Origin of the sequence: Corynebacterium sp. HMSC05D08, assembly GCF_001807215.1 — a bacterium.
Lineage (GTDB): Bacteria > Actinomycetota > Actinomycetes > Mycobacteriales > Mycobacteriaceae > Corynebacterium > Corynebacterium striatum.
The window spans coordinates 1-57671 of the sequence record NZ_KV788310.1 but is presented as its reverse complement, the minus strand read 5'-3'; the positions used below and the strand labels follow the sequence as shown (position 1 = coordinate 57671).

48 protein-coding genes (1 of these 48 running past the window's edge) are annotated in these 57671 nt (G+C 60.8%); 17 read left to right on the top strand and 31 right to left on the bottom strand.

Features of this window, described 5'->3' with window-relative positions; translation table 11 throughout:
- A protein-coding gene (locus tag HMPREF3148_RS03245) for a metal ABC transporter permease (protein WP_070508690.1) crosses the window boundary here: on the top strand, positions 1-643 show its 3' portion. It extends 185 nt beyond the left edge of the window; the window shows 643 of its 828 coding nt (coding positions 186-828); its start codon lies beyond the left edge, outside the window; its stop codon occupies positions 641-643.
- Between the two features lie 56 nt (positions 644-699).
- Positions 700-1833: an o-succinylbenzoate--CoA ligase gene (gene menE / locus HMPREF3148_RS03240; protein WP_049062514.1), complete on the top strand. Its 1134-nt coding sequence runs from the start codon at positions 700-702 to the stop codon at positions 1831-1833.
- Here menE and HMPREF3148_RS03235 read toward each other — a convergent pair whose 3' ends face one another.
- The gene (locus HMPREF3148_RS03235) at positions 1834-2505 is read right to left on the bottom strand and encodes a metal-dependent transcriptional regulator (RefSeq protein ID WP_049062518.1); all 672 of its coding nucleotides are present in this window, start codon (positions 2503-2505) and stop codon (positions 1834-1836) included.
- Between the two features lie 216 nt (positions 2506-2721).
- Between HMPREF3148_RS03235 and HMPREF3148_RS03230 the strand changes: the two genes are divergently transcribed.
- On the top strand, positions 2722-3612 hold the full coding sequence (locus tag HMPREF3148_RS03230; RefSeq protein ID WP_070508688.1) for a 1,4-dihydroxy-2-naphthoate polyprenyltransferase: 891 nt from the start codon (positions 2722-2724) through the stop codon (positions 3610-3612).
- 575 nt (positions 3613-4187) lie between these two features.
- The gene (locus HMPREF3148_RS03220) at positions 4188-5417 is read left to right on the top strand and encodes an MFS transporter (protein ID WP_049146071.1); all 1230 of its coding nucleotides are present in this window, start codon (positions 4188-4190) and stop codon (positions 5415-5417) included.
- A 17-nt stretch (positions 5418-5434) separates the two neighbouring features.
- Here the strand turns inward: HMPREF3148_RS03220 and HMPREF3148_RS03215 are convergent, their stop codons facing one another.
- Entirely contained in the window at positions 5435-5764 is a 330-nt protein-coding gene (locus HMPREF3148_RS03215; RefSeq protein ID WP_005527641.1) for a DUF4229 domain-containing protein, read from the bottom strand.
- A 41-nt stretch (positions 5765-5805) separates the two neighbouring features.
- Between HMPREF3148_RS03215 and HMPREF3148_RS03210 the strand changes: the two genes are divergently transcribed.
- Positions 5806-6090 carry a hypothetical protein gene (locus HMPREF3148_RS03210; RefSeq protein ID WP_049146035.1) on the top strand — a complete coding sequence of 95 codons (285 nt, stop codon included), beginning with the start codon at positions 5806-5808 and terminating at the stop codon, positions 6088-6090.
- A 162-nt stretch (positions 6091-6252) separates the two neighbouring features.
- Here HMPREF3148_RS03210 and HMPREF3148_RS03205 read toward each other — a convergent pair whose 3' ends face one another.
- From HMPREF3148_RS03205 to HMPREF3148_RS14175, 8 genes are all read right to left on the bottom strand, one after another.
- Positions 6253-6510, bottom strand: a complete 258-nt coding sequence (locus HMPREF3148_RS03205) for a helix-turn-helix domain-containing protein (protein WP_005527639.1) — start codon at positions 6508-6510, stop codon at positions 6253-6255.
- On the bottom strand, positions 6510-7550 hold the full coding sequence (gene ccsB / locus HMPREF3148_RS03200; RefSeq protein ID WP_049146037.1) for a c-type cytochrome biogenesis protein CcsB: 1041 nt from the start codon (positions 7548-7550) through the stop codon (positions 6510-6512). Before ccsB ends, HMPREF3148_RS03205 begins: the two co-directional genes overlap by 1 nt.
- Positions 7551-7634: 84 nt before the next feature.
- Entirely contained in the window at positions 7635-9278 is a 1644-nt protein-coding gene (locus HMPREF3148_RS03195; RefSeq protein ID WP_210382995.1) for a cytochrome c biogenesis protein ResB, read from the bottom strand.
- Positions 9279-9311: 33 nt separating this feature from the next.
- Positions 9312-10121 (bottom strand): cytochrome c biogenesis CcdA family protein, encoded by an 810-nt coding sequence (locus tag HMPREF3148_RS03190; protein ID WP_070508685.1) that lies wholly within the window; start codon positions 10119-10121, stop codon positions 9312-9314.
- Positions 10122-10724, bottom strand: coding sequence for a TlpA disulfide reductase family protein (locus HMPREF3148_RS03185; RefSeq protein ID WP_046646490.1), 603 nt, complete (start codon positions 10722-10724; stop codon positions 10122-10124).
- Between the two features lie 9 nt (positions 10725-10733).
- Positions 10734-11342: a histidine phosphatase family protein gene (locus tag HMPREF3148_RS03180; RefSeq protein ID WP_049146043.1), complete on the bottom strand. Its 609-nt coding sequence runs from the start codon at positions 11340-11342 to the stop codon at positions 10734-10736.
- Between the two features lie 59 nt (positions 11343-11401).
- On the bottom strand, positions 11402-12727 hold the full coding sequence (hemL, locus tag HMPREF3148_RS03175; RefSeq protein WP_049151537.1) for a glutamate-1-semialdehyde 2,1-aminomutase: 1326 nt from the start codon (positions 12725-12727) through the stop codon (positions 11402-11404).
- Between the two features lie 578 nt (positions 12728-13305).
- Complete coding sequence (locus tag HMPREF3148_RS14175) at positions 13306-13494, bottom strand: hypothetical protein (RefSeq protein WP_129721089.1); 189 nt, start codon at positions 13492-13494, stop codon at positions 13306-13308.
- 191 nt (positions 13495-13685) lie between these two features.
- Here HMPREF3148_RS14175 and HMPREF3148_RS03170 point away from each other — a divergent pair, with 191 nt between their 5' ends.
- Positions 13686-14525, top strand: coding sequence for an NAD(P)-dependent oxidoreductase (locus HMPREF3148_RS03170; protein WP_049192228.1), 840 nt, complete (start codon positions 13686-13688; stop codon positions 14523-14525).
- A gap of 6 nt (positions 14526-14531) precedes the next feature.
- On the opposite strand, the gene HMPREF3148_RS03165 is transcribed toward HMPREF3148_RS03170, so the two are convergent.
- Positions 14532-15149: a Fic/DOC family protein gene (locus HMPREF3148_RS03165; RefSeq protein WP_049063784.1), complete on the bottom strand. Its 618-nt coding sequence runs from the start codon at positions 15147-15149 to the stop codon at positions 14532-14534.
- Positions 15150-15476: 327 nt separating this feature from the next.
- Here HMPREF3148_RS03165 and HMPREF3148_RS03155 point away from each other — a divergent pair, with 327 nt between their 5' ends.
- From HMPREF3148_RS03155 to HMPREF3148_RS03135, 5 genes are all read left to right on the top strand, one after another.
- Complete coding sequence (locus tag HMPREF3148_RS03155) at positions 15477-16052, top strand: ABC transporter ATP-binding protein (protein WP_049063780.1); 576 nt, start codon at positions 15477-15479, stop codon at positions 16050-16052.
- Between the two features lie 26 nt (positions 16053-16078).
- On the top strand, positions 16079-17098 hold the full coding sequence (locus tag HMPREF3148_RS03150) for a hypothetical protein (protein WP_034656588.1): 1020 nt from the start codon (positions 16079-16081) through the stop codon (positions 17096-17098).
- A gap of 120 nt (positions 17099-17218) precedes the next feature.
- Complete coding sequence (locus tag HMPREF3148_RS03145) at positions 17219-18724, top strand: ABC-F family ATP-binding cassette domain-containing protein (protein WP_049063778.1); 1506 nt, start codon at positions 17219-17221, stop codon at positions 18722-18724.
- A 106-nt stretch (positions 18725-18830) separates the two neighbouring features.
- The gene (locus tag HMPREF3148_RS03140) at positions 18831-19199 is read left to right on the top strand and encodes a GntR family transcriptional regulator (RefSeq protein ID WP_070508683.1); all 369 of its coding nucleotides are present in this window, start codon (positions 18831-18833) and stop codon (positions 19197-19199) included.
- Positions 19196-20314 carry a DUF5808 domain-containing protein gene (locus HMPREF3148_RS03135; protein ID WP_070508682.1) on the top strand — a complete coding sequence of 373 codons (1119 nt, stop codon included), beginning with the start codon at positions 19196-19198 and terminating at the stop codon, positions 20312-20314. Before HMPREF3148_RS03140 ends, HMPREF3148_RS03135 begins: the two co-directional genes overlap by 4 nt.
- Before the next feature lie 69 nt (positions 20315-20383).
- On the opposite strand, the gene HMPREF3148_RS03130 is transcribed toward HMPREF3148_RS03135, so the two are convergent.
- The 9 genes from HMPREF3148_RS03130 to HMPREF3148_RS03090 form a co-directional block, all read right to left on the bottom strand.
- Positions 20384-21775: a protoporphyrinogen oxidase gene (locus HMPREF3148_RS03130; protein WP_070508679.1), complete on the bottom strand. Its 1392-nt coding sequence runs from the start codon at positions 21773-21775 to the stop codon at positions 20384-20386.
- The gene (gene hemE / locus HMPREF3148_RS03125; RefSeq protein WP_070508676.1) at positions 21775-22815 is read right to left on the bottom strand and encodes a uroporphyrinogen decarboxylase; all 1041 of its coding nucleotides are present in this window, start codon (positions 22813-22815) and stop codon (positions 21775-21777) included. The genes HMPREF3148_RS03130 and hemE overlap by 1 nt, the downstream gene beginning before the upstream one ends.
- Before the next feature lie 87 nt (positions 22816-22902).
- Entirely contained in the window at positions 22903-23454 is a 552-nt protein-coding gene (locus HMPREF3148_RS03120) for a tellurium resistance protein TerC (protein WP_046645658.1), read from the bottom strand.
- A complete protein-coding gene (locus tag HMPREF3148_RS03115; RefSeq protein ID WP_070508674.1) occupies positions 23451-24212 on the bottom strand; it encodes an MFS transporter in 762 nt (253 codons plus the stop codon). The genes HMPREF3148_RS03120 and HMPREF3148_RS03115 overlap by 4 nt, the downstream gene beginning before the upstream one ends.
- Before the next feature lie 73 nt (positions 24213-24285).
- Positions 24286-25263: a porphobilinogen synthase gene (hemB, locus tag HMPREF3148_RS03110; protein ID WP_046645660.1), complete on the bottom strand. Its 978-nt coding sequence runs from the start codon at positions 25261-25263 to the stop codon at positions 24286-24288.
- 89 nt (positions 25264-25352) lie between these two features.
- A complete protein-coding gene (locus HMPREF3148_RS03105) occupies positions 25353-27032 on the bottom strand; it encodes a bifunctional uroporphyrinogen-III C-methyltransferase/uroporphyrinogen-III synthase (protein ID WP_070508672.1) in 1680 nt (559 codons plus the stop codon).
- A 215-nt stretch (positions 27033-27247) separates the two neighbouring features.
- Positions 27248-28135 carry a hydroxymethylbilane synthase gene (gene hemC, locus HMPREF3148_RS03100; protein ID WP_070508669.1) on the bottom strand — a complete coding sequence of 296 codons (888 nt, stop codon included), beginning with the start codon at positions 28133-28135 and terminating at the stop codon, positions 27248-27250.
- Between the two features lie 15 nt (positions 28136-28150).
- A complete protein-coding gene (locus HMPREF3148_RS03095; protein ID WP_070508667.1) occupies positions 28151-29518 on the bottom strand; it encodes a glutamyl-tRNA reductase in 1368 nt (455 codons plus the stop codon).
- 111 nt (positions 29519-29629) lie between these two features.
- Positions 29630-29872 (bottom strand): glutaredoxin family protein, encoded by a 243-nt coding sequence (locus HMPREF3148_RS03090; protein WP_005527603.1) that lies wholly within the window; start codon positions 29870-29872, stop codon positions 29630-29632.
- 153 nt (positions 29873-30025) lie between these two features.
- Between HMPREF3148_RS03090 and HMPREF3148_RS03085 the strand changes: the two genes are divergently transcribed.
- A complete protein-coding gene (locus HMPREF3148_RS03085; protein WP_005527602.1) occupies positions 30026-31042 on the top strand; it encodes an HAD-IB family hydrolase in 1017 nt (338 codons plus the stop codon).
- A 69-nt stretch (positions 31043-31111) separates the two neighbouring features.
- Here the strand turns inward: HMPREF3148_RS03085 and HMPREF3148_RS13090 are convergent, their stop codons facing one another.
- The 5 genes from HMPREF3148_RS13090 to HMPREF3148_RS03065 all read right to left on the bottom strand — a co-directional run bounded on the left by HMPREF3148_RS13090 (position 31112) and on the right by HMPREF3148_RS03065 (position 34675).
- Positions 31112-31213, bottom strand: a complete 102-nt coding sequence (locus HMPREF3148_RS13090; RefSeq protein WP_003855542.1) for a 30S ribosomal protein bS22 — start codon at positions 31211-31213, stop codon at positions 31112-31114.
- A gap of 256 nt (positions 31214-31469) precedes the next feature.
- Positions 31470-31658, bottom strand: coding sequence for a helix-turn-helix domain-containing protein (locus HMPREF3148_RS03080; RefSeq protein ID WP_005527601.1), 189 nt, complete (start codon positions 31656-31658; stop codon positions 31470-31472).
- 260 nt (positions 31659-31918) lie between these two features.
- Complete coding sequence (gene proC, locus HMPREF3148_RS03075; protein ID WP_005527600.1) at positions 31919-32710, bottom strand: pyrroline-5-carboxylate reductase; 792 nt, start codon at positions 32708-32710, stop codon at positions 31919-31921.
- 141 nt (positions 32711-32851) lie between these two features.
- Positions 32852-33736, bottom strand: coding sequence for a hypothetical protein (locus tag HMPREF3148_RS03070; RefSeq protein ID WP_070508664.1), 885 nt, complete (start codon positions 33734-33736; stop codon positions 32852-32854).
- Positions 33737-33745: 9 nt separating this feature from the next.
- The gene (locus HMPREF3148_RS03065; RefSeq protein ID WP_083287695.1) at positions 33746-34675 is read right to left on the bottom strand and encodes a Ppx/GppA family phosphatase; all 930 of its coding nucleotides are present in this window, start codon (positions 34673-34675) and stop codon (positions 33746-33748) included.
- Between the two features lie 33 nt (positions 34676-34708).
- Here HMPREF3148_RS03065 and HMPREF3148_RS03060 point away from each other — a divergent pair, with 33 nt between their 5' ends.
- Positions 34709-35608 carry a DUF3109 family protein gene (locus HMPREF3148_RS03060; protein ID WP_070508659.1) on the top strand — a complete coding sequence of 300 codons (900 nt, stop codon included), beginning with the start codon at positions 34709-34711 and terminating at the stop codon, positions 35606-35608.
- On the opposite strand, the gene HMPREF3148_RS03055 is transcribed toward HMPREF3148_RS03060, so the two are convergent.
- The 4 genes from HMPREF3148_RS03055 to mshA all read right to left on the bottom strand — a co-directional run bounded on the left by HMPREF3148_RS03055 (position 35605) and on the right by mshA (position 39807).
- The gene (locus HMPREF3148_RS03055) at positions 35605-36303 is read right to left on the bottom strand and encodes a response regulator transcription factor (RefSeq protein ID WP_049063219.1); all 699 of its coding nucleotides are present in this window, start codon (positions 36301-36303) and stop codon (positions 35605-35607) included. The genes HMPREF3148_RS03060 and HMPREF3148_RS03055 overlap by 4 nt on opposite strands.
- Positions 36300-37562 (bottom strand): sensor histidine kinase, encoded by a 1263-nt coding sequence (locus tag HMPREF3148_RS03050; protein WP_070508657.1) that lies wholly within the window; start codon positions 37560-37562, stop codon positions 36300-36302. Before HMPREF3148_RS03050 ends, HMPREF3148_RS03055 begins: the two co-directional genes overlap by 4 nt.
- 87 nt (positions 37563-37649) lie before the next feature.
- Positions 37650-38396, bottom strand: a complete 747-nt coding sequence (locus HMPREF3148_RS03045; protein ID WP_070508697.1) for a phosphoglyceromutase — start codon at positions 38394-38396, stop codon at positions 37650-37652.
- Positions 38397-38541: 145 nt separating this feature from the next.
- Complete coding sequence (gene mshA, locus HMPREF3148_RS03040) at positions 38542-39807, bottom strand: D-inositol-3-phosphate glycosyltransferase (RefSeq protein WP_070508655.1); 1266 nt, start codon at positions 39805-39807, stop codon at positions 38542-38544.
- 80 nt (positions 39808-39887) lie between these two features.
- Between mshA and HMPREF3148_RS03035 the strand changes: the two genes are divergently transcribed.
- The 3 genes from HMPREF3148_RS03035 (at position 39888) to HMPREF3148_RS03025 (ending at position 46219) form a co-directional block, all read left to right on the top strand.
- Positions 39888-41606 carry a long-chain-fatty-acid--CoA ligase gene (locus HMPREF3148_RS03035; RefSeq protein WP_070508650.1) on the top strand — a complete coding sequence of 573 codons (1719 nt, stop codon included), beginning with the start codon at positions 39888-39890 and terminating at the stop codon, positions 41604-41606.
- 825 nt (positions 41607-42431) lie between these two features.
- Positions 42432-44165 (top strand): long-chain-fatty-acid--CoA ligase, encoded by a 1734-nt coding sequence (locus HMPREF3148_RS03030; RefSeq protein WP_070508647.1) that lies wholly within the window; start codon positions 42432-42434, stop codon positions 44163-44165.
- A 245-nt stretch (positions 44166-44410) separates the two neighbouring features.
- Complete coding sequence (locus tag HMPREF3148_RS03025) at positions 44411-46219, top strand: long-chain-fatty-acid--CoA ligase (RefSeq protein ID WP_246818799.1); 1809 nt, start codon at positions 44411-44413, stop codon at positions 46217-46219.
- A gap of 18 nt (positions 46220-46237) precedes the next feature.
- Here HMPREF3148_RS03025 and HMPREF3148_RS03020 read toward each other — a convergent pair whose 3' ends face one another.
- Complete coding sequence (locus tag HMPREF3148_RS03020; protein WP_005527578.1) at positions 46238-47212, bottom strand: hypothetical protein; 975 nt, start codon at positions 47210-47212, stop codon at positions 46238-46240.
- A 310-nt stretch (positions 47213-47522) separates the two neighbouring features.
- On the opposite strand from HMPREF3148_RS03020, the gene HMPREF3148_RS03015 reads away from it, so the two are divergent.
- Positions 47523-56609 carry a type I polyketide synthase gene (locus HMPREF3148_RS03015; protein ID WP_070508642.1) on the top strand — a complete coding sequence of 3029 codons (9087 nt, stop codon included), beginning with the start codon at positions 47523-47525 and terminating at the stop codon, positions 56607-56609.
- Positions 56610-56726: 117 nt separating this feature from the next.
- Here the strand turns inward: HMPREF3148_RS03015 and HMPREF3148_RS13475 are convergent, their stop codons facing one another.
- Positions 56727-57101 (bottom strand): hypothetical protein, encoded by a 375-nt coding sequence (locus tag HMPREF3148_RS13475; RefSeq protein ID WP_129721073.1) that lies wholly within the window; start codon positions 57099-57101, stop codon positions 56727-56729.
- Positions 57102-57671: the final 570 nt, after the last annotated feature.

Below are 57671 nucleotides of genomic sequence, written 5' to 3'. Positions count from 1 at the left end.
GAGCTTGGATCTCTCCACGGGTTTGATGGTGGGCGCGGCACTGTTCTGCCTGCCTTTGGCCTGGCTTATGCGGTGGCTGAGTACCGTCGAGGGCATTTCTTCGACTGCTGCCGCCGGCGTGACGCTCACCCTGGGGTTTTCCCTGGGCATCTTGTTGCTGCGCTGGTTCCAACCGCTACCTATCCACGTGGATAGCTTTCTCGTGGGCTCGCTGACCACTGTCAATGCGCAGGATGTCTGGTTTGTCGGCGCCCTGGTGGTGGTCAGCCTTGGCGTGCTGGTGGCATTTCGCCGGACGTTGGTCTCCTTCTACTTCGACCAAACGTTCTTCCGCGCACAAGGCGGAAAGCCCGGCCGCTACGACTTGCTTACCCTCACGCTTATCAGCGTGACCATGGTGGTTGTGATTCCCGCGGTGGGAACTATCTTGTCCCTGGCGCTGCTGGTAGCCCCGGCGGCGGCGTTGCAGCCGTGGATCAAGCGCCCCACCCAGCTCATGCTCGGTGCCGGTATCGCGGGCATTGCGCTGGCATGCGGCGGGCTCTGGCTGGCGGCCGCACTCAGTTTGTCGGCGGGCGGCTGGATCGCGGTGCTGGCGGGTGTGTTCTATTTGCTCAGCATGGGGCTACGCGCCTTGCTCTAAACGCCCGGCGCGCCGCCTCCCGGGACGAGCGATATGCCCGGGTAACCTGATTATTCGTGACTCATATCCTCGCCCCACTCCCAGTCGATCCCCGCAATCCCGCAGCTATTTTGGATGAGCTCGAGAGGGCCATCGCTGGGCAGACCACGCTCTTGCCCCTTCCCGCAGCGGACCGCACGCGGGCGGAATTGCTGCGCAACCACATGCGCGCGGGCGAATCGATTGCTGAGGACATTGTTTTGGTGGTGGCCACCTCGGGTTCCACGGGCACACCGAAAGGTGCGCAGCTAAGCCCGCTTAACCTGGTGGCGAGTGCGGATGCCACCCATTCTTTCCTGGGTGGGCCCGGCCAATGGCTACTGGCCATGCCCGCCCACCACATAGCGGGCATCCAAGTGCTCGTGCGTTCGTTGGTGGCGGGTGTGGAGCCACTGTGCCTCGACCTGTCCCAAGGCTTTAACATCGCCGAGTTCGCCCGCGCAGCAGAAGAACTCGCCCACACCGAGGACCGCATGTACACCGCGCTCACGCCGATGCAGCTGCACAAGGCACTCGATTCGCTGGACGGCATCCAAGCGCTACGCCATTTCAACTCCATCCTGGTGGGTGGAGCAGCGCCGCATCCCCAGCTATTAGAATCTGCGCGCAAGCTCGACATCACCGTGGTAACCACCTATGGCTCCTCGGAGACTGCGGGCGGATGCGTCTACAACGGCACTCCCCTGCCCGGCACTGAGGTGCGCATCGGGGAGGATAACCGCATTTTCTTGGGCGGGCCGACCATTGCGCAGGGCTACCGCAATGTGGAATCGCGCGACTTCGTCGATGGCTGGTTCGCCACTTCCGACGCCGGGGAGCTCGACGCCCACGGTCAACTCACCGTCACTGGGCGTCTGGACAACATCATCAACTCGGGGGGCCTGAAGTTGCACCCAGAACAGCTGGAACAGCTCTTGTTGCAGGTACCGGGCGTCGAGAGTGCATGCGTGGTGGGCATCCCCGATCCACGCCTTGGCCAGATGATCGCCGCAGCTTACACCGGCTGGGCCTCGCGTACCGACATCCTCGAAGCGCTCGATGACCTGCCTCGGTGGCAGATTCCGCGCGAGATTATCCGCATTGCTGAGATGCCGCTGACCGGTCCCGGCAAGGTGGACCGTCGTGGTGTCGCAGGGCTCTTTAAGAACTGATTAGGCTTCGTTAGCGCGCACCGTCACGTCGGCGGCCGCGACTTCCGCAAGGGAGAACTCCTTGCCCCCTGCGTGCAGGTTAAGCAGGCCCGCAACGCGGGAATCGACTACGACCTCGACGCCTAGGCCGACGCCGTGGCTGTCGAGGTAGCGCAACAGCTCGGTGTCCCCGTCACATACCCGCTCGATGGTGACAGGGGTGTGAAGGGGGACGTCGTCAAGCGTGAGCGTGCCAAGGTCCTCGATGCTGCCCTGCGCGTCGGGGATGGGATCGCCGTGGGGATCGCGCTGAGGATGGCCCAGGTGCTGATCGAGGCGATCGATGAAGCGATCGGAGCATGCATGCTCGAGGAGATCGGCGTCCTCGTGAACCTCGTCCCAAGTGTAGCCCAGCTCTTTGACCAGGAAGGTCTCGAGGAGACGATGGCGGCGGACCATGCCCATGGACAGTGCCTGGCCCTCGGGGGTCAGTGAAACTCCAGCGTAGCGCTCGTGTTCCACCAGCCCTTGGGCAACGAGACGCTTTACGGCTTCCGACGCCGTGGGCACCTTTTGGTTCAATCGCCCCGCCAGCTCCTTGAGCGCGATGGGCGCGCCGCCGGAGTGCTCGGAGAGGTCCCACAGGGCTTTGAGGTAGTCCTGGGTACGTTCAGGGAGATCGCTTAAGTGCATGACATTCATCGTAGTAAAGTCCTTGCCCTGCGAGCGATTCACATAATAACTTTTAAGAAAGTTCAACGCATTGAACTTTTGCCACGGGTGTGGCCCACAGCCGTCCTTTCTTGGGTACGTACGACGCGCTTTTGGCATACCCGTGGCTTTTATATGTCCGCCGTGTACGTCCCCTTGTGCACAACATGCCCGCGGTGGCGTGGCACAATAACTGACATGTCACTTTCTGCCTATCCCGCAACTGCCAAAGACTGGTTCCAAGGCGCTCGCCCACATACATGGGCAAATGCTTTCGCCCCAGTCATCGCTGGCACTGGCGCCGCGGCCGCGCTCAATGGCGCGCACTGGGGCCGCGCTTTTCTCGCACTCATTGTGGCGTGGGCGCTCATCATCGGTGTCAACTACGCCAATGATTACTCGGATGGCATCCGCGGCACCGACGACGACCGTACTGGCCCGCAGCGCCTGACCGGCGGCGGGCTGGCGAAGCCGCAGCACGTGAAGTGGGCGGCCTTTGCTTCGTTCGCAGTTGCCGCCGTGGCTGGCATTGCGTTGTCTTTGGTAGCGAACGCCGCGTGGCTCATCTTGGTAGGCGCGCTTTGTATTGCCGGCGCATGGTTTTATACCGGAGGCAAGAATCCCTACGGCTACCGTGGGCTCGGCGAGGTCGCCATCTTCATCTTCTTCGGTTTGGTGGCCGTACTGGGCACGCAGTTCACGCAGGCTGGCCGCATCAGCCTGACGGGTCTTGCGCTGGCGATAGGCATTGGTGGCATGAGCTCCGCAGTCAACTTGGCCAACAACATTCGCGACATCCCCTCCGACACTGAGGCCGGCAAGATCACCTTGGCCGTGCGCTTGGGCGATAAAAAGTCGCGCAACCTATTCATGTGGCTGCTGCTCATCCCGGTTATGCTGACCATTGTCATCGCATTCGATTCCTGGCTGACATTGGCTGCCTTGGTGTACTTCCCGTTTGCACTCCAAGCCGTCCGCACGGTCAACCGCGGCGCCCGCGGCCCCCAGCTCATCCCGGTGCTCGGGATCACTGGCCGCGCAATGCTGGTGTGGGCGCTGGTCAGCGCGATTGCGCTTTTTCTCGTCTAAAAATACTTACTGTCAGCCTTCCCCGTAGGGAAAACGTACGCCGAAGGGCAAGACCTCCAAGCGAAGTTAAAAGTTGCCGATTTAAAATTTTCTGAAATTTAAATCACAAACATTACTCAGAGTGATACACTGCACTCACTTCGTTTTATCTGTCCGCACAGAAAGGTCGAAAGTTGTTTATTTTCGATGAGATTCCAAAAATCGAATCTGTTGGGGGTCTACCCCATCACGGGTAAGAGGGCGAGAGGCTGTGGCCGAGAGTAAGGTCACAATCCAACTGCCCAATGCCGTAAGTCTGGAAAAGTGTCTCCGACAGCTTGAAATTTCTGACCAAAGACTTGCAAAAATGGGCCCGAATAGACCAGGCGCCCCCTACGATTGGCAATTCGTTTTAAGCGAGTCATTCAACGACGGCAGCGCATGTGTTCACTTTGGCGTTGTTTGGTATGACTTGGAATTTTTCTTAGAAAAGAAAGACAGTTTCCGCGACAACCGGCATACCTCAATACTGCAAAATATAGGAATCGCTCCTTCGAGAATATCCGTAGACCACTGGGTGAGGACCAAATAGAGTGTTGAAAACTCCACTAGGTAATGATGGGTCAAAAGGCAAAGTCTTTAGTCTCGTCATTGCCTACTTTTTTATGTCTCTGTGCGGAGCGATGACTTCAATCGCAATCTCACTAAACTTCGCCACTCGGCCAAACGGTGAAGCACTTGTGGCCACTGTTCTAGTAACAGGGGCCTGCGCGCAGGTATTTGTGTCCCCTCTTTTGACACCATTCTTTGATCGAGCAAATCCTTTTACGGTGGCAAAGCTTGGAACAATATTTGAGTGCCTTACTCTCATTTTCTTGTGCGGCTTTCCATCAACGCTCACTCTCATCGCAGGAAATATCGTAATAGCTACGTTGAGTGGGATTACCATTCCAGCCTATTACGCAATTGCAGATTCAAGCCTAGATGCCTCGGACCAAGCCCGGGCTTTTTCCTACTTGGACACGGCTCGGCTATGTGGCAGCTTCGTAGGCCCTGTACTCGGCGGCGGATTCCTAGACATCGCCTCACTACGCACAGTATTTGCATTGGAGGCCCTAGCCGTCGGGAGCTCAATTATTGTGGTGCAGCGTTTGCAAAGACAAGATTGGCCCCTAGTTCCATCAACTTCCCCCCACACTCTCAAGGCCGAGGCCCCAAGTCCTCTGCACAGCATTGTTGAAGCTCCAAAAATACTTCTTAACAATCCACGTTCGCGTCAGGCGCTGACAAGCATCTGGGCCGCGATTATCTTCACATCGATTTTTAACGTGGCTCTCGTGTTCTTCGCCACTCAGTCCCTGAATACCAGCGGGTTTTTATATGCAATAGTCGCCCAGTGTTTTGTCGTGGGACGGATTTTAGGCGCAAGATTTTCAGCAAGACTTACGAAGGCAAACGCCCTAGCGACCTTGATCAAAAGTGGAATAGGAATGGGGATCTGCATCTCGATCCCAGGCTTTGTGCCCGCGTTATTTCTCTGTATTCCGCTTTTCGCATTGGCTGGAATGTTTAATGGACTCCAAGTGTCTGCTCTAAGAATAGTGGTCGTCAGCGCCGTCGATCCAAAGATTAAGCCCAAAGCGTTAGTAACGATGGGGACGATTAACAATTCGGCAATGCTGGTTGGATACATTGTGGGTGCACCGACGGTATCTGCCGCTGGACCGAACGCTGCATTAATCATCGCCGGCCTCGGCACAGCACTGTTTACTGCGCTTCCTTCGTTATGGAACAAGCTCACAAAGCCGTTCCTCCGAAGTAATTGAATGCCACGATGTGAAAGCTAGCGGCCTGCCAACTCCGCTTGGACCCAGGCCTTATGAGCCTTGCGCTGAGCGGAATACTCAGCCAAGGTCTCGGTGGCTTCTACGCGCCATTTCTTAAACACGAGCATCGACAGCGGCAGCGCCACGAATAGGGCAAGCAGCGCTGCAAGCAGTACGGGAATGGGGAAACCTGCCAGGATGGCGATGAGCTCGATGACCACCGTGAGAAGGATAAAAAGCACCACGCGGGCCAAGCCGTACCTCCAAAGCGCGGCGCGGGAGCGACGGCGCAGCTCAGGGTCCGGCGTCGGCGGCTCTGGGTGGGATGCGGAAGAAGTATCAGTCATGTGGCTAAAGTCTACGCTTTCGATTCCGTAGGATATAACGCATGGGTCGTTTGATTTTACTTGTCTTGGTTGTCCTTGCCGTCTACTTGGTGTGGAAGGCGTTTGGCCCTTCCAGCTGGAAGAAGCCGGAACAGGTCGAGCAGCGCCCAGCCATCAAGGGCCCAGACGACGATGAAGAGTTCCTGTGGAACCTCGAGAAAGAGCGCTTCAAGGAACGCCGCGCCCGCGAAATGCAGGCCGAGCGGGAAGCCGAGGAGCGCCGCCGTCAACAGCGCCGCGAGAGCCACCGCCACGAGCCTCCGCGCGACGAAACGGACGAGAAGTAGGGTGCATTCTCCGCCGGCGCGGAATGGTCTCCTTCTAAAGGTCCCTCTCTACGGGTAGCTTTACGAGTAACGGCAACCCTGAAAACGCGCTTCATGGTCCCATTGCCCCACAAAGGGACCTAAGCAATGGGACCATGAAGAAAGTGATGGAAAGCTACGCCGCTAAGTGCGCGGCTGGAAGCTCATCTCTAAGCCGAGAGCCTCGGCCACCGCGGTGACCTTCTCCCAGCGCACGCCGGTGCCGCCGTGCTCGATGGTGTGCAGAGTGGAGCGAGATACGCCTGCGGCATCGGCCAGTTGCTGCTGCAGGATGCCCAACTCGCGGCGGCGAGCCGCGAACTCCGCTCCGATGGCGAGCAGCTGCGGGTTATCACCCGCCGGTTTGCCCTGTTTATTACGTGGCTTGTGAGTATCCGGCATTAGTTCAGCCCTGCGTAGGAGTGCAGGCCGGAGACAACCATGTTGATGAAGAACAGGTTGAAGACCATCAAAGACATAGCGGCGATGTTGATCCACGGCGAGAACTTACGCCAAGACGGCGTCGCGCGAGCGTGCAGGTAAGCGGCGTAAAGAATCCAGGTGGCGAAGGAGACGGTCTCCTTCGGGTCCCAGCCCCAGAAGCGGCCCCATGCGGACTCCGCCCAGATAGCACCAAGCACGATGCCTAGGCCCAAGGTCGGCAGCGTCACGATGCCCAGACGGTATGCCAGCTGGTCCAGCTTCTTAGCCGAAGGCAGTGGCTTTGCCACCGTTCCAAAGAAGCCATGCTCCTTGCCCTTCGGCTGCCACACGCGCAGCATGCTCAGCAGCGAAGCGATACCGGAGATAATGCCGATAGAAGCACCCAGGGAAACCACGGTCACGTGAATGGGCAGCCAGTGCGACTGCAGCGCCGGAACCACCGGTGCCGACTCCGCATACAACTTGGTGGAGCCGTAGAACATCAGCGCCAAGATCGGGGTCAGCATCCATGGCCACATCGTGCGCCACTCTTTACGCTGCATCGCGATGTTAGCCACGATCAGGACACCGGCCGTGACCATCAAGACGTACTCGTAGAGGTTGCCGAACGGGAAGCGGTGCGTTGCCAGACCGCGCAGCACAATCGCGGTTACGTGCAAGACAATGCCGAGCCAGATGAGCATCTGGGTCATGCCGCCGAGCTTGTCAGCCTTTTCCTCACGCACGCGGACGTCATCAGCGTGGAAAACGGAATCGGAGGTGTCGACAGGGGTGGCGTCGGCAAGCGCGGCGTCGTCCTCAGGCGCATAAGCGCTGCCGCCCGCAAGCACTGCCTGCTTGGACTCCGCCTTCTTGGCGGCTGCGGCGCGGCGGGCATCGATGACGCCCTGCATGCGACCGTAGTACACCAGCGAAATGAATAGCGCGATGGCGTAAATGACGAAGGCCGTTTGCACGGCAATGTCGGAGAAATTCGACAGATTCTGATCAATCAGCATGTAAAACCTTGCGCTTTAGCTCTCAATAGTTCCTGCATACAATACTCTCGTACGCTATCCACCTCAAACTTTTGGCGGATAGCTTTAATCCTCTACCCAGATCTCGTCTTCTTCGACCTCGTCTGGATCCGGCAGCTCCAGCAGTGCTCGGTGGACTGCGTAGAACTCCTCGGACCAACCAGCACGATCGGTGCGTGCCAATCCACCCATCTGGATATCGGTGCCGCCGTCAGCGGCAGGGCTGATGCGCACCCAGATGCGGCGGCGCTTGATCACCAGCGAGCCCACCAAGGAGACAAGCATCAAAAGGGCCGAGACCAAGACCCACTTCTGGAATGGGTCATAAGAAATCTGGTAATTCGCAAACTGGGAGGCACCGTTGAAGGTGACCTTGGTGCCGTCGTCCAACGTCACGGACTCGTTCTGGCTCAGGTTCACGCGGTCAATCTTCTGCAGCTGGCCCGAGTGCACCAGGGAGGAGTCCAGATCGAAGATGGACTGCGCGGTACCGGTATCCAGGCCGGCGTCGCCGCGGTAGATGTCAATGGCCAGTGCCGGATCGGTCAAGCCCGGGTAAGCAGAGGTGAGCAACTGGCCGTTCTCACCGGACCACTGTGCGGTCGGCGCGAAGAGACCCTGGATGGCGATCTGGTTCTGGCGGCGCTCAAACAAGTCCGGGTACATGCCGGCCGGCGGGTCGAAACGCATGACGCCAGAAGAAAGGAAGCGAACCATGTCATCGGGGCGGAACTGGATGGTCTGGGTGCGCTTCTCACCGTTGGGCCACTCCACCGTTACGGTCGGCGCGTAGCCGTGGCCCTGCAGGTAGACGCGGTTGTGGGACAGGCGCAGCGGGTGATTCACGCTGAGCTCATAGTCCTTCCAGGAGGAATGATCCGTGTAGATGTCATCGCCCTCCGCGTAGGACACGTTGGAGGTAAACATCTCCGCCTGGCCGTTATCCAGGTAATCCGCCGTGAAGTCATGCGCCACGAAGCAGAACGGGTGGAGCCCGGTGCCGTCGAAAAGCGAGCCCGCGCGGAAGGAGTCATAGTTCGAGGTCGAGGTATTGCAGAACTCAGTGGACTGCTCGAGGCTGGCTTCCTTGTCCTGGGAGCCCGACTCGGTCACCACGATGACCTGGCCTTCATAGTTGACCAAACGGCCCGCGGCCACGGTCAGCAGGATTGCCACGAGAGCGACGTGGAAGATGAGGTTGCACAGCTCGCGGGCGTATCCGCGCTCCGCGGAGAAGGACTTGAGGCCGGCGCGGTCATCTTCGGCGCTCGTCTCCGAAACGCGCCACTTTTTCAGCAGCTTGCGGGTGGCCTCTTCGATCTCTTCCGGGGAATGCTCAGAGTGGCCTTCTGCATGCAGCGGCATCTTGTCCAGGTACTTCGGCGCACGGGTAGGCGGAGTCTTCCATGCCTTGTAGTGCTCCCAGGAACGCGGGATGATGCAGCCCACCAGGGAAATCATCAGGAGGATGAAAATGGCCTGGAACCAGATGGAAGAGAAGACGTCGAAAAGCTGCAGCTTGTCGTAGATCTCCGCTACCTTGCCGTGGGACTCGATAAAGTCCGTGACGTTGGATTCGTTAAGGTCACGCTGCGGCAGCAGCGAACCGGGGATTGCGGCTAGGGCCAACAGGAACAACAGCGCCAGCGCGGTTCGCATGCTGGTCAGCCAATGCCATGCTTTACGCAGATAGCTCACTATAAGTTTCATGTCTCTCTGTGCCTTCTAAGCCTTATATGCCTTCTAGATCAGCGTCGCGCCGTACTCGACAGTCCACTGACGAATGAAGTTGATGAAATTACCCCACATGCCGGTAACCAGCGCGAGGCCCACGAGAATCATGGCGATGCCGCCGATGATCTGAATGGTACGAGAGTGCTTGCGCATCCACGAAATGGTGCGCATAGCGCGGGCGGAGCCCAAAGCAACGAGGAGAAAGGGCAAGCCAAGGCCCAAGCAATAACCAATGATGAGCACGGTGCCGCGCACCGCGGTCATGCCCTGCGTGCCGACGGAAACGGAGATGATAGCCCCCAGAGTAGGGCCCAAGCACGGGGTCCAGCCAAGCGCGAATACGCCGCCCAGCAGCGGTGCGCCGAGCCACGTGGTCCAGCGGCGCGGAGCCATGCGGGTATCCTTCTGCAGCACTGGAACCACGCCCATGAACACCACGCCCATGAGGACGGTGATCACGCCACCGACGCGCATGAGCATCTCCGAATTCAGCGTGAGCGCGGAGATCGCACCAAAGACAGAAACGGTAGCGAGCACAAAGACCACCGTGAAGCCCAGGATGAACAGCAAAGCTGCTGCCACCACGGCCCATTGCCTGCGCTTTCCGACGCCCACCCCCAGCTCCGCGTCGTAGCTCACCTCACCACCGACCACGCTGGCCAGGTAAGAGATGTAGCCCGGAACCAAGGGCACCACGCAGGGGCTAGCAAAACTGACCAAACCCGCTGCTGTTGCGGCAAGAATTCCCAGCAGAAGCGGGCCGGCTGCGACGGTATCCGCAAAGGCCTCACCGACACCGGCGGCGAGAATGTGCTCCATTTATTCCTTCTCCAATGAGTCCACGACTGCGAGGACGTCCTTATCGGTGATTTCCCTCAAGAAAACTGCGGCTGGGCGATGCTGCTTGTCCAGCACGATGGTGGTGGGCACCACCGAGGTGGGCACACCACCGAGAGCCGCCGCGGTCTTGAATGGCGGGTCATAGATGGACGGGTACTCAAGGCCGTTGTCCTCGAGGAAGTCACGCGAGATTTCCGGGTTGAAGTCGCGCACGTTGATTCCCAAGACCGTTCCAGTGCCGCGCTTGGTCAGCTCGGCATGGACGTTCTGGAGGTCATCGGACTCGGAGCGGCACGGCGCGCACCACTGTCCCCACGAGTTGAGCACGACGATCTGATCCGAAAAGTCATCCAGGGAAATTGTCTTGCCCTCGTTGCGGAGATCTTCACCGGTGAAAGACTTCAGCGGCTTGCGCTGATCCGGCGCGTACGTGATTTCCTTCTGACCGCCCGGGGCAAAGAACTCGAAAGTACCGCCGGTAGCTACGGCATTCTGCGCGTTATCGGCATCTTGACCGCAGCCCGCAAGAGTGGTCGCTGCAACGAGTACAGCTGCCGCCACGGGGAGGAATGTGTTTTTCAAAGCTCTGCCTTAAATCGCCTGTGCAGGTGAAGAATAGAAGATGTCGATCAGCTGGTCGTCCTGGAACACCAGGGAGGTGACCGAAGCCAGATCGCATTCGCGATCCCACGGGGCGTGCGCGAGGCGCTTGCCCAGTGCGGTGCGCTGCACCATCACGATGGGCAGCTGGTGAGAGACGATGATGGCCTCGTGGCCTTCTGCCTTCTGACGTGCGCGCTCGACGGCGTTCATCATGCGCGCAGCAATCTCTTCGAAGGGCTCGCCCCAAGAAGGCTGCAGCGGGTTACGCAGCAGCGGCCAGCGCTGTGGGTTCCACAGCTGGGAGTTCCAGCCCTTGGTGCGCAGGCCCTCGAAGCGATTGCCGGACTCAATGACGCTCTTGTCGACGTCCACATCAAGGCCGGTCACCTTCGAAATCGGCTGGGCGGTTTCCTGCGTGCGCTGCAGCGGGGAGGCCACCAGGTAGGTGACGTCGTGGCCGCGGAATGCCTCTGCCGTGCGCGCCGCCATGGAGTGTCCACGGGAAGACAGGTGGTAGCCCGGAATGCGCCCGTAGAGGATCTTGTCTGGGTTGTAGACCTCACCGTGGCGAACCAGATGAACGATGGTCGTCGACATAAATGTTCCTTTCGCTCTTTACGTGAGCTGCTGCGCTAGTGCGCAGGTAGACTAGCGCACTACTGCGGGCGAACTGCCGCTGCTGCTGCCTGCGCTGCCGGAGCAAGCGCCTTTTCGATTACCTCAAAATCATTGTCGGTCAGGGCGTCCGAAACAAACCAAGTCTCGAAAGCTGACGGCGGAACGTAGACGCCGCCCTGCAAAAGCTCGTGGAAGAACGGTGCAAAGCGCCAAGTATCGGCAGCCTTCATGTCGTCGAAATTATTGCCCTGCCCCTCTGCGAAGCGGATGGAGAACATCGACGAGGCACGCTGGATGTTGTGGGCCACGCCTTCCTTATCCAGGGCAGCGGAGATAAGGCCGGTGAGGCGGTCTGCATTGGCAGCCAGACGTGGGTAAAGCTCTTCGTTTGCCAGCTCGAGGGACTTCAGGCCAGAAGCCATTGCCACCGGGTTACCGGAAAGCGTGCCCGCCTGGTAGACCGGGCCAACCGGTGCGAGATAAGCCATGATGTCGGCGCGGCCGCCAAAAGCTGCTGCGGGCAGGCCACCGGAGACAACCTTGCCGAAGGTGACCAAGTCTCCCGCCACATTGTCGACGCCGAACCACCCCTTGTGGGAGGTGCGGAAACCAGTCATGACCTCGTCGAGGATGAGCAGCGCGCCGTCGGCATGCGCGATTTCCTTCAGCGCCGCATTGAACCCCTCATCGGGAGCCACTGTGCCCATGTTGCCCGCGGCTGCCTCAGCAATGATGCAGGCGATTTCGCCTGGGTGCGCGGCAAAAGCCTCGCGCACGGCAGCGAGGTCGTTGTAAGGGACCACGATGGTGTCGGCAGCGGAAGCGCCGGTGACACCCGGGGAGTCAGGAAGGGCGAAGGTGGCCACACCAGAACCAGCAGAGGCCAACAGGGCGTCGACGTGGCCGTGGTAGCAACCGTCGAACTTCAGCACCTTGGCGCGGCCGGTGTAACCGCGGGCTAGGCGCACTGCGGACATGGTGGCCTCAGTGCCGGAGTTGACCAGACGCACCTGCTCTACTGCGGTGCGCTCCACAATGCGCTCTGCCAGCAGGGTTTCTGCCTCAGTCGGCGCGCCGAAGGAAAGGCCATCGACCGCTGCCTTCTGCACAGCCTCCACGATTGCCGGGTGGGCGTTGCCGTGGATCATCGGGCCATAGGAGCTAACAAGGTCAACGTACTCGTTGCCGTCGATGTCCCATAGGCGGGAAGCCTCGCCGCGTGCGATGACGCGGGCCTGGCCGCCGACCGAACCGAAGGCACGGACCGGAGAGTTCACGCCACCTGGGGTGACCTTGGAGGCGCGCTCGAACCACTGGGCGGACTGGGAAACTGGCTGCTGACTCGTATTAGGCATAGCCAACATTGTAACTGCTTTGTCCCTATACAAAAGTTGGAGTGTCCGAAACGCGCCACCGCACCCAGAGCACTTCGCCGAATTGCATCCGCTCCATCTACTCCACGCGCTACTTACCCTGCACAGGTTTCTAATTGCCGTTAAGCTACTGTCATCGCCACGATCGCAGCGCCGGGGGAACAACAAAGCGCGCTGCACACCGACTGCTCATGCAGCTTGCAACCAACACTCGTGGCGGTGGTTTTAAAAGGGGGAAATTTTCATCATGCGCTCACGCATTTTCTTCTGCGCTATCGGCCTTAGCGCTGTATTTTGTGCATCCTGTGCAAGCAAAGAAGTCACCATGGTTCCAGCTCAAGATATGAAACCGCTGGAAACACAAACATCAGAAAGCACCACGCCTTGGGTCCAGGGCTCCGCGCCACAACCGGCCACACGCTTGGCGCTAGATTCCACGCAAGAGTCATCCAGCAAACACGAACCAAAGCCGAAAGAAACACCGAAGGCGCCCGCACCTGAGCAAGCTCCGCAAGAAAGCCAACTGGCCCCGCCACCAGAAGCACCGCCGCATTCACCCGATACGGTAACTATCCACGCACCTGCGCCGGCTCCGCCACCACGGCGTCCAGCACCCGCACCAGTTCCAGGCCTGCCAAAGCTGCCGGAATTTCATATGCCACCGCCACCGCCGCCACCAGCGCCGCCGCGGATTCCCACAAAGGTTCCGATTCCGCCGGAGGTACAACAGGGAATCGATCAAATCCCGAAGCCGCCACCACTTCCACGCCCGGAGGAAATCTACATCCCGCTGCCCTAGGCCACCGTTTTCAGGCCTACGATGCCGCCGATGATCATCGCCAGCCCACACGGTGTGGGCGGTACCGACGGGATACGAACCACGGCGCTCTTCCGGTGGCACACCGAAGTTGACTGCGCGCCCGCAAACAAAAATGGCACACTGGTTTCCATGAAAATCGCATTCCTTGGAACCGGCCGAATGGGCAGCGAGCTTGCCCGCCACCTGCTTAAATCTCACGAGGTTACGGTGTGGAACCGCACCGCTGAGCGCGCGCAGCCTCTCGTCGAAGAAGGCGCCAGCTTGGCAGATACCCCTGAAGAGGCGGTGACAAACGCTGAGGTCATCATCACTTCCTTGTTTGGTCCTGATGATATTCGCGAGCGCATCATCGAGCCCGCGCTGATCCCCGCCGACGTTACCTGGATTGACACCACCACCGTTTCCCCGGAGGCCGCCCGCGAGTTTGCCGCTGCCGTGGATTCCTACGTTCACGCACCGGTCGTGGGTTCCCTGGGCCCAGCCCGAAACGGCGAGTTGGGCGTCTATGTGGGCACGCCTGACGACGACCGTCGCGAGCTCGCCATGGATATCGTCGAGCCATGGGCCGGTGAGAACAAGCTGATCGGCGTCGAGTCCGCAGCTACCGCCGCCCTAGGCAAGCTGCTGGCCAACCTCGCCCTGGCCGTAACGGCCGAGGGACTGCTAGAAGCACTACAGCTTGGCGAATCCGAGGGCCTCGATTCCGAGGTCATCCTCGAAATGCTCGATATCACCGGCCTCGCGTTCATGAAGAACATGAAGGGCCCGTTCATCACGGGTGAGCGCAACACCACTCCGGGCGACTTCACTGTCGACGCCCTGTGCAAGGACGCCAAGCTCATAGAGGCTACTTCTTCTAAGCCGCTGCCAGCAGTGCACGCCGCCATCGAACGCTTTGAGGAACAGCAGTCCATGGGCCACGGCGACCAGGACTTCTCTTCTATCTTTGTATTCCGCAACAAGGGCTAGCACGAGCTAGCGGTTGCCGACGATTTCGCGCAGCACCCGCGCCAGCTGCGCGTTATCGCCTGTGTCCTGGCTATGAAAACGTGCAGCGATGAACCGCTCACGCAGTTCACTATCAACGGCTAGGCGCTCCACGTCCAAGGCAAACCCAGCATTATCCACAAGGAACGCGAAAAAGACGGTCTGCGTGCGGGTGTTTCCCTCGCGGAAGCTGTGCACAACGTTGAGTTCACCCCACACTTCCGCCAGCTTCGGGACGAACTCCTCAAGAGTCATATCGCACAACAGGTTATCGCGGGCAAGACCAGCAAAAATCTTGTTCGCGGCCTTGGTCAGCTCTGGACCCGCTGGGTAATAAGCATGACCGGCCTTCACCATGAACTGGTCAGTAGGAGCCGTACGCTCCTGCCCCGCCCATTCATAAACATCCTGGAAAAGGTGGCGATGGATGGCTTTGAAATGCTGATAATCAAAATTCCCCTCTAGGGGCTCATGCTGTAATTCCGAGATTCGCAGGAATACCAGTTTTTCCTCGAGTAATCGGAGCTCCTCAGCATCAGTTGCCCCCAATAGATTCTTCAGAACCGTTGTTCCTGGAATGAAGTAATCTTTCCAACCCCCGCTCATTTTCCCCTGCTTACTTAAATGCCGTCCGGCGAACTTGGGCTATTGCGTCCTCAGCAGACACCGTGCCAGCGGCTACGCGGCGGGCCAAGTCACGAACTTTCGGGTCACTAACGTCATGGCCGGCCAAACGCATTGCTGCGTCTCCCAAGGCCAACTTGTTATCCCTCGGTTTATCAATTTCGGTGTCTATGAACTCATTAGCGGGCTGTGGAGTAACCATTCTTTTTCTCCCCCAAAATAGCTGTTTGACGCTAAATTTTAGCAGCTCAAGGTACCAAAACCAAGGTCTTGAAAGCCTGCAAGCAGCAGAATTGATAGCCTTGCCGCATGCTGAACATCGATGCCACTTACGGACATACCACAGCCCTCGGCCATCTTGCCCGCGAGTTTGCCCCGGGCCGCATGTACGGCCTCAAGGGAGCTAACGGCTCAGGCAAGTCGACGCTGCTCGCCACTCTCGGTGGCGAGCTCGCGGCTCTCGAGGGCACCGTCCGTGTTGATGGGAAGGAGGTGGGAACGAGGGCGTCGGCAAGCGCGGTGCTCACCGTGGCCGACCCCATCTTCCTACCGGACCTCACCGTGGGCGAGCACATCGATCTCATCGCCCGGACCACTGGCGTTGACTTCGCTGAAATCATCGAATTGTGGGCGCTTGAGGAGCTCCTGCCCCACCCCGCCACGCGTTTGTCCGCGGGCCAGCGCCAGCGCGTTTTCCTGACCATCCAGCTCTACCAGCCCGCGCAAGTACTGCTTATCGACGAACCCGAGCGCCACCTCGACGCCGAGTGGACGAAATTCCTCAGCAGCGAACTGCGCCACCTGGCGAAAGAAGGTCGCTGCATCATCGTGGCGTCCCACTCGCCTACCGTCACCGATGCGTGCGATGAGTTGGTGGAGCTATGATGCCTGGCACTAACTCTCGTACTGGCATGACACGGGCCCTGTCGAAGTTCGGTGACGTCGTTGGAGCGATCGTCATGTTTGGTTGTCTCCTAGGCGTACTCTTTGGCGTGTGGCAATACGCCGCCGACTATTTGCCTTTCGTTGTAATTCGCGCCGACGTTGCTCCTCTACAGATAACGGGCGGCATCCTGGGGCTGCTAGCGCTGATTGTGCTTCTGGAGGCGCTGTTCCCGCTGCGTGGGATGCCAGGCCCCCGGTGGGTTTACTACCTCCGCCCACAAGGACGCCTGCGGGGCATGGATGCAATTTCAGTTCTGCAGCTGCTCGGGGTCACTGCACTCGCGTTGCTGCTTTGCGTGTCCCTCGGTACATCTCCTCTATTCGCGCTGGCAGCGCCAGCATTACGCATGGCCGTAGGCTGGCGTTCCTTCACCGTTGCGTCACTGCTCGCCGCTGGCCGTTCCCGTCAGGTGAGCAGTTCAGGTGTGAACCTGCTCGACTCTGAGGTCAGCTCCGATGCCCTGGCCAGCCAAAGCATGTGGTTGAAACCGCGGATCGGTTCGTCTGCTTCTTTAGCTGGCCTTTTCGCGCGCCGTCTAAGCAGGCGTTGGTACATCGGCGTCGGCGCACTGGCAGTTGCTGGTTTGAGCCTCGGGTTCGCACCGCACCTGGGTTCGCTGGGCATTCTTGCATTTGCCGCCGCTTGGTCCATGGTGGGTGCGGCCGTAAGCCGCGCAGGTTCCTTTGGGCGGATCGTGGAAGGACCTTGGGCAGAGTGGGGTCTTCCTATGAGCGCTGCGATAGGCACAGCGATTATAGGAACGGTCTTTGTTGCCATCGTGTGGCAGCTTTCACTTGCCGCACTTGCAGTCATCGCGGTAGGCCTGGCGTGGGCCGGCTACACTAGGTCCCGCCCTGCCCGCGTGACGCAAATGAGCATGGTCGATACGGGCGGTTTCGGTGCTTCCTTTTCTCCTGAAGTGGTGGGCTACTTAAGCCGTGGTTGGAAAGGCCTCGCAGTAGTGGCAGTGGCGCTTTTCTTGTAATCTCATTTCCCCACAAACTATGGACAGCACGCAGGCACGCTGCTACCCTTCCTTGCCATGAAGATCCGCTCTTAATTCGAAGCTCACATCAACACCTCTGACTCGAAGGCGGATCGATCCATGCCTATTTCTTTCACTGACCTCACCATTGTGTGGCCCGATGGTAAACCCTGTTTCTCGAATCTCAATGGGACTTTTAGTGCACAGTTCACCGGACTCGTTGGCACCAACGGCTCGGGCAAATCAACGCTGGCCAAGGTGCTGGCCGGGATACTCGAACCAACCTCAGGTACCGTCAGTGCCCCTAGCGTCGGGTACCTCGACCAAGACTTAGGTCTAAAAGTCTCCGATACTGTTGCCGACGTGTTCCACGCCCGTGAAGTATTGGAGGCCATCGAGCAAATCGAAGCGGGACACTACACCGACGAGCTCGTCGAGGTCGTCGGCGAGCATTGGGACCTCAAGGAAAAAATCAGTGCTGCGCTCGCGGCGTCGGAATTGCCCATTTCCTTGGATCGCACAATCGGTAGCCTATCGGGCGGCGAGGCCGTTACTGTCGCGCTTACTGCGCTCTTTTTCTCCGAACCTGACGTGTTCATTTTGGATGAGCCCACAAACAACCTTGATGCGCAGTCCAAGGAACTTCTCCTTAGCTTGATCGCTGACTCGCCGGCCCAGGTTTTGGTCATTTCACACGACCGCGATCTACTCAATCACGCAGATTGCATCGCCGAGCTCTACCACGGCTCGTTACGCATGTTTACTGGGAACTATGCCTCCTATGAGGAGGCTATTGACCAAGAGCAGGACGCCGCGCTTGCCGACGTCCACCAGGCCAAGGCCGCCTTACGCAAAGAAGTCCGCCAGCGGTCAGCAATGCAAACGCGGCTAGCCCGGGATGAGCGTCGCGGAAAGAAATACGCGGCCTCCAAGCGCAAGCCACCTCTCGCAATGGGCCTGGACAAGAATCGCTCTCAAAACACAGCTGCCAAGCGCTCGCACGAAGCAGCCCAATCAGTGGCAAGCGCACAGCAGGAGTACGACAAAGCTCAGCTGCGGCTACGCGACGATTCTGCCGTCCATATCGAGCTTCCGAGCACTCAACTGCCTAACGCAACCCACGTTCTCCGCAGTGAGCTACTCAGCATCGTGGGCCCTGAGCGCGTCCGACTCGCAGGCCCCAACGGTTCCGGAAAGACAACGTTCCTCAACCGCGTGGCAAACGGCGACGTCGACTACGCACTAGCCTGTGGCTACTTGCGTCAGCGCATAACGCTTCCCGGCAATAAAAGCGTGTGGGAGTTAGTGACCGAGTCCAATCCTCACGCTGCGCCGCAGTATCTGCGCAATCAGCTTGCGCAATTACTGTTCCAGAACGACAGCGTACACGCTCCGCTTTCCCAGTTATCGGGCGGCGAGCGCTTTCGGGCCGAATGCGCCCGGGTCTTGTTGTCAGACCCAGCGCCGAAGTTTCTACTCCTCGACGAACCCACGAACAACCTCGACATTCCCACCGTGGATTGGCTTATCGACGTCCTCTCTGCATACTGCGGGGCAATGCTGGTGGTGAGTCACGACGAACACTTCTGTGCACGCTTGCTTCTCGATCGCACCGTTGAGCTTTAGGTAACTAGTTTCAGCCCAAGTTTGCATCATTGACACTAATACAATCTGTGCTATATTTACTAATACAACGTTGTATTAGTAAGAACAACACAGAAAGTGAGGGTGCATGTTCATCACCCTTAGCCCGGACTCTGACGTCCCACTGTTTAAACAAATCCACGACGAGATAGTTGCGGCCATCGCTCACGGGCAGCTCCGTGACGGCGACAAGCTTGATCCAGTTCGCCGTCTCGCAGCCGACTTCGGCATCAACCCCGCCACTGTCAAGAAGGCTTATGACAAACTCGTCGCCGAAGGCCTAGCCGAAACCGCTGGACGCTCCGGCACCGTGGTCCGCCCAGGTGCCCGCACTGCAGCCCAATCCCAGCAACTCGACGAGGGCCTCACCCGCGTCGCCTGGCTTGCACGCGCACAGGGCTTCACCGTTTCCGAAATCCGTGACCATCTCGACGCCATCCTGAAGGAACTACCATGATTTTCGCATTATCAATGGCCGCGGTCATCTTAGCCGTGACGTGGGCCCTGGCGGCAGCACCGGCGATAGCCGTCTTGCCCCTTGGTGTTTCAGTACCCCACGACAAACGCGCTGAGCCTGCAGTAACTGATGCGATTAAGCACTACCGCTGCCTCGTGTGGGCGTTTGGTATCGCCGCCACCCTAATTTCAGTGGCCACATGGAAGTGGCCAGCAATCGCAGCGCTGCCTTCCCTTATCGTCATCTTTGGAGCACTCTTTGCTTACGTTAAATCGCGTCGCCGCATCATCGAGGCCAAAGCCGCGGGCGGCTGGTATGACGATGTCGAAACAGCCATTTCCGCACAGATAACTGCCACGCCGCTGAACAACAGCGCGCTGGCCGACCTCACCGCCCAGGTCCGCTTTCCCTGGATTTGGGTCCTCGGCTCACTGCTCATTACCGCAGCTTCCGCGGGCATCGTTGCCCAAGGCTGGGACACGATTCCCGAGACCATCCCTACGCACTGGGGCGCCTCCATGCAGCCCGACGCCTGGAGCGACAAAGGCATCGGCACTGTATTCGGGTTGACCTTCGTTAACCTCGGAATGATCGCAGTCTTCGCACTGATTTTTTGGTTCGTCTGCACCTCATCGGTCCATTCACGTTCGGACCGCTCCATCAAGGGTCAGCTGCGAAACCGCGCGGTAATGGCCGCAACAAACCAGGCAACAGGCTTCTTACTCTTTGCACTCTGCCTACCCATGGCGCAGATTCAGGTTGCCTCCGCATTGCCTCGCTACGCCGACTGGCTGCCTGTGGGATTCATCGGTGTTATCGTCATGAGCCTGGTCGGGGTCATCGCCCTCCTCGTGATGATCCTGCGCGCACAAACGCGCATCGATGATGCCCTGCGGGGCGTGAATTTCCCCGACGACGGCAAAGACTCCCCCGATAATGACAAGTTCTACAAGTGGGGCATGTTCTATTACAACCCTGACGACCCAGCCATCATGGTGGACAAGCGCTTCGGCGCCGGCATGGACTTCAACTACGCCCGCTGGCAGGCGAAGGTTTTCATGGCCGTCATTCTGCTACTGCTCATAGGTTCCGTCGCTTTGCTAATTTTGCTCTAGCAGCTTGTCGGTGGAGGTTTTTCGTAGGCGGCCTGGCTGGCGAAGGGCGAGGGGTTTCCTGCTCTCTAGCTACGCGAGCAGACGCTGCGCAGCCGCGCGGGCATCAGCGATGACGGCTGGCACGCCCACGCCACCGGACCAGGCGCCGGTGGCTTCTATGCCAGGGACGTCGGCAAGCGCGGCGTGCGCCGCGGCAACCGTGGCCAGATGGGTCTCGTCGTAACGCGGGATGCCACCGAACCAGCGCTGGGTGAAGATTTCAGAAACGCCCGCCGCGCGGCCGTCGAAACCAGTGATGTGCTGGAGGTCGTCCAACGCGTAATCCACCAGCTGATCTTCCTCCGCGCGCAGCCGTGCGTCGTCGCCATAACGGCCGAAGGAAGCGCGGACCAGGGCACCGCCGCGTTCAGCTAGGTGTGGCCACTTTCTCGAAGACAGCGTAAACGCTTTAGCGTTTACGCCCTCTTGATCCGTGCCCACCAGGATTCCGGTGTTATCGGGCAAGCGGTTGCCTTCCGGATCAGTATCCGAGTCGAACTTGAAGCCCACAACTACGGAGCCGGCCAGCTTCACCTTCTTCAGCGCGGCAGCAGCCGCAGGAGAAAGAGCCGGCAGAAGACGCGCGGTAGTGGGCGCAGGGGTGGCAAACAGCACACGGTCATAAAGGCCGGCCTCGTTCGGTGCGCCCTTGACGCGGAAGCCCTCGGACTCACGGGTCACACCAGAAATGAAGGAATCGAGGTGGATATCGGCGCCGGACTGTTCCGCGAGTGCCTCGTAAACCTCAGCGTAGCCGCCGCGGAAAGTTTGGAACGGTGCTCCCTTGCCAGGCGTGCGAGGTCGGGCCTCCTCCATCGCCTTGACTGCGGCGGAAAGGGTCACGGGCCCCTCTGCGGCGAGCTTGTCCAAGGTCGCTGCCAACGCCGGGATGGTGGCGCGCAGCCCCAGGTCGTCCGCGGTGCATGAGTACACGCCGCCCAATAGAGCGGAGACCACGTGGTCCACCACGTCGTCGCCGAACTGCTGGCGCACCAGCTTGCCCACGGACACGTCGCCGCCGATTTCCCATTCAAAGGGCTCCTCGTTGTCGATGCGCTTCGCCGTCTCTTCGGAGACCAAAGGTGCAATGGTGGCCGAGGAAGACGGGATGCCCATCATGCCGCCGGAGGGCAGGGACTGCAGCTTCGAATCCACGTAGACCAGCGGGGAAAGGCCCGATGGGGAGACGAAGGAGTCCGCCAAGCCCAGCTGGGTGAAGAAGTCCACGACCTCAGCGTTGCGGGCAAGGAAGGCCTCAGCGCCCATATCGGTGGGGCCGTCGTTGAAAGGCACGGTGTAGAGCTTGCCGCCAATACGGCCCTCTGCCTCATAGACGTCGATCTCGTGGCCCTCGTTGCGGGAAGCGATCTCCCACGCTGCCGTAAGGCCCGCCAAGCCTGCACCAATAATTGCGATCTTCATTAGCCCTCCTCGTGGATGATGGCGACGGCGCGGGTGACAGCGTCGGCGTCGGTGGTAGGTAGCACTCCGTGGCCCAAGTTCCAGATATGTGTATCGATGTCGCCGGCTGCTTGGGCTGCCGCGACCTCGTCCTTGATGGTGCGCACTGCGCCGCGGATGGCGTCGTCGCCAGCGAACAAGAGCGCAGGATCCAGGTTGCCCTGCAAAGTGCGGGCGCTCACGCGCTTGGCTGCGACATCCATGGAGACGCGGTAGTCCACGCCCATGACTTCAGAGCCGGCCTCGGACATCGCGCCGAGCAGCTCGCCGGTTCCCACACCAAAGTGGATGCGTGGCACGCGGCCCTCAGCAGCCGCGAGGATGCGCGTGGAATACGGCAGCACGAACTCGCGGTAATCACGCTCGTTGAGGTAGCCCGCCCAGGAGTCGAAGAGCTGCATCGCGTCGATGCCCGCCTCCATCTGCAGCTCCAAGAAGGAGATGATGGTGGGTGTCAGGCGCTCCATCAACGCGTGCCAAGTCTCCGGCTCCGCGTGCATGAGGGCCTTGGTTTTCTCGTGGTTCTTGGACGGGCCGCCCTCCACGAGGTAGCTGGCCAGAGTGAAAGGCGCACCAACGAAACCAATGAGCGCCTGCTGCGGGTTCAGCTCGTCCAGGATGATGCGGATGCCTTCGCGGACCTCGGGAACGTCCTGGTCCAGGATGGGCAGGTTCTCCACGTCCTGACGGGTGCGGATGGGCGCGTCCATGACTGGGCCGCGGCCGGGAACGATGTTCACGCCTACTCCTGCTGCTTTGAGCGGAACGACGATATCGCTGAACAGGATGGCGCCGTCGACGTCGTGGCGGCGGACCGGCTGCAGGGTGATTTCGGCGAGCAGCTCCGGCATGAAGCAGGAGTCGAGCATGTCGATGCCCTCGCGTACTTTGCGGTACTCAGGCAGCGAACGTCCAGCTTGGCGCATGAACCATACCGGCAGACGAGAGGGGGTGCGGCCAGTGGCAGCGTCGATAAGCGGGGCGTTGTTGAGTCGTGACATGGTCCTCATTATGAATCAAAAGTTGGATACGAATCTAGTTAGCCACACCTTCGCTAGCGGGCCCGCGCATGCGATCCCACGCAAAAGCTAGAAGCGCGGGTTGTGCTCGCGAATGAACTGGTTGGAATCAGGGCGATAAAGCAAGAGCAAAGCCACCGCCAGAACCACTGGAATAACGATGAGGATGAGTCCACCCACACCCAGCGCCATCGCGGCGATGTTGACAAACAGCGTCACCGCAATCGCGATGGTGATGATGCGGCGCGACCACTTGGAACCGTGCGCTAGCTGCGCGGAGCAAACAGCCATGATGATGGCGCACACGATGTTGGAAATAGCTACGAAGTTGCGGTTGCGGGAAAGGTACTCAGCCACTTCCGGGGAGGCAGCGACTTCCTCAGCGCCGGAGTCGCCGAAGAGGCCCACCATGCCAGAGACCAGCATGATGACTGCAGCAATGACGAGAACCCAGTAGGAAAAGCGCAGCGAACGCGGCCACCAGTTTGCATGGTTCGCTGCCGCAGCAGAGTCTTCCGCGCCCTTCTTCTTGCGTCCTGCACGGTTGTAATCAACCGGCCCCGGCCGGGATGGGTCACCTTTGGGTTGGCCGTTTCCTTGGCCCGGGAACATACTTGTCATCGCCGTGGCTCCTGGTCATAGCGACCGGAGTCGCGCGGGGCATCGTGTTCTGAAGTTTTCTGCTGCTTTTCCAACAGCTCTTTGCGTTCCTGTTCTCGGCGCTCGCGTTCTTTGTCGCGGCGTTCTTGCGCTAGTTCCTGCTCCAGCTTGCGCATTTCCTCGAGCTCGCCGGTGTAGTCCAGGGTTTCTTCCTTCACGGAGAATATTAGACCCATTACTGCGGCCACGCCGACCAAGATCTGCACGCTGCCATCGACCATGATGAGCCAGTCCGGCGCCTCGTTGCCCGCCGGGCTCGAGAGGAAGACGAGCAGCGTGCGAAAAGCAAAGAACAAGGAGAACGCGAACCACAGGCGACGTCCCGTGCCCGCAGACTTCTTGTTCTTATTCAGCAAGTACAGCATCACCGCAAGGACCACGATGATGACCAAAGAAATCAGGCTGGAGAAGGCCACCGAGCCATAACCGATGATGCTGATCAAGGAGTCGGAGATTTCCTGCCCCGAATCCTTCGCGGCTTCCTCAGCAGTCTTGCGAGCCTCGGCAAACAGCACCGAGCGGTTGAGGAGCGTCATCACCACATTCAGTATCTGGTGAATGACCTCAAAGCCCAAGGCGCCGGCCCACAGCTTGAGCATGAGGCTTACTGCCTCAGGGCGCTCCTTTTCCGGTTGCGGAGCTTGTGGGGCTTGCGGGGCCTGGGCAGCAGTTGGAGCCTGCGGGGTCTGCTGAGGGGACTGAGGAGCCGGGAATGTCACAGATATCCTTTTGAAGGTTCGGTCGCTGTTTGAAGCTGGTGGGCCAAAATCACTTCTGAACTTAGTTCAGAAACTACTTCAGAAGTCGCGCTGCGTCGGTGGCGAAGTAGGTCAGAATCTGATCCGCACCTGCACGCTTGAATGCAGTCAAGGACTCCAGCATAACGGCCTCACCGTTAATCCAGCCATTCTGCGCAGCCGCCTTAATCATGGCGTACTCGCCAGAGACCTGGTACACGGCCACCGGCACGCAGGAGCGCTCCACCGCTGCCGCCAGCACATCGAGGTAAGGCAGGCCCGGCTTGACCATGACGAAGTCCGCGCCCTCTTCGATGTCGAGGTCGATCTCCAGCAGGGACTCGCGGAGGTTGCGCGGATCCTGCTGGTAGGTGCGGCGGTCGCCCTCCAGAGAGGAGCCCACGGCATCGCGGAACGGGCCAAAGAACGCAGAGGCGTACTTGGCCGAGTAGGCCATGATGGCGACGTCCTCGTGGCCGGCCTCGTCAAGGGCCTCGCGGATGGCGGCGATCTGGCCATCCATCATTCCAGATGGGCTAACCATGTGCGCGCCAGCGCGGGCTTGGGAGCGAGCCATGTCCTGGTAGAGCTTCACCGTCTCATCATTCTTGACGCGGCCCTTGTCATCCACCACGCCACAGTGTCCGTGGGAGGTGAACTCGTCCAGGCAGGTGTCCGCCATGACGATGAGGTCATCGCCGAATTCACGGCGCAGCTCCTCGATGCCGCGGTTCAGGATTCCCTGCGGATCCCATGCCACGGAACCGGTCTCATCCTTATCCTCGTCCAGCGGCACGCCGAAGAGGTCCACGCACTTGACGCCCGCATCGAGCGCCTCATGCGCGGCGCGCTTCAAGGAATCGAAGGTGTGCTGATAAACCCCCGGCATGGAGGGGATCTCGCGGGGCTCGTCAATACCGTCAACGATGAACATCGGCAGAATCAGATCTGCCGGACGCAGTGTAGTTTCCGCAACAAGCTCGCGGAAAGCTGGGGACTGGCGCAGACGGCGGGGGCGACGAATAAGATCCATAATGAATTCTCCTTTGGGCTCACCCTGTCACAGGCGAGCACGCGTGAAGGCTTTTTCTTTTGCCCCGCTAGTCTACTCAGCCGCAGCGTCTATGCAGACTTGGCGCTCGTCTTACGCTTGCGACGCTTCTTACGCGGCGCAGGCAGGTTGCCAGCGGCGCGCAGTGCGGCGACGTGCTCAGCGAGGGCGTCGATAAGCGCAGGCACCTCAGCGACCTCCGGAACCACATCAACGCGCAGGCCCAACTCCTCAGCCGCGGCCTTCGTGGACGGGCCGATGCAAGCAATGATGGTGCGAGCGTGCGGCTTGCCAGCGATGCCCACCAAGTTGCGCACGGTCGAGCCAGAGGTAAACGCCACGGCGTCAAAGCCGCCCGACTTGATCATGTCGCGCACCTCAGCCGAAGGCGGTGCCGCACGCACGGTGCGGTAAGCCACGACGTCGTCGACCTCCCAGCCCAGCTCCTCCAGGCCGGTCACCAAGGCGTCGCCAGCAATGTCAGCGCGCGGCAACAGCACGCGGCCCACAGCATCGATGTCCTCGACGTAGTTGGGGAAGACCTCAACCAGGCCCTCGGCGTTCTGCTTGCGCTTGTTCGGCAACAGCTCCGGGACCATTCCCTTGGCGCGGATGGCGTCGGCGGTCTTGCTGCCCACCGCTGCCAGGTGCACGCCTGCGAAGTCGCGGGCATCCAGGCCCAGATCGGCGATCTTCTCCCACACGGCAGAGACTGCGTTGACAGAGGTAAACACGATCCACTTGTAGCGGCCTTCCACGATGCCCTTGATGGCGCGGTCCATCTGCGCCGGGTTACGCGGCGGCTCCACCGAGATGGTGGGCACAGACTGCGGGATAGCGCCGTAGCCAGCCAGACGCGCGGACATGGCAGCCGCCTGCTCCTTGGTGCGCGGCACGAGCACGCGCCAGCCGTACAGCGGGCGATTTTCCCACCAGGAGTACTTAGAGCGATCGTCGAAGCTGCGGCCCAGGGTCACCACGAGGTCGCCCGGCAGCTCGGCGTCGAGCTTGCCCAAGGTGCCCAAGGTGGTCTCGTGGGTGCGCTGCAGGCGGGTGGTGCCATGCACGGTGACGTAGGCTTCCATGTCCGCGGACATGCCACGGTCGATGAGCTCGCGAGAAATCAGCGGCAGGTCCTCAGCAGTAGCCTGCAGTACGAGCGGCTGCGTCGCACTTGCCAGGGAGTCCCAATCAGCGCCTTCGGTAATGTCCGCCTCGGTGTAGGTCGCGCCCAGCGCCAGACCTGCAAAGGAGGGGACGGTGGAAGGCAGGGACATGCCCGGAACAACCTGGAATTCCAGGCCTGCCGCGGCCACGGCGGAAATCTCCGCTTTGATGGACTCGCGGTTGAGCGGGTTGCCGCTTACCAGGCGGATGACATCGAGGCCATCGGCTTCAACCAGCGCTTCACGCATTTGCTTGACGACGTCTTCCCCATCCGGGGCATAAAAGACAGCTGCGGTAGGCGCGGCAGGACGCGGCGGCTTGCGGCGTGCGCCAGCCTCCTTGGCCTCGGCGCAGATGCGTGCGTACTCGGCCTCGGCGGCGTCGAGAAGCTCCTGCGGCACGGGGACCGCACGGGCGACAACGTCGCGCACTCCGGAGGAAACCTCGGCGTCGACAATAGCGATGGCGTTCGCCTCGAGAACCTCGCGGGCGCGGACGGTCAACAGCTCAGGGTTGCCTGGGCCGGCGCCCACAAATACGACTTTGCCCAGTTCAGACTGGATGTCCGGCACAGCGTTGCTCATAAGGTTCTTTTCTACGTTTGGGTCTCAGGCGCCCCGCACGGACATGATCGTGCGCAGCGTTTTCCCTGCTACCAGCGGGCGGTGTTCTTCACAGCGTATTAACGGCCAAAATCCCAGGCCAGAAGTCCTGGGATCTGTTTAAGGGGGGCCAAATCATTGGAGGCCAATGATCGTGTGCTAGATACACCTTAAATTATCAAGGCCTAAACAAAAAATTAGTTGCCCAGCAGCTCGGCTGCACCGCGGGAGAAAAGCTCCTCGGAGACAGCGCTGCCCAGCTGGGCTGCATCGCTCAAAGGTCCCGTTGCGGAAGCCAAAAGCTGACGCGATCCGTCTAGGGCGAAGACGCCACCGCGCACGGTCAGCTGACCGTTCTCTATGGTGGAGGTTGCAGCCACGGGCGCGGTGCAGCCTGCCTCCAGGCGGGAGAGGACAGTGCGCTCGCCGAAGGAGGCGGCGGAAGCCTGCTCGTCAATCAAGGTCTCGATGGCACGGGCCGCGGCGGAGTCGTTGACTGCCTCAATGGCCAGCGCGCCCTGCGCTGGGGCCGGCATGAAGGTGTCCGGGGCAAAGACCTCGGTGGCCATGTCCTGGTAATCGGCACGGACTAGGCCCGCGTAAGCCAAGACCACGGCGTCGAGTTCACCGGAGGTCACCTTGCCCATACGGGTGTCGATGTTGCCGCGTAGCGGCTGAATGTCGAGGTCTGGGCGCATCGCCTTGAGCTGGCTAATACGGCGCGGCGCCGAGGTACCCACGCGGGCCCCCTCGGGCAGCTGCGCCAAGGTCAGGCCGTCGCGTGCCACGAGGGCTTCGCGCACGTCCTGGCGCTCCGGCACGACGAGGAGGAACCGCTCGTCGGCCGCGGTAGGAAGGTCCTTGAAGGAGTGGACCGCGATGTCGCACTCGCCACCGTAAAGAGCCTCGCGCAGGGCCTGCGTAAACACGCCCACACCGATGCGCTCGACGGGCGCCATGTTGACGTCACCATGGGTGGTGACGATGTGCAGCTCTGACTCAAAGCCGTTGGCTTTCAGCCAGTCGCGCACGTGGCCCGACTGCGTGGTGGCCAGCTTGGAACCGCGAGTACCGATCTTGAACATAAAAAGTTTTTCCTCTTACTTGGCGTTGTTCTCTTGGCTCTTTTTGACTTCACTCAAGTCGGGCAACTGGTCGACGTCGACCGCTACACCAGTGCCTTCAATCTGCAGGCCAAAGAGTTCCTGCAGGGCCGTCTCGTGGCTGACAGTACCGGAGTTAGCAGCCAGTTGCTTCGCACGAACGGTCGGCTCGTGCAGGAGCTTGTCCACCACGCGCTTCAAGGCGCGGTTGACGTCATCCATCTGCCTATCATCGAGCTCCGGGTGCTTCTGGGTCAGGCGCGCAACCTCGCACTCGACGAGGTCGGCGGCGCGGCGTCGCAAAGCAGAAACCGCGGGCACCACGTCGCGCACGCGTTGTGCGGAAGAGTAGGCCTCAAGCTCCTCGTTCACGATGCGGCGTGCCTGCGCGTGCGGGCTCGTACCAGCAGCGATGTCGGTATCCGCAGCGCTCAGGGAACGGCTCAGGCGCTCAATGTTGACCAGATCCACACCTTCAGCCTCCGCAGTTGCGTCCTCGATGTCACGCGGCAGGGACAGGTCAATGAGCATGAGGGCGCGGCCGGTGGCACCATGCTTGGCGACGTCGCCTGCCTCAATGGTGAAGTTCTGTGCACCGGTAGCGGAGATGGCAAGGTCTACCCGGCCGAGCACACGGGCGCGGTCTTCAAAGTCGATGACCTCGGCGTGGACCCCAGCCTCATGGGCATGGGAAGCCAGGCGCTCTGCGCGCTCGCGGGTGCGGTTAGCGATGATGAGCTCCGCGCCCAAGCGGCCCGCATGCGTTGCGGCGAGGGAAGCCATGGCCCCTGCCCCCAGAATGAGCGCGGTCTTGCCGTGGAGATCCTCTACGCCCATGCGCTGGGTGGCCTGGTCGAAGGCGAAAGACACCATGGAGGAACCGGCCTCGTCGATCTCGGTTTCGGTGTGTACTCGCTTGCCAGTGTGCAGCGCGGACTGAGCCAAGGCGTGGATACGCGGGCCCACAGTTCCCTGCTCAGCCGCAGACTGGTAGGCGGTGCGCACCTGGCCGATAATCTGCTGCTCGCCCATCACCATGGAGTCAAGACCGGAGGTAACCGTCATGAGGTGCTCAGCGGCCGCGTCGGCATAACGCACATACAGATAACCGCGCAGCTCATCTTCCGGGACACCAGAAACCTCGGTCAGGACGTGCACGACGTCTTGGACTCCGGTGTGGAAGGAGTTGGTGACCGTGTATACCTCCATGCGATTGCACGTGGAGATAATCATGGCCTCGGACAAGGATTGTGCAGAAACCAGCTCCCCGCAAGCGGTCGTTTGCACCGCGGCATCCATGCTTAGCTTCTCCAGCAGCGCTACTGGTGCCGACTGGTGGGACATGCCCACGACGAGCACACTCATGCACAATCCTCCACTTTCAGATCAACCCTTTGATTGATGCAAATCAACCAAAAGACTACTAGTTGGTTCGGAAAAATCCGAACTAAGGCAGTACTAATTCGCCTGAATCAATTAAGAAGCGAGCTCCGCGGCCAGCTCGTCATTGTCGACTTCCCAGCAAGAGAACTCCTCGCCGTCAATAACCACAACGGGCACGCGGTCGCCATATTCCATGGCCAGCTCTTGATCCTCATCGACGTTGCGCACATTAAATTCGGCGTCAGCAGCCTCCACGACCGGAGTGATTTGTTCCCGGACTCGCTTGCAGGAACCGCAGGTAGTACGGACCATCAACTCGACGACGCGGCGCGACATATAACTATTTTCTCCTGACTTAGACGCTCGAAAAGACGCCATTGGCCTAAAGGTTTACTATGGACACGATAGTCTGCCACACCGTCGAAAGCTGCATGCGTGTCCGCATCCTCTAGTTCCCCTGGGGCCTCCCAGCCCCCTACCCCACCCATAATGCCCAATTCTCCGCGCGACTTCCTTGCAAACTGGACAGCCAGCCGCGGCAATCTCCGCAACTTCTTGGAGAACCAAGCCTTTGCTCCGCTTGATGATGAGGCGCAAAAGGCAGCAGGTGAGGCCGCTGCCAGCGCGGCGGTGGACAGCATCTTCGGGCTGGACCTTAAGTCCTACCACTCGGGCGTGGACTCTGTGCAGGGCTCTTTCGAATCCGCTGGGGCAAAGAAGATCACCCAGCCGGACCCCGACATCCCGCAGGACGCCGGCGCGGCCGCCTTCTTCGACGTGGACAACACGCTCATTCAAGGCTCCTCGCTCGTGGCCTTTGCCTTTGGTTTGTACCGCAAGCGTTACTTCAAGCTGCGGGAGATCCTGCCGATTGCGTGGAAACAGCTGAAATACCGCGTCTCCGGCAGTGAGAACGCCGACGATATCGCCGCCGGCCGCGTTCAGGCCTTGGAGTTTGTCAAAGGCCGCACAGTGGAAGACATGGTGGCACTGTGCGAGGAAATCGTGGACGCCTCGCTGGCTCGCCGCGCCTACCCGGGCACCAACCAGCTGGCGCAGATGCACATCGCGGCCGGCCAGCAAGTGTGGCTGGTGACCGCGACCCCGGTTCAGCTAGCCCAGGTTCTGGCAAAGCGCTTTGGCTTCACTGGCGCTCTGGGTACGGTCCCTGAGGTTGTCGATGGCAAATTCACCGGCCGTCTCGTGGGCGATATCCTCCACGGCCCCGGCAAGACCCACGCAGTCGCGGCATTGGCCACGATAGAGAACCTCGACTTGGAGCGCTGCACGGCCTACTCTGACTCCGTAAACGACGTTCCCATGCTCTCGATGGTGGGGACCCCCGTGGCCATTAACCCGGACTCCAAGCTGCGCGACGTGGCTGAGGACAACGGCTGGCTCATCCGCGACTACCGCTCGGTGCGCAAGGCAGTACGCACCTACGGCCTGCCTGCCATGGCCACAGCTGCCTTCTCCTACGGCAGCTGGCGTTTGATGCGCAAGTAAGGAATCAGTCAACTCCCGGGCTAAGTAGCAAGAAGGCCCTGACTCCCAAAGGAGCCAGGGCCTTAATGTTTACTTGCCAAGCTTACGACGCTGAACGCGGGTACGGCGCAGCATCTTGCGGTGCTTCTTCTTGGACATGCGCTTACGGCGCTTCTTGATGACAGAACCCATAGTAGGTTTCCTCACTTTCGAGATCAGTACGTACTAAACCTGCCAGCAACAGCCTGGAAATGGCCGCTAAGGTGCACTTCTCAGCAACCCCGCACTCTCCTAGGAATGCTCCTCGAAAAACGCGGAAGACGCAGGACCGCTGGCACGAATGGTCACTATCTTACCCAGAGTGCACCTGAGCACCAAAAAAGGCAGCGCCCACCACCGCAGACCAAGCTGGTCAACAGAGGTGGGCGCTGCAAAGGCGCGAGTAAATTTAAGCTCCGTAAACGGAAGCCTCAAGGTACTCGTTAACAGCAGACTCGTGAACACGGAAAGAGCGTCCAACGCGAACTGCCGGCATCTCGCCTGCGTGAACCAAACGGTAGACAGTCATCTTGGAGACTCGCATGATCTCTGCGACCTCGGCGATGGTCAAAAAGGTTCCCTTATCTTCATTAGCCATAGTTAATCTAACCCTTCAGCCCGTGACGCGCTGTAGGCTTCCCCTCCCACAGGACATTCACGCACGTGCTTGTACTAGCCTAGCGTGAAACCTGTGACTAATGCGACCCAAGAGCCAAATTTTTTCTCAGGTGTCCCCCAGCTAACCTCAAACTCCCCGCACAACTGGTGTCACACCAGGATCACGCTATGAAGAATTTGGTCCACTCAAGGGGACACCCGCATAACAACGATGTCGTTTAAGGCCACAAAAGTCGGGTTCTAGCCAAGCTCCTTGGCGCGCTGCGCGCAGGCCTCAGCCGCGCGGTAGAAAGCACCGCGAATACCCGACTCTTCGAGCTCGCGGATCGCAGCAGCCGTAGTGCCACCAGGAGAGGTCACTCCAGCGCGCAACGCCAGCGGTTCGCGGCCTGAGCCCACGAGCATCGCTCCCGCGCCCGCTGCGGTCTGCGTGGCGAGCTTGGTAGCGACGTCGCGTGTAAGGCCCAGCTGCACACCCGCATCAATCAGAGACTCCACCACGAGGAAGAAGTACGCCGGTGCCGAACCCGCCAGCGCGGCAGCAGCGTCGATGTCCTTCTCGGCCACCACAGCCACTTCACCGACGGCCTCCAAGAGCTTGACGACGCCCTCAAACTGCTCATCGCTCACGTGGGTACCCTTAGTTGCCGTACTCATGCCCTTCCCCACGAGCATCGGGGTATTTGGCATAACACGCACCACCGGTACGCCCTCACCAGCCGCGGTCTCCAGCTTTTCGAGCTGAACGCCTGCCGCAAGTGACACAGCGACGGCGGTCTTGGGCAGTTCGGCCTCCGCAAAGACTTCTTCGATGGCATAAGGCTTGACGCAGCCGAACACGAAGTCCGCATCCTGGGCGGCTTCCTTGTTATCACTGGCCGTCTTCACGCCATAGGTCTTCTCCATCTCGGCGCGACGCTCCTCGCGACGATTAGTCACCACGATGTCTGCGCCGTCGTAGCCCGCATTCACGAGTCCAGAAACGAGCGCCTCACCGATTTGTCCTCCACCAAGTACTGCAATCTTTGTCATGGACACCACAGTGCCAGAAAGCCCGAAGTCTGGCCAAAGCCCACTGTTGGCAAACAAAAAGCGCGCCCCCGTTCTAGTGAACGATGGGGCGCGCTGTGCGTTAAGCGTGGCCGCTCTACCTTGGCGATGAGCGCGGTGGTGCTACATCACGATGAGCAGCGGGCCGAAGGTCAGCACGAGGCCAACGAATGCAGCCAGCGTCATCGAAATGCCGTCCCGGTTGGTGCGCAGTACGTGTACGAGCGCCACCATGAGAGCAGTAACCGCAATGGCGAGGATTGCCACAACAGAGCGGGAGAAGCTATCCCACAGGATTTCAAAGCCCTTGAAGACGACCGCACCAAGAACGATGCCGATGAGTGCAAGGAGAAGTACGGAGAACGGGTTGAGCTTCTCGTCCTCTTCCTCGAAGTCCTCCTCGGTCTCGACAACGTCAGTCTGGTCCTTCTTGTCCAGCTCCTTCTCGCTTGCCTTTACCGAGACACTAGCTTCGGTTGCGCCATCGGTGGGCGGGGTCAGGGCGTCGTCAAGCTTGGCGTCAGATTCCTTCTCCGCAAGCTTGGCCTCAGCCTTGTCCCCCTTCACCGCGTCGCTCTTAGCGACGCCGCTCTTAGCGACGCCGCTCTTGTCAGCAACGGCCGGAGCGGACTGCTGAGGCGCGGACTTCTCTTCCACGCGCTTGATGACGCGAGTGTCCTCAGTGGAAGGCTGGAATGCACTCTCCGTCTTAGCGTCCTTGACCTTGTCGCTCTCCGGCGCTTCAGCCTTCTTGGAGTCTTCTTCCTGCTTCGGTGCAGGAATGACCGGTGCGGTCTCGTCGATGGAAACGCTGGAGTGCTTCGACTGGGCCGGGGTGGCCGTTACCTTCTCAAGGTTGCCGGTAAGTTCGGCAACGGACACGCCACCGTCTTCCAAGCTACGGCGGCGGCGACGACGGCGCGAGCCGCCCTCAGATTCAGCACCAGCGTGCTCCTTCGCATTACGTGCGAGGAGCTCCGCTACTGTCAACTGTTTTTCATCAGCCACGTCTAATTCCTATTCCAGTCCCTTATCGGTGCGTCGCAGAATCACGCCTTCACGGAGTGCCCACGGGCAGATCTCCAGCTTCTCAATGCCCAAGGCGCGCATGCTTGCCTCGGCCACCAATGCGCCTGCGACGATTTGATGCGATCGGTTAGAACTTACTCCTTCAAGGTCCGCTCTGTCTGCTGCAGTCATGCGGGAGATGAAGGAAATGAGCTGTCGCAGACCCGGTGCAGTCAGCGTACGCTTCACATACGGACCCGCCGAAGAAGGCGCAGCACCCGTCAATCGGGCCAGCGTACGGAAGGTTTTCGAGGTGCCCACCGCAAGGCCAGCTTCGCCCATGGCACGCATCTGCGAAGTCGCACTTACCAATTCAGCATCGATATAGTCACGGAGCATATTGACCTTAGCCTTTTCAGGCGGATCGGTATCAAACCAGTTGTGGGTCAAGCGGCCTGCCCCCAAGTCAAGGGAGAAGGCCAAGTCAGGGTGTTCATCGGCACCCGTGGACAGCTCCAGGGAGCCACCACCGATATCGAGGTTAGTGATTCGACCAGCCGACCAGCCATACCAACGGCGAACCGCGAGAAACGTCAGGCGCGCTTCTTCCTCACCAGAGAGGATTTCCAGGCGTACGCCGGTTTCCTTCTCCACCGCGTCGAGCACGTTCTCCGAGTTCGGGGCAGAGCGAACCGCCGAGGTAGCAAAAGCCATGAACTCATCACAGCCCAGCTTCCTTCCCAGCTCATTCGCTTCGCCGACGGCAGAAATCAGCTTCTTCAAGCCTTTTTCATGGATGTTGCCATCCTTGTCCAGCTGCTCCACAAGGCGCAGTGGGGTCTTCCAATCGCTCATCGGGCTCGGGCGTCCGCCCGTTGCGGCGTCTACCGCAACGAGATGAACAGTGTTGCTTCCGACGTCTAATACACCTAATCGCACACTCCTAGAGTAGTAGGTCTACCGTGGGTAGGTGTGAATCGCCCGAAATCTAAAGAGGTCTACCTCGGTTTTCCAGCCCCCTCCCCCGCCGCCGCATCCATCCTCGCGGGCCGCGAAGAGGCTCCTGATTTTCCGCGCGAATGGTTCGAATTCACCAACCCAGCGGACCCGCTCCACGTCTTCTCCATCGATCTGACGTGGGTGGAATCGCACTACACGTGCCAATTTGGGACCTCAGCCTGTCACGGCATCGACAAGCAGCAGCCCGACGTCGGGTGCTGCGTCCATGGCGCCTACATGGCCGACGATACCGATAGGGAGCAGCTATACGACGCCGTCGAGCGCATGCCCGCCAAGTATTGGCAGCTGCGCCCGGCGGGGGTAGATAAATACCTCGCCGAAGAAGATCCCACCGAATTAGAACCATGGCTGGTGTGGGACGAGCTCGATGGTGATGACGGCGAACCAGAACCCGCGCTCAAGACCCCCATCGTGGATGGCGCGTGCATCTTTGCCAACCGCACGGGCTGGGCCACCGGTGCCGGCTGCGCGCTCCACCAGTGGGCCATGGCGGAAGGCGAAGAGCTGACCGTGGTCAAACCGGAGGTGTGCTGGCAGCTGCCGCTGCGCCGCCACGAGGAATACGAGGAGCGCCCAGACGGCCAAGAAATCCTCCGCACCACCATTGGCGAGTATGACCGCCGCGGCTGGGGTGGCGGCGGCGAGGACTTCGACTGGTACTGCTCCACGGATGCAGCCTGCCACACCTCACCAGAGCCGATGTGGCGCTCTCAAAAGACCGAACTCATCGCTCTTATGGGCGAAGAATGCTACGCCATCTTGGCAGATCACTGCGCGGCCCGAGCGCAGGCCGCAGCGGCAGGCGTAAAACTCACCCGCCACCCAGCAAGCGTGAAAGCCGACGCTTACTAAAGCTCAAACTTGTAACCGAGCCCACGCACCGTAACTAGGTGCTGCGGGCGAGAGGGCTCAGCCTCAATCTTGGAGCGCAGGCGCTTGACGTGGACGTCGAGAGTCTTGGTGTCGCCAACGTAATCGGCACCCCAAATGCGATCGATGAGCTGCCCGCGGGTCAGCACGCGGCCCGCATTGCGCAGCAGGTACTCCAGCAGATCAAACTCTTTGAGCGGCATAGATACTTCCTCGCCGTCCACCATGACGATGTGACGCTCCACGTCCATACGCACGCGGCCGCCTTCCAGAATCTGCTCCTCGAGCCCTTCTTCTTGGGACTCAGCCGAAACGTCATGGCCGCGGCGCAAGACAGCGCGAATGCGCGCGATGAGTTCGCGGGAAGAATAAGGCTTGGTCACGTAGTCGTCAGCGCCCAGCTCGAGGCCAACGACCTTGTCGATCTCCGAGTCACGAGCCGTCACCATGATAACGGGAACCGAGGAGGTGGCACGCAGTTGCTTGCACACATCGGTGCCGGACATTCCCGGCAGCATGAGGTCCAAAAGCACAATGTCAACGGTGTTGTTGGCGAACTGCTCCAGGGCGGTGGGTCCGTCCGAGGCGAGGATTACGTCGAAGCCTTCCTTCCGGAGGAGGAACGCTAACGGGTCCGCCAGCGACTCTTCATCTTCAACGATGAGGATGTTGGTCATTGTGCTTTGTCCTTTCGACGTGCGGCTACGCGAGCGACGGCACGAGGAAGCCCAGGCGCAGCTGAGCCGATGGCACCATCTACTTCATTATCCTGATTCTCTACGTTATCCGCTGCAGTTTCGCCTTTATAAATAGGCAGCTCGATCGTGAAGGTCGAACCCGTGCCCGGCCGCGACCACAGCTTAATATTTCCGCCGTGGTTGGCCACCACGTGCTTGACGATGGCCAAACCTAAGCCCGTTCCGCCAGTCTGGCGGGAGCGGGCCTTATCCACGCGGAAGAAGCGCTCGAAGACTCGCTTTTGGTCCTCCGGGGCGATACCGATTCCGCGGTCAGTCACTCGTACGAGCACGATGTCGGTACCGACGATCTTGAGAGTCACCGACACCGGCATCTCATCCGGCGAGTAGTGGATGGCATTGGAGATGAGGTTGGAAATAGCGGTGATAAGCAGAGCCTTATCGCCTTTGACCTGCACTCCCACCGGCTTGCCGCGGGTAAGTTCAATCTGATGTGAATCGGCTGCCAGCTGGTTGCGAGAGATTGCCTCATCAACTAGTTCATCTAGATTCAGCGGCTCCATCTCCGGCAGCGCCTCTGCGCCTTGCAACTTAGATAGGGAAATAAGCTCGTTGACCATATCCGCCATGCGGCTGGCTTCATTTTGTAGTTTGCCACCGAAGTACTCCACGGTTTCAACGTCAGTCGGGTCATTGAGCAGAGCCTCCGCCAGCAATGCGATGCCGCCGACAGGGGTCTTGAGTTCATGGGAGACGTTGGCCACAAAGTCGCGACGTGCCGCCTCCATGCGCACGGACTCCGATTCGTCGGTGCCGTACACGATGACAAAGCGGTCGTCGTTAAGCGTCAGCGGTTTGACCACCGCCAACACCTGCGTGACGCGGTTTCCCGTGCGGCGCTTGGGGATGGAGAGGTCCAGCGAGCGAGTTTCCTTGTCCTCAAAGACCTCTTCAGCGACCTTCCAGATGTCAGGATTAACAGACCTGTCATGGACCAGCGACATCTCATGCGCAGAGGGATTAGAAAGAATGACTTCCTTTGCCCGGGAGAGCACGGTGATGCCGGTCGGTGCGCCTTGGATTGCGAGGTGCAGCACCTGGCTCACGGTGGTGACCTGGTTTGCATCGGCTTCGTTGGACTTGCGGTAACGCTCCCAGCGCCCGCGGAACCACGTGATCACCGGTAGGGCGAGGCCGCACACGACCACGCCGGCAAAGAAAGCTAAAACTAGTTCCACGAGTCCACTAAAAAGTTAAATATTCAAAACGCAACAATCCCCAGGGAGTATAAACCCCCTGGGAACTCTATGGAGTCTTAAAGGTACTTACTTGGCACCCTGTGCGGCAACAGCGGCTGCGCCCGCTGTGGCTGCTTCCGGATCCAAGTAGGTGCCGCCTGGGTTGACTACGCTGCCGTCTTCCGCAATCTCGTAGACCAGCGGAATACCGGTAGGAATGTTCAGACCAGCAATGTCATCGTCAGAGATGTTGTCGAGGTGCTTGACCAGTGCGCGCAGGGAGTTACCGTGGGCAGCGATGAGGACAACCTCGCCCTTCTTGGCGCGCGGAAGGATCTCTTCCTCGAAGTAAGGAACGAAGCGCTCGACGACGTCCTTCAGGCACTCGGTGCGTGGGACCTGGTCGAGGTCTGCGTAGCGCGGATCATTGGACTGGGAGTACTCGGAGGAGTCCTCGAGCTCTGGCGGCGGGGTGCCGTAGGAGCGGCGCCATGCCATGAACTGCTCATCGCCGTACTTCTCCTTGGTCTCAGCCTTGTTGAGCCCCTGCAGAGCGCCGTAGTGACGCTCGTTAAGACGCCAGTCGCGTACAACCGGAATCCAGTGGCGGTCAGCAGCACTAAGAGCGATGTTTGCGGTGCGGATAGCACGGCGCAGGAGGGAGGTGTAGAGAACATCTGGCAGGATGCCCTGCTCCTTGAGCAGCTCGCCGCCGTGCTTTGCCTCTGCCTCGCCCTTTGCGGTGAGGTCAACGTCTACCCAACCGGTGAACTGGTTGGATTCGTTCCACTGGGATTGTCCGTGTCGAAGAAGAATGAGCTTTCCGTTAGTCATGCCTACAAGCATGCCAGGTTTTCGGTACCCATGCCTGTGAGATTTCTTCCATTCGGACATTTTTCTTTATTTCTCCCAGCCCCGGCCACGGCCTTTTCAGAAGTGCTAAACCTTGCGGGGCTGTCAGCAGCTTGGAAGCTAGCCATCAATAGCCGGTAGCCCGGCGCGCATGGCAGTCTGGGACTTCGATGGCGAGAGCTTCCTCGTAGATGTCTTTGAGTACGCGGGCCGACTCGGCCCAGCTGAACTTCGCCGCATGCCCCACGGCGGCTTCGCCCATGCTGATGCGCAGCGGGTCGTCGTCAAGCAAGTGCTCCAAGGCATCCGCCCAGGCCTCCGGCGAGTGACCATCGACTAGCTCACCCGTCTCCCCATCCGCCACGGCGATGGGCAGGCCGCCAACGCGGGAGGCGATGACGGGGGTACCGGAGGCTTGTGCCTCCAGTGCTACCAGGCCAAAGGACTCGTTGTAGCTCGGTACCGCCACCAGATCGGCCGCGCGGTAAATGGAGACCAACTCCTCCGGCGGACGCGGGCTTAGAAAGCGCACGCGCTTGGAAAGCCCCAGCTTGTGCACCAGGTTCTGGTAGTACTCCGGCGTCGAGTTCGCACCCGATGGGCCGCCGCAGAACAGCACGCGGATATTGCGATAAGGATCGCGCTCGATGAGCTCGGCCGTGGCGCGGATGAGAACCTCCGGGCCCTTGAACTTCTGCAGGCGGCCCACGAAGGCCACGACCTTGGTGTGGATAGGAATGCCCAACTCACGGCGCGAGCGCTCGGTGTTGCGGTCGGTGCCAGGTGTAAACAGCTCGGTGTCGGCGCCCGGCGAGACCACCTTGATGCGAGAAGGCTCGGCGTCGTAATGTTCGACGAGATCGCGAGTCTCCTGCTCTGTGTTCACCACGAGGAGATCCGCGTTATCCACCAGCTGCTGCTCGCAGATGCGACGGGCTTCCGATTCCCGGATGTCATCGGCGGTGCGGTGCGCATTCTTCACAGCAGCCAGGGTGTGCGCAGTATGGACGAGCGGGACGCCCCACAGATCGCGCAGCAGCCAGCCCACTTGGCCGGAGAGCCAGTAGTGCGTGTGGATGAGGTCGTAATCAAGATTGAAGCACTTGACGAACTGCACGAGCCCACCCGCGAATGCTGCCAGCTGCGTGGGGAGGTCTTCCTTATCAAGACCCTCGTAAGGCCCCGCAACGATGTTGATGACGCGCAGGTGCTCCTCGACCTCGACGACCTCGCCTTGGCTGGGACGCGTGGCTCGCGTGAAAATGTCGACGTCGACGCCCTGCCGGGCAAGTTGGCGAGCAATGTTGATGACGTAGACGTTCATTCCACCTGCATCACCGGACCCCGGCTGCTCGATGGGCGAGGTGTGGAGTGAAATCATTGCGATGCGCATAGGTAAACAGTCTAGTCGTCCGGATTCGAGGCTATACTGGCCCATGCTAAAACTTACGCAACCGAAAGGTGCTGAACCCCATGTCGGCATTCGACACCAAGGAATGGCTCCAGTTCTACCCAGAATGGACCCCGCATAACCTTGACTACGGAGATACCACTCTCCTCGATATTTACGACAACAACCTGGCAATCAACCCTGACAAGCCAGCGACTTACTTCTTTGGCAAGACCCAGACCTTCGCGGAGATGGACAAGCAGGTCCGTCGCGCCGCCGCCGGTCTGCGCGCATTCGGCGTGCGCCCGGGTGACAAGGTGGCCATCGTGGCGCCGAACTGCCCGCAGTACGTAGTTGCTTTTTACGCCATCTTGAAGCTGGGTGCCATCGCGGTCCTCCACAACCCGCTCTACACTGCGCACGAGCTGGAAGGTCTGTTCAAGGATCACGGCGCCCGCATCGCTATTGCCTGGGACAAGACGGCTTCTACCCTGGAGAAGCTGCGCGGCACCACCAATCTGGAGACGGTCATCTCCGTCAACATGATTGATGCGATGCCTACCGCCCAGAAGCTGGCCCTCAAGTACCTGCCTTTCTTGAAGTCCAAGCGCGGGCAGCTATCGGCGCATGCCAAGAACACCGTCACCTGGGACAGCCTGGTGGGCAATGCCATCGGTGGCGACGGGCGCGACGTCGAGACTCCGGCGGACATCACCAAGAACACCATTGCCGTCATCATGTACACCTCCGGCACTACGGGGCAGCCGAAGGGCGCGCAGCTTTCACACGGCAACTTCTTCGCCGTCATTTTGCAGGGCAAGCACTGGGTTCCTGGCCTGGGCGACAAGCCGGAGCGCATGCTCTGCGCGCTGCCTTTCTTCCACGCTTATGGCCTGGTTATGAACGTGGTCCTGCAACCACTTATCGGCGGCGAGCTGGTCATCATTCCAAAGCCGGACATTGCGCTCATCATGGACTTGATGAAGAAGCACACTCCGACGTGGGTTCCAGGTGTGCCAACCCTCTACGAGCGCATCGTCGAGTCTGCTGAGGAACAGAACATCGACATCAAGGGCGTGCGTGCGGCATTCTCCGGCGCCTCGACCTTGCCGGTGGACACCGTAGAGAAGTGGGAAGAATACACCGGCGGCCTGCTGGTTGAGGGCTATGGCCTAACCGAGTGCTCCCCCATCATCGTGGGCAACCCGATGAGCACCGACCGCCGCCCGGGCTACGTGGGAATCCCATTCCCGGACACCGAGGTGCGCATTGCGAACCCGGACAACCTGGACGAGACCCAGCCGGACGGCGTCGAGGGCGAGGTCCTCGCCCGCGGCCACCAGGTGTTCAAGGGCTACCTCAACAACCCGGAGGCCACCGAAGCCGCCTTCCACAACGACTGGTTCCGCACCGGTGACATGGGCATCATGGAAGAAGACGGCTTCATCCGCCTGGTCTCCCGCATCAAGGAAATCATCATCACCGGCGGCTTCAACGTCTACCCAGGTGAAGTTGAGGAAGTACTGCGTAAGCACCCTGCCATTGACGACGTCGCCGTGGTCGGCCGCCCGCGCTCCGACGGTTCCGAGGACGTCGTGGCCTGCATCGACCTGGCCGACGGCGTGGCGCTCGACCCAGAAGGCTTGAAGGAATTCTGCCGCGAGCGGCTCACCCGCTACAAGGTGCCGCGCACCTTCTACCACTTTGAGTCCCTAGCGAAGGACCAGATGGGCAAGATTCGCCGCCGCGAAGTCCAGGCCAATCTGCTCGAGCGCTTGGAAAAGGAGAAGGCCGGCAAGTAGCCGCTGCCGCCTCCTCCGGCCGGGCCTTCGGCCGCACTTCCCGGCCCCGACCAGGACGATTTCCTGACCCAATTCCCGGCCCCTTCCAAAAGCTCCTTTTGCTCAGCCCCCATCACTGGGTAAAAGGAGCTTTTGGCCGTTTTCTGACGAGCTTCTACTCGACATACAACCATTTGAAAGGGAGCTTTTGCACGGGACCAAAAAGAGCAGTAACAGCCTGAAACGACTAATCCCTCAACCGCGTCATAACGCGGATCTGCAATAGGACCGGATAAACATGGCCAATTATCCCGATCATTAGGAGGACTACCGCTGCCAGCCAGCCGTCGGCGGTAACTACCCAAATCGCGCTTTCGCATTGCTACTATGTGCTTGTTCCAACCGATTCGCCAGAGAAAGGCGTTGAAGCAATCCACGCCCCAACGTCGGCTGGCAGCACGTGAAAGAGAGAAACGGCGCCACAACGAGGCCGGAAGATAGCGCTCCAGCGAGCCACCGACGAACAGCGCAAAGCCAAACCCTATGAGCGTTACCGTGACAACAAACCCCACGGAATCAGCACCAACCGCGCCCGCCACTACAACGAGACCGTAAATTCCCGCAGCCGTGAAAAGTAAAGCAACCACGGAACACTCACCGCTTCCCCGTCTCGGTTCCTGCAAGAACCATGAGTACAAATGTGAATTCTAGCGGCCCACAAACACGGTGAGCCAAGGAGAGACGGCAACTACCCCATCACAAAAATTTGGCAGGCAGAAGGGTTTAGTTCACAAAATGGATATACTGTCCGAAACAAAACTGTTTGCCACCCAAAGGAGTGACGTCATGTCGGATACCCAGCCATCTGCATACGAGTCCAAAGCCTGGCTTGCCAGCTACGCCGAGTGGACCGACCACTCCCTCGAGTACGGTGAACTCACGCTGCTTGATATCTACAATGAGAACTTGGAAAAGCGCGGCAATAGGCCAGCCACCTGGTTCTTTGGTAGGCAGCAGAACTACCACGAGCTCGACGCCCAAGTGCGTGCCGCTGCCGCCGGCCTCAAGGCCTTCGGTATCCGCCCGGGCGACCGCGTGGCCATGGCACTGCCCAACTGTCCGCAGCACATCGCGGCGTTCTACGCGGTGCTCAAGTTAGGTGCGACTGTGGTCGAGCACAATCCGCTCTACACCGCACACGAGCTGGAGGGACTGTTCCAAGACCACGCGGCCCGCGTAGCCATCGTGTGGGACAAGGTGACACCGACCTTCGAGCAGCTGCGTGAGACCACCCCGCTGGAGACCATCGTCTCCGTCAACATGACCGAAGCAATGCCGCGCCGCCAGCAACTCCTGTTGCGCATCCCAATTCCGCCGATTACGGAAAAGCGCGATCAGCTCACTGCCGCTGCCCCGAATACGGTTCCATGGAACGTGCTCACCGGCACCGCCATTGGCGGCAACGGCCACAAGCTCGAGGACGCTACGGTCAAACCCGACGACACCGCGATCATCTTGTACACCTCCGGTACCACCGGTAAACCAAAGGGCGCTGAGATTACCCACGCGAATGTGTGCGCCAACGTCAAGCAAGGCGTGGCCTGGGTTCCTAACTTCGGTGCTAAGCCCGAGCGCATGCTCGCCGCCTTGCCCATGTTCCACATCTACGGCCTGACTCTCCTCGCAGCCCTCGGCGTGTATGTAGGCGGCGAGTTGGTACTTACTCCTGCCCCCAAGATCCCGCTCATCATGGACATCATGAAAAAGCACCGCCCAACCTGGTTGCCTGGTGTTCCTACTTTGTACTCCAAGATCATCGAGACAGCAGAGGAAAAGGGCGCAGACATCACCGGCATCCACAACTCCCTGTCAGGTGCTGCGGCGCTTCCCCCAGAAACCGTGGAGAAGTGGGAGTCGCTCACTGGCGGTCTGCTGGTTGAGGGCTACGGCCTCACCGAGACCTCGCCGGTCCTCACAGGTAACCCGATGAACAATAACCGACGCCCAGGCTACATCGGCATTCCGTTCCCGGACACCGAAATCCGCATCGCCAACCCAGAAAATCTTGACGAAACCATGCCCGACGGCGAGGCTGGCGAGTTGCTAGCCCGCGGCCCGCAGGTGTTCAAGGGCTACTTCAAAAACCCCGAAGCTACGGAGAACACTTTCCACGACGGCTGGTTCCGAACTGGCGATATGGCTGTCATGGAATCAGACGGCTTTATCAAGATCGTCTCCCGCATCAAGGAAATGATCATCACCGGCGGCTTCAACGTCTACCCAGGCGAGGTTGAAGAAGTCATCGCCACGCACCCAGACGTGGAAAACGTCGCCGTCGTTGGCCTGCCGCGCGCGGACGGTTCCGAGGACGTCGTCGCCTGTGTCATTCTGCGCGAAGGCGCCGCGCTTGACCCCGAGGGAATGAAGGACTTCGCCCGCAAGAACCTCACTCGCTACAAGGTGCCGCGCACCTTCTACCACTTCGAGCACCTCGCCTCCGATCAGCTGGGCAAAATTCGCCGCCGCGAAGTCCAGGCAGACCTCATCGCCCTTCTCGAAAAGAATAAGGCGAAGAACTAAAGCATCCACACACTAACGTCGATTCGCTTTTTGGGCGAAAATTTCAGTTAATTCCCCGTTTGCACCTTTTGCGAACGGGGCTTTTTCTAGCTAAAACAAGGCGAATTCGCACCTTATAGTGACTTCCCCCCAGAAACTCACCAATATTAGCAAGTTTTTCAAGACTTAACACGTTAGTTAACTCACATCAGCAACTACACTGTGTTGCAACTAATACTTAGCCTCAGAAACTGAAAGGCATGATCATGGGAGCTTTTGACAACGCCGCTTGGCTTCAGCACTACGCCGAGTGGACCCCTCATTCCATCGACTATGGCGACACCACGTTGGTTGATATCTACACCAACAGCCTCGCGGTCAATGCCGCAAACCCTGCGACCTACTTCTTCGGCAAGACAATGACCTACGCGGATCTCGACGCCCAGGTTCGCGCCGCCGCCGCCAGTCTCAAGGCCTTCGGCATCCGCCCAGGCGACAACGTCGCCATCCTTCTACCCAACTGCCCGCAGCACCTCATCGCCTTCTACGCCATTACCCGCCTCGGTGCGACAGTCGTGGAACACAACCCGCTGTACACCGCCCACGAGCTCGAGTCCCTGTTCCAAGACCATGGCGCCCGCGTAACCATCGCCTGGGACAAAGCCGCCTGCACGCTCGAAAAGCTGCGTGACGTCACCAACCTCGAGACGGTCATCTCTGTGAACATGATCGACGAGATGCCACCCCTCCAGCGCCTCGCGCTTAAACTCCCGCTCCCACCGCTGAAGGCCAAGCGCGAGGCCTTGTCCGCCGACGCTCCAAACACCGTCCCGTGGTCCACCTTTATCAGCACCGCCATCGGTGGCGACGGCCGCCGCATGCAGTTCCCCGAGATATCGAAGGATGACATCGCTCTCATCCTCTACACCTCAGGAACTACCGGCAAGCCCAAGGGCGCCCAGCTCTCTCACGGCAACCTCGCCGCCAACGCCTTGCAGGTCGATGCCTGGGCCCCAGACCTCGGCCGCGGCCACGAGCGCTTCATGGCTGTGCTGCCCATGTTCCACTCTTATGGCTTCACCATGTCCATCATCTTAGGAATCCTGGCTGGTGCGGAAATCATCCTCCTTCCTTCACCGCAGCTCCCGCTCATCATGGACATCTTGAAGAAGCACACCCCCACTTGGTTCCCAGCCGTACCCACTATTTACGAAAAGGTGCTCGCTGCCGCCAAGGAAGAAGGCGTCGAGGTCAACGGCATCCGCTACGCCATCTCGGGCGCTGCCACCCTGCCCGTACACACTGTCTCCGAGTGGGAGACTGATACGGGCGGCACGTTAGTTGAAGGCTACGGTCTTACCGAAGCCTCGCCGGTCGTCACCTGCAATCCGCTGACCGACGCCCGCCGTGCCGGCCACATCGGACTCCCCTTCCCAGACACTGAGGTCCGCATCGCGAATCCAGATAACCTCGACGAGACTCAGCCGGACGGCGTCGAAGGCGAGCTTCTCGTCCGCGGCCCGCAGGTCTTCCCGGGCTACCTCCACAACGAAGAAGCCCCCGCCGCCACCTTCCACAACGGTTGGTTCCGCACTGGCGACATGGCCGTCATGGACGAGGAAGGCTTCATCCGCTTGATCTCCCGCATCAAGGAAATGATCATCACCGGCGGCTTCAACGTCTACCCGGCAGAAGTCGAGGCCATCATCAATCAGCACCCCGACGTGGTCAATGTCGCGGTTGTGGGACGCCCACGACACGACGGCTCCGAGGACGTCGTGGCTTGTGTCATCCTGCGCGAAGGCGCGGCGCTCGATCCGGAAGGCCTGAAGGACTTCTGCCGCGAGCGTCTCACCCGCTACAAGGTCCCGCGCACCTTCTACCACTTCGAGCACTTGGCCTCCGATCAACTGGGCAAGATCCGCCGCCGCGAGGTACAGGCTGATCTCATGGCGCTTCTGGAAGAGCCCGACCAACTCCGCCCGGACCACCACGGCGACTCCGCCACCGACACCAACGCCGACGCACATGCCGCAGCCAGCCCGGCAGATGCCAAGGCACCTCTCCCAGACTAGGCTGTCAGCAACTCTCTATTAGCCGCAGCCATCAGGCATAAACAGCGCACGAGTGGGATTGAACGCATCATAGAAGTCCTCCGCCAAGCCCACCAGCTGGCGTACCAAACCATCTACTTGGTACGCCAGCTGTTCGTTTGTATATCCGCAGTCCGTAGGAATCAGGGCGTAGCCGTTGAACACCAGATTCGAATCATCGGGCGCTGAGATAATCCGCGCCGAGACCTCACTCTGGGCTTCGTTTACGTCGATTGCCCATTGCAAAACGTTGGGCCAATAACAAGCACAGTGCGCAGCAGGCGCATAGGTCATCAACTCCACGTCCCCGCTTCCATCACGGGCATGCCCCACCCGGATCTGAAGCCCGTCAACAACAATCAGCACGTACCCCTGCGCCACCGAGCCGGTAACCGAAACCGACGTCGCACCAAAACTCATCGTTTGCGCTAAGTCAGCGATGCGCTGCAAGGACACCTCCGCAACGCCATAGCGTGTGCTCTCCTTCTTCCGCCGCGCCATCCGCAACCCCGTGCCGCGCGGCAGCGGCACCGTGCTCCCAGAGAACTTCCTATCCAAAGCATGAAAAGCTCGCACCATCTTTTTGGCATAGCCCGCGATAAGCAGATCCAACTGAGCATCCGTGGCATATTCCGCAAGGAGCGGCGGGCCACAGACCAGAACATGCGAATGGTTCGGCGAGTTACCGCATTGAAACGCGCTAACCACGCCCGGCACCTCTCCCCCATTTAGGTCATTGATGCGCATGACTAGGGGCGCTTGGTCTGGATCGTGAAACGCATCCCCGCCCCAATAACCCAATGGCGTGAGTGCGCCACGCTGGATCTCTAGGTCGAATCTCAATAGACCGCCAGGGATGCGAAGTGATTTCTCCCCGTCTTTAGAAGTTTCAATTCTCCCACCCAGACGTTGGATGGCTTTGAGTAGGCGTCGCTGAGAAATGCGCGGAATCCGCGCAACAGTTGCGTGAGTCATTATTCCCCCGAGAGTTTTATACGTTTGATTACGCGTGCCGCACCTACTTACAGCTTCCCCTTCCCCCGAAGAGCGCTGACGCAAAATAGCTGCGGTGAGGCCAGCATACAAAAGCCTCCGGACATACGCAGCACGAGTTCCTAAGGGCAGCGTCACACGATCGTCACCCCGCTCAAACGTGAGAAAAACCTCACATTAAGACGCGTCAGACACATACCTACGCCAAAGTAGGTTACGGTGGCGTAATCACTTTTAGTTGCTTCACACTAACTAAGTGCATTTCAAACGTCACCAGACTTTAAGAGGGAAAATGTCTTTGACTCCATTGCATTCCATGCCTAATCCAGCCGTCATTTTCGCAGGACAAGGCTCCAATTGGCAGGCCACGCTTAACGACGCCGCGCAGGCCCCCGCCACCGCACAGAACCTGCGGGAGGTGCTCGCCGAGGCCCGCCGCATCACCGGCCCTGCCGCACGAGCCATCGCCTCGAGCTGCCCAGGCGCCATCGAGCGCCTCGAGCAACTGCTCGAAGGGGATGCTGCTACTGTGACTGGCACTGCTGCTGCCACTGCCGCCGCGCTCGACGCCTCCCCGGCCGTATCCATCCCCGGCATCGTGCTCAGCCAAATCGCCACCATCGAACAGCTGCGCAACCTCGGAGTCATCATCAACGAGACCGCCGGACACTCCCAGGGATCCTTGGGCGAAATGGCCGTCGACAAGCCTGCGGAAGCCCTCGCCCTCGCCCTGCTGATGGGCACCGCCGCCAACGCCGGAGGCGGTTCCGATACCCGTTCCCAGATGGTTTCCATCCGTGGCCTTTCCCGTGAATTGATCACGGAGAACCTGCGCGGCAACACGGTAATCGCCGTGGTCAACGCCCGCCAGCACTTTGTGCTCTCCGGCTCCCCGGAGGACCTCGCCGCAACCCGCGCAGCGCTCGACTCCGCAGTACAGGCCTTCAACGATTCCCTCGAAGAGCGCACCATCGGCGGCGACCCCCTTGAGCCGCAATACACCGAGCTGCCCGTGGCTCTTCCTTTCCACAACGCCATTCTCGCGCCCGCTGCCGAGCGCACCGTCGAACTGGCCACCGCCTGTGGCCTCGACGCTGAAAACGCTCGCGAGCAGGCAGAATCTATCCTGGTCAACGAGCACAACTGGCCGCAGGTCCTGGCTAAGCTGAAGTCTCGTCACTTCATCGTGCTGGATCGCTCGCTGGCCAACATCACTAAGCGCGTCGTCGAAGGCAGTGGCATCGTCGTGGTGTCTGCGGGCAGCCCGCAGGATCTCGATGCTCTAGCAATCCCCGGAAATTCCCTCCCCACGTCCGTGGACTACTCCGAATTCGCGCCGCGCGTTGTCGAGCTGCCGGGCGGCCGCGCGTTTACCCAGACCCGCTTCTCTGATCTCACCGGCCTGTCGCCCATCATGCTGGGTGGCATGACGCCGACCTCAGCTGATGGCGAGATCGTGGCCGCGGCAGCCAACGCCGGGCACTGGACCGAGATGGCCGGCGGCGGCATGTACTCCGACGAGGTCTTCCGTGCTCACCTCGCCGTGATGGAAAAGCACCTGGAGCCAGGCCGCACTGCGCAGTTCAACACCATGTTCTTCGACCGCTACCTGTGGAACCTGCAGTTCGGCCAGGCTCGCATCGTGCCGAAGGCTCGCGCCGCTGGTGCTTCCTTCAACGGCGTGTGCATCTCCGCGGGTATCCCGGAGGTAGACGAGGCCGGCGAGCTCCTCGCCCAGCTTCATGCCGATGGCTTCCCTTACATCTCTTTCAAGCCGGGCACTGCGAAGCAGATTCGCGACGTCCTCAAGATCGCTGCCGCCTACCCGGATGACCAGATCATCATGCAGGTCGAGGACGGCCACGCAGGCGGTCACCACTCGTGGGTCAACCTCGATGACATGCTGCTCGAAACCTACGCCGAGGTCCGCGCGCACCGCAACGTCGTCCTCGCCGTCGGAGGCGGCATCTACTCCCCGGAGCGCGCGGCGGACTACCTCACCGGCGAGTGGTCACAGGCTTATAACCTGCACGCCATGCCTGTCGACGCCGTGTTCATCGGCACCGTCGCCATGGCCACCAAGGAGGCTAAGGCCACCGACTCCGTCAAGGACCTGTTGGTGAAAACCTCCGGTATTTCACCAACCGAAAATGATGGTTGGGTCGGCCGCGGTGCCGGTACCAACGGCGTGGCCTCCTCCCAGTCGCACTTGTTGGCAGACATCCACGACCTGGACAACTCTTTTGCGGCTGCCTCCCGTCTCATCACTTCTTTGAGCATCGAGGACTACTCCGCCCACCGCGAAGAAATCATCACCGCGCTGAACAAGACGTCGAAGCCTTACTTCGGCGACGTCGAGAAAATGACCTACGCGGAATGGCTCGAGCGCTTCGTCGAACTGGCTCACCCGTTCGTGGACCCCACGTGGGATGACCGCTTCTTCGACCTCCTTCACCGCATCGAGGCGCGTCTCAACAGCGCCGACCACGGCGAGATCGATACCCTCTTTAACTCCATCGACGAGGTCCACGACGCTCCGGCCGCGGCGGCGCGTTTGCTGGCGGCCTACCCGGAGGCGACGTCGACAAGCGTGTCCCCGCGCGACGCCGCATGGTGGATTTCCCTGCACTACAAGCACGTCAAGCCGATGCCGTGGGTGCCCGCCATCGATGGCGACCTCAAGGTCTGGTTCGGCAAAGACACCCTGTGGCAGGCACAGGACGAGCGCTACACCGCGGACCAGGTGCGCATCATCCCGGGCCCAGTGGCCGTCGCTGGCATCACCAAGAAGAACGAGCCGGTAGCCGAGCTGCTTGCCCGCTTCGAACAGGCCACCACGGACTCCCTGCTGGCCGCGGGCCAGACCCCGCAGCAGGTATTCTCTCGCCTGCAGGCCGCACAGGACGAGGCCGCCTTCATCAAGGCCGCACCGACCTTGGTCTGGCATGGCCACCTCATGGCCAACCCGGCCTATGAGATGGACGATAACGCCTACAGCCTGCGCCAAGACGCGGACGGCAACTGGGAGATCGTCATCACCGCCGATTCTTATTGGGACCACCTGCCGGAGGACCAGCGCCCGTTCTACGTCCGCGAGGTCACCGTTCCTGTCGACCTTCCCGAGGGCGTTGCTACCGGCGGCTCCCCGGTGGTCTCGGAGGAGCGCCTCCCGGCCTCCGTCTTCACTCTGCTTGAGGGCCTGGCCGGCGTGGGTTCCATGTCTGAGCAGGGCGACGAGATCACGCAGATGCCGCGCATTGAAGAAGGTTCAATCAGCGAGGACGCACCTTATGGCGTGGCCCACTACTCCTTCCACCTGCCGGCCTCCTTGCTGGAGGCGCACACCGCAGTCACCGGTGCCGCGCTTCCTGCCAGCGAGGACGCCACCGTGGGCACCCCGGACGTCCTCGTCGGCCCCTGCTGGCCGGCCATCTACACCGCGCTAGGTTCGGGCCTTTTGGAGGACGGCTACCCCGTCATCGAGGGCCTGCTCAATGCTGTGCACTTGGACCACGTCGTGGACGTCCGCGTTCCGCTTGCGACTCTCGCCGACGGCCGCCGCATCGACGTCATCTCCAAGTGCACCGCCATCGACGAGTCCGTCTCCGGGCGCATCGTCACCGTAGAGCTAGAGCTCAAAGACCACAGCACCGAAGAGATCGTCGCAACCCAAATGCAGCGCTTTGCCATCCGCGGCCGCGCCACCGGCACCGCGATGCCGAAGCCTGCGCCTGAGTGGGGCGGCGGCAAGTCGGCCTCCAAGGTCGAGTCCACGCCGCGCTCCTTCGTGGATCGTGCCACCGTCACCGCGCCGCACGACATGACCCCATTCGCGCTGGTCTCCGGTGACTACAACCCCATTCACACCTCCTACAACGCCGCACAGTTGGTGAACCTCCAGGCACCGCTGGTCCACGGCATGTGGCTCTCGGCCACTGCGCAACACCTGGCCGCGCGGCACGGCCAGGTCGTGGGCTGGACCTACTCCATGTACGGCATGGTTCAGTTGCACGATGTCATTGACATCGTCGTCGAGCGCGTGGGCCGCAAGGGTATCCACGTGGCCCTCGAAGTCACGTGCCGCATAGGCGGCGAGGTCGTTTCCCGGGGCCAGGCACTGCTTGCGCAGCCGCGCACCGCTTATGTCTACCCAGGCCAGGGCATCCAGACCGAGGGCATGGGCAAGGGCGACCGCGACGCTTCCCCAGCCGCACGCGAGGTCTGGCGCCGCGCCGACCAGCACACCCGCGAAGCACTGGGCTTTAGCATCCGTCACATCATCGACGGCAATCCCACGTCCCTGCGCGTCGGCGAGCAGACCTTCGTGCACCCACAGGGTGTTTTGCACCTGACCCAATTCACCCAGGTCGCCCTGGCAGTCGTGGCGTACGCACAGACCGAGCGCCTGCGTGAGAACAACGCCATCGGATCCAACTCGATGTACGCCGGCCACTCCCTCGGCGAGTACACTGCTTTGGCATCGCTGGCTAACATCTTTGACCTTGAAGCGGTCATCGACATCGTCTACTCCCGCGGCTCCGCGATGGGCAGCCTCGTTCCACGCGACGCGGAGGGCAACTCCGAGTACGCCATGGCCGCGCTGCGTCCGAACATGATCGGCGTGAGCGGCGATGAGGTGGACGCCTACGTCGCCTCCATTGCGGAAGAAACCGGCGAGTTCCTAGAAATCGTCAACTACAACATCCGCGGTCAGCAGTACTCCGTGGCTGGCACCAAGGCCGGCCTGCGCGAGCTGGTCCGCCGCGCCAACGCTGTCAAGGAACGCGCAGCCGTGATGGTTCCGGGCATCGACGTCCCGTTCCACTCCCGCGTGCTGCGCGATGGCGTGGCCGCGTTTGCGGAGAAGCTCGACGAGCTCCTCCCGGCTGAGCTTGACCTCGACGCGCTGGTCGGCCGCTACGTGCCGAACCTCGTGGCAGTGCCGTTCGAGCTGACCCAAGAATTCGTCGACACCGTGGCCCCGATGGCTCCTTCTGGCAAGCTCGACGGCCTCGACGCCTCCTCGCTTGAGCCGCAGGCACTCGCCCGCCTGCTCCTCATCGAGCTGCTGTCCTGGCAGTTCGCCTCCCCGGTGCGCTGGATTGAGACCCAGGAACTGCTCTTCGACGAGGTCGATCAATTAATCGAGGTCGGCCTTGCCGCCTCCCCAACCCTGACCAACTTGGCCAAGCGCTCCCTGGCCGTGGCAGGCCGCGACCTGCCCGTATTCAACGTCGAGCGTGACCAAGACCAGGTCATGCTCCAGGACGTCCAGGCAGCACCAGAGCCCGAGACCGCCCCCGAGACAGAGGAACCGGCTGTCGAGGCCGCGTCGGTCCCAGCTGCTCCAGCCACCCCGGCTGCTGAATCCGCGCCAGCCCCGGCCGAGTCCGCTCCCGCAGTTCCTGCCCCGGCCGCGACTTCCGCAGGTGCCGCCCCCGAGCTCACCTTCCGCGCGGCCGAGGCCATCATGGTGCTCTTCGCGTTCCAGAACAAGATCCGCATCGACCAGATCAACGACTCCGAAAACATCGAGGAGCTCACCAACGGCGTTTCCTCGCGCCGCAACCAGCTCCTGATGGACATGTCCGCTGAGATCGGCGTGCCTGCAATCGACGGCGCCGCAGACGCCGACGTCGCCTCGCTGCGCGAAAAGGTCAACGCCGCCGCCCCTGGCTACGCACCTTTCGGCAGCGTCCTCGGCGAAGCCGTCACCGCACGCCTGCGCCAGCTACTCGGCGCTGCGGGCCTCAAGCCCACCGCGGTGGCCGAGTACGTCACCGGCACCTGGGGCCTGCCCGAGTCTTGGGTCGCCCACGTCGAGGCTGAAATCCTGCTCGGCTCCCGCGACGAGGATTCTGTCCGCGGCGGCAGCCTGAACACGGTTCCGTCCAGCGCCACCAGCAAGTCCGCGGCGCACGAGCTTATCGACGCCGCCGTCCAAGGCGTCGCCAATGCGCACGGCGCCAGTGTCTCCAAGGGCGCTGCCGCAGGTGGAGCCTCCGGCGGGGTCGTGGATTCCGCTGCCCTCGAGGCCTACGCCGAGACCGTGACCGGTGTAAACGGCGTGCTCGCCACCGTGGCCCGCCAGGTCCTCACCCAGCTCGGCCACGTCGCCGAGCCTGCCGAGGCCACCGCCCCAGACACCGAGGTCATCGAGACCGTCGAAGCCGAGCTCGGTTCCGGCTGGCTCAAGTCCGTCACCCCTTCTTTCGACGCGGCACACGCCGTGCTTTTCGACGACGCCTGGGCCACCGCCCGCGAGCGCCTCGCCCGCGTAGCACTTGGCGAGATCGCGGCCGACGACGAGCGCGCGCAGCCTGCCGCTTTCCAGGGCGCCGGCGCCACCGTGGCTGAACAGGCCCGTTGGTGGGCACGCTCGGGCAACACCGCCGTCGAGAATGCCCACTTCGAGCAGATAGCCGCAGCCGCCGAGTCCACCGCACACGGCGCTTACGCCGGTGACGTCGCCCTCGTCACCGGTGCCGCTCCTGGTTCCATCGCCACCGCACTTGTCGAGCGCCTCCTCGCAGACGGTGCAACCGTCATCATGACGGCATCGCGAGTGACCCAGTCCCGTAAGGAATTCGCCCGCCGCCTCTACGCCGAGCACGGCCGTCAGGGATCTGCCCTGTGGTTGGTTCCGGCCAACCTCACCAGCTTCCGCGACGTGGACTCCCTGGTGGAGTGGATCGGCTCCGAGCAGCGCGAATCCGTGGGCAACGAGGTGAAGATTCTCAAGCCAGCGCTCACCCCAACCTTGGCATTCCCATTCGCGGCACCGTCTGTTTCCGGCTCGCTTGCAGACGCCGGCTCCTCCACGGAGACCCAGGCTCGCCTGCTGCTGTGGTCGGTCGAGCGCCTCATCGGCGGTCTCTCTGACCTCGCGGTTAAGGCCCCGAGTCCCACCCGGTGCCACGTGGTCCTGCCGGGCTCGCCCAACCGCGGCACCTTCGGCGGCGACGGTGCTTATGGCGAAGTCAAAGCCGCGCTCGACGCCATCCTGGCCAAGTGGAACGTCGAAGCTGGTTGGCCTGCCGGCGTCACCCTTGCGCAAGCCAAGATCGGCTGGGTCGCAGGCACTCACCTCATGGGCGGCAACGATGTCCTCGTTCCAGCCGCGCAGAAGGCCGGCATCCACGTGTGGTCGCCGGAGGAAATCTCCTCTGAGTTGCTAGACCTAGCTTCCGCCGAGTCCCGCGCCCGCGCCACCGAACGCCCGATCGAGGCAGACCTCACCGGCGGTCTCGAAGGATTCTCGCTGACTTCTCTAGAGGTCGAGAAGCCTGCTGCACAGTCCGCTACAGAAAGTGCCGCCAAGGACACCACCGCCCGCATCAAGGCACTGCCTTCCCCGGTGCGCCCGGTGCAGCCGCAGCTGGCTGAGGAACTTGGCGACATCACCACCGATCTCGACGACATGGTGGTCATCGCCGGTATCGGCGAGGTAAGCTCCTGGGGTTCCGGCCGCACCCGCTTCGAGGCCGAGTACGGTCTGCAGCGCGACGGCTCCGCCGAGTTGACCGCCGCCGGTGTCATCGAGCTCGCGTGGATGACCGGCCTCATCGCATGGCACGAGGAGCCCACGCCGGGCTGGTTCATCGGTGAGACTGACGAACAGATTGCGGAAGAGGACATCTACGAGCGTTTCCACGACGAGGTCGTGGCCCGCGCCGGCATCCGCGAGCTCACCGATAAGTACCACCTGGTTGACCGCGGCTCCATCGACCTGACCACAGTGTTCTTGGACCGCGACATCACCTTCACCGTCGATTCCGAGGCCACCGCCCGCGACATCGCCGAGGCCGACCCAGAGTTCACCAGCATCCGCGAGGCTGACGGCGAATGGGAGGTCACCCGCCGCAAGGGCGCCACCGCAAAGGTACCGCGCAAGGCCACGCTCACCCGCACCGTGGCCGCGCAGATGCCAGACAACTTCGACGCCGCCCGCTGGGGCATCCCGGACCACATGCTCGACGCACTCGACCGCATGGCGGTCTGGAACCTGGTCACGGCCGTCGACGCCTTCATCCAGGCCGGCTTCTCCCCTGCTGAGCTGCTGCAGTCGATCCACCCAGGCCAGGTTGCCACCACGCAGGGCACCGGCATCGGCGGCATGGAGTCCCTGCACAAGGTCTTCGTCTCCCGCTTCCTCGGCGAGGAGCGCCCATCCGACATCCTGCAGGAAGCACTGCCGAACATCATCGCGGCGCACACCATGCAGTCCTTGGTCGGCGGATACGGCTCGATGATCCACCCCATCGGCGCCTGCGCCACGGCCGCGGTGTCCATCGAGGAGGGCGTCGACAAGATTGCACTGGGCAAGGCCGACGTCGTGGTCGCCGGTGGCATCGACGACGTTCAGGTCGAGTCGCTGCAGGGCTTTGGCGACATGAACGCCACCGCGCAGACCGCAGCGATGACTGCGAAGGGCATCGACGAGCGCTTCATCTCCCGCGCCAACGACCGCCGCCGCGGCGGCTTCCTCGAGGGCGAGGGTGGCGGCACCGTCCTGCTTGTGCGCGGTAGTCTCGCGCAAGAGCTGGGCCTTCCGGTACTCGCCGTGGTCGCCCACGCCGCTTCCTACGGCGACGGCGCCCACACCTCCATTCCAGCTCCGGGCCTCGGCGCCTTGGGCGCCGGTCGTGGTCGCGAGAACTCTCGTCTCGCACGCTCGCTGCGCGGGCTGGGCCTGACGCCAAACGACGTCTCGGTCCTGTCTAAGCACGACACTTCCACCAACGCCAACGACCCGAACGAGTCCGAGCTGCACTCCATCTTGTGGCCAGCTATCGGCCGCGACGCGGATCAGCCGATGTTCGTCATCTCGCAAAAGACGCTCACCGGCCACTCCAAGGCGGGTGCCGCGCTCTTCCAGACCGGCGGTATCATCGACGTCTTCCGCACCGGGCGCATCCCCGCCAACGTCTCGCTGGACTGCGTTGATCCGCTCATCGCACCGAAGGCGAAGAACCTGGTGTGGCTGCGTTCGCCGCTGGATCTGGCAGCCTCGGGCCGCAGCGTGAAAGCCGCGGCGCTCACCTCGCTCGGCTTCGGACACGTCGGCGCGCTCATCGTGTACGCCCATCCGGGCGTGTTTGAGGAGGCCGTCGCCAAGCAGCGCGGCACTGACGCTGCAGCTGCTTGGCGCGAGCGTGCCGAGCAGCGCCTCGCCGCGGGTCATGCCCGCTTCGAGGCCGGCATGCTGGGCCGCGCGCCGCTCTTTGAGATCATCGACGGCCGCCGCCTGCCGCACGCCGACGCCAAGGTGATGATTGACGGCTACGGCCTCGTCGACGCCGACAAGGCCGCGGAAATCTCCATGCTCCTCGACGCCGACGCGCGCCTAGGCAGCAACGGTGAATTCCCGGGTGCGTAACCTCTAGCAATTAGGGCCAGTTCGTACTTGAACTGGCCCTTTACTTTTGACCAAGCATCGTTTCGCTCTATGTCGCGACGATGTTTGCTCACCAACGCTTTTCAATTAAATGTTCCATCACACGCTTTCAAACATCCGCCGAAAAATATTGACAAGCATGATTACGGAATCAGCGATTATGCCAGCTTCACGGCGCGATGAGTTCGGTGCGTGTTTTATTGAATGAGCTAACGAAACTGCATTACGAACAAAACTACGCAGTTCACTATTCGCTGGTCCTGGAAGTTCTACTTCAACAACTCGTGCCAGCCGATTTTTTGAGTTTCCCTCATTAAATTTATCCGCATCATCACCATTCCGTAAGTGACGAGTTTCGTCAAAGGCTACGCGGTTCAATTCATGTTGGCGGACATGAATAACTGACCAGTGGCGGACACGGGATTTAGGGGGTTGGGGGTTTTTATTGGGGGTAGGAAAATAAGGGGTCTTCATCCGATGTTCGATAGAAGAGTCTAACCGGACTCATCTAGCGAAAAGCGCGGTCGGACCTGACTCCGTCTCTAATCAGCAGCAATTGTCTTCTAGAAGAAGTAGGGGTGAAGTTGAGGTGTCAGGTCTGTGGCCCCGCCGGCGCCGATGGTGACTCCAACACCGGGTTCCTCGTGCCTATCGAAGGCAACCACAGCACGCGGCCGCGCCGTCGGCACGTTCCGTGAAATCACATGTGCCAAGCTTCACGGACCTCATGCCACAGGTGCGCCCGACACCGAACAACACGGCTCCCATCGGTCGGCTGATGCACCACGTCATCGTCGTTCGAACTCGAGGAGCATCCCAGCGCTAGATCGACGTCACAACAGGGCTCTGAACCAGAGGGGATAAGTTCGCTTACCATACTCCAACAGGACGAGTCAATCATTCGAACACGCCCTGCCCCCGTGGTGTCCGCCACTGGTCAGTTTCTCATGTCCGCTAACAATTCATCGAGAATGCGAACCCCCCGATTACCGACATCACTGAAGTCACTTTGAAGCGTCCTGGGTTTAGTTCCGCTTCTTTTAC

What these genes read in the sequence shown, in the direction of transcription:
- HMPREF3148_RS03155 (WP_049063780.1), top strand. Translation starts at nt 15,477, where the DNA reads ATGCTGAACATCGATGCCACTTACGGACATACCACAGCCCTCGGCCAT.
- HMPREF3148_RS13475 (WP_129721073.1), bottom strand. Translation starts at nt 57,101, where the DNA reads ATGAAGACCCCTTATTTTCCTACCCCCAATAAAAACCCCCAACCCCCT.
- HMPREF3148_RS03135 (WP_070508682.1), top strand. Translation starts at nt 19,196, where the DNA reads ATGATTTTCGCATTATCAATGGCCGCGGTCATCTTAGCCGTGACGTGG.
- HMPREF3148_RS03210 (WP_049146035.1), top strand. Translation starts at nt 5,806, where the DNA reads ATGGGTCGTTTGATTTTACTTGTCTTGGTTGTCCTTGCCGTCTACTTG.
- HMPREF3148_RS03020 (WP_005527578.1), bottom strand. Translation starts at nt 47,212, where the DNA reads ATGACTCACGCAACTGTTGCGCGGATTCCGCGCATTTCTCAGCGACGC.
- ccsB (WP_049146037.1), bottom strand. Translation starts at nt 7,550, where the DNA reads ATGCTGATTGATCAGAATCTGTCGAATTTCTCCGACATTGCCGTGCAA.
- HMPREF3148_RS03035 (WP_070508650.1), top strand. Translation starts at nt 39,888, where the DNA reads ATGTCGGCATTCGACACCAAGGAATGGCTCCAGTTCTACCCAGAATGG.
- HMPREF3148_RS03190 (WP_070508685.1), bottom strand. Translation starts at nt 10,121, where the DNA reads ATGGAGCACATTCTCGCCGCCGGTGTCGGTGAGGCCTTTGCGGATACC.
- HMPREF3148_RS03195 (WP_210382995.1), bottom strand. Translation starts at nt 9,278, where the DNA reads ATGAAACTTATAGTGAGCTATCTGCGTAAAGCATGGCATTGGCTGACC.
- HMPREF3148_RS03015 (WP_070508642.1), top strand. Translation starts at nt 47,523, where the DNA reads ATGTCTTTGACTCCATTGCATTCCATGCCTAATCCAGCCGTCATTTTC.
- HMPREF3148_RS03045 (WP_070508697.1), bottom strand. Translation starts at nt 38,396, where the DNA reads ATGACTAACGGAAAGCTCATTCTTCTTCGACACGGACAATCCCAGTGG.
- HMPREF3148_RS13090 (WP_003855542.1), bottom strand. Translation starts at nt 31,213, where the DNA reads ATGGGTTCTGTCATCAAGAAGCGCCGTAAGCGCATGTCCAAGAAGAAG.
- hemC (WP_070508669.1), bottom strand. Translation starts at nt 28,135, where the DNA reads ATGTTCAAGATCGGTACTCGCGGTTCCAAGCTGGCCACCACGCAGTCG.
- HMPREF3148_RS03030 (WP_070508647.1), top strand. Translation starts at nt 42,432, where the DNA reads ATGTCGGATACCCAGCCATCTGCATACGAGTCCAAAGCCTGGCTTGCC.
- HMPREF3148_RS03080 (WP_005527601.1), bottom strand. Translation starts at nt 31,658, where the DNA reads ATGGCTAATGAAGATAAGGGAACCTTTTTGACCATCGCCGAGGTCGCA.
- HMPREF3148_RS03120 (WP_046645658.1), bottom strand. Translation starts at nt 23,454, where the DNA reads ATGACAAGTATGTTCCCGGGCCAAGGAAACGGCCAACCCAAAGGTGAC.
- HMPREF3148_RS03180 (WP_049146043.1), bottom strand. Translation starts at nt 11,342, where the DNA reads ATGTCGACGACCATCGTTCATCTGGTTCGCCACGGTGAGGTCTACAAC.
- HMPREF3148_RS03170 (WP_049192228.1), top strand. Translation starts at nt 13,686, where the DNA reads ATGAAAATCGCATTCCTTGGAACCGGCCGAATGGGCAGCGAGCTTGCC.
- HMPREF3148_RS03085 (WP_005527602.1), top strand. Translation starts at nt 30,026, where the DNA reads ATGCCCAATTCTCCGCGCGACTTCCTTGCAAACTGGACAGCCAGCCGC.
- HMPREF3148_RS03205 (WP_005527639.1), bottom strand. Translation starts at nt 6,510, where the DNA reads ATGCCGGATACTCACAAGCCACGTAATAAACAGGGCAAACCGGCGGGT.
- HMPREF3148_RS03145 (WP_049063778.1), top strand. Translation starts at nt 17,219, where the DNA reads ATGCCTATTTCTTTCACTGACCTCACCATTGTGTGGCCCGATGGTAAA.
- hemB (WP_046645660.1), bottom strand. Translation starts at nt 25,263, where the DNA reads ATGGATCTTATTCGTCGCCCCCGCCGTCTGCGCCAGTCCCCAGCTTTC.
- HMPREF3148_RS03235 (WP_049062518.1), bottom strand. Translation starts at nt 2,505, where the DNA reads ATGCACTTAAGCGATCTCCCTGAACGTACCCAGGACTACCTCAAAGCC.
- mshA (WP_070508655.1), bottom strand. Translation starts at nt 39,807, where the DNA reads ATGCGCATCGCAATGATTTCACTCCACACCTCGCCCATCGAGCAGCCG.
- HMPREF3148_RS03140 (WP_070508683.1), top strand. Translation starts at nt 18,831, where the DNA reads ATGTTCATCACCCTTAGCCCGGACTCTGACGTCCCACTGTTTAAACAA.
- proC (WP_005527600.1), bottom strand. Translation starts at nt 32,710, where the DNA reads ATGACAAAGATTGCAGTACTTGGTGGAGGACAAATCGGTGAGGCGCTC.
- HMPREF3148_RS03165 (WP_049063784.1), bottom strand. Translation starts at nt 15,149, where the DNA reads ATGAGCGGGGGTTGGAAAGATTACTTCATTCCAGGAACAACGGTTCTG.
- hemL (WP_049151537.1), bottom strand. Translation starts at nt 12,727, where the DNA reads ATGTTGGCTATGCCTAATACGAGTCAGCAGCCAGTTTCCCAGTCCGCC.
- HMPREF3148_RS03150 (WP_034656588.1), top strand. Translation starts at nt 16,079, where the DNA reads ATGACACGGGCCCTGTCGAAGTTCGGTGACGTCGTTGGAGCGATCGTC.
- HMPREF3148_RS03095 (WP_070508667.1), bottom strand. Translation starts at nt 29,518, where the DNA reads ATGAGTGTGCTCGTCGTGGGCATGTCCCACCAGTCGGCACCAGTAGCG.
- HMPREF3148_RS03055 (WP_049063219.1), bottom strand. Translation starts at nt 36,303, where the DNA reads ATGACCAACATCCTCATCGTTGAAGATGAAGAGTCGCTGGCGGACCCG.
- HMPREF3148_RS03025 (WP_246818799.1), top strand. Translation starts at nt 44,411, where the DNA reads ATGGGAGCTTTTGACAACGCCGCTTGGCTTCAGCACTACGCCGAGTGG.
- HMPREF3148_RS03090 (WP_005527603.1), bottom strand. Translation starts at nt 29,872, where the DNA reads ATGTCGCGCCGCGTCGTCGAGTTGATGGTCCGTACTACCTGCGGTTCC.
- HMPREF3148_RS03215 (WP_005527641.1), bottom strand. Translation starts at nt 5,764, where the DNA reads ATGACTGATACTTCTTCCGCATCCCACCCAGAGCCGCCGACGCCGGAC.
- HMPREF3148_RS03130 (WP_070508679.1), bottom strand. Translation starts at nt 21,775, where the DNA reads ATGAAGATCGCAATTATTGGTGCAGGCTTGGCGGGCCTTACGGCAGCG.
- HMPREF3148_RS03105 (WP_070508672.1), bottom strand. Translation starts at nt 27,032, where the DNA reads ATGAGCAACGCTGTGCCGGACATCCAGTCTGAACTGGGCAAAGTCGTA.
- HMPREF3148_RS03230 (WP_070508688.1), top strand. Translation starts at nt 2,722, where the DNA reads ATGTCACTTTCTGCCTATCCCGCAACTGCCAAAGACTGGTTCCAAGGC.
- hemE (WP_070508676.1), bottom strand. Translation starts at nt 22,815, where the DNA reads ATGTCACGACTCAACAACGCCCCGCTTATCGACGCTGCCACTGGCCGC.